General features: G+C 67.4%; 58 protein-coding genes (1 of these 58 only partly in view). 30 read left to right on the forward strand and 28 right to left on the reverse strand.

From position 1 onward, the window contains the following. Positions 1–252: 252 nt before the first annotated feature. Both Rhe02_RS33810 and Rhe02_RS33815 read right to left on the reverse strand, forming a co-directional pair. On the reverse strand, positions 253–1959 hold the full coding sequence (locus Rhe02_RS33810) for a DUF6311 domain-containing protein (RefSeq protein ID WP_203912512.1): 1707 nt from the start codon (positions 1957–1959) through the stop codon (positions 253–255). Between the two features lie 9 nt (positions 1960–1968). Beyond that, positions 1969–2847, reverse strand: coding sequence for a hypothetical protein (locus Rhe02_RS33815; RefSeq protein WP_203912513.1), 879 nt, complete (start codon positions 2845–2847; stop codon positions 1969–1971). 114 nt (positions 2848–2961) lie between these two features. On the opposite strand from Rhe02_RS33815, the gene Rhe02_RS33820 reads away from it, so the two are divergent. The 3 genes from Rhe02_RS33820 to Rhe02_RS33830 all read left to right on the forward strand — a co-directional run bounded on the left by Rhe02_RS33820 (position 2962) and on the right by Rhe02_RS33830 (position 5538). Beyond that, positions 2962–3927: an ATP-binding protein gene (locus Rhe02_RS33820; RefSeq protein ID WP_239124229.1), complete on the forward strand. Its 966-nt coding sequence runs from the start codon at positions 2962–2964 to the stop codon at positions 3925–3927. Further along, positions 3917–4285, forward strand: coding sequence for an SCO5389 family protein (locus Rhe02_RS33825; protein WP_203912515.1), 369 nt, complete (start codon positions 3917–3919; stop codon positions 4283–4285). The genes Rhe02_RS33820 and Rhe02_RS33825 overlap by 11 nt, the downstream gene beginning before the upstream one ends. Before the next feature lie 92 nt (positions 4286–4377). Next, entirely contained in the window at positions 4378–5538 is a 1161-nt protein-coding gene (locus tag Rhe02_RS33830; RefSeq protein ID WP_203912516.1) for an extracellular catalytic domain type 1 short-chain-length polyhydroxyalkanoate depolymerase, read from the forward strand. On the opposite strand, the gene Rhe02_RS33835 is transcribed toward Rhe02_RS33830, so the two are convergent. From Rhe02_RS33835 to lpdA, 4 genes are read right to left on the reverse strand one after another with little or no spacing between them, the layout of a single operon-like run. Next, a complete protein-coding gene (locus Rhe02_RS33835; protein ID WP_203912517.1) occupies positions 5525–6409 on the reverse strand; it encodes a TIGR01777 family oxidoreductase in 885 nt (294 codons plus the stop codon). The genes Rhe02_RS33830 and Rhe02_RS33835 overlap by 14 nt on opposite strands. Before the next feature lie 14 nt (positions 6410–6423). Beyond that, the gene (locus tag Rhe02_RS33840; RefSeq protein WP_239124230.1) at positions 6424–6909 is read right to left on the reverse strand and encodes an FKBP-type peptidyl-prolyl cis-trans isomerase; all 486 of its coding nucleotides are present in this window, start codon (positions 6907–6909) and stop codon (positions 6424–6426) included. A gap of 60 nt (positions 6910–6969) precedes the next feature. Next, a complete protein-coding gene (gene sucB, locus Rhe02_RS33845; protein ID WP_203912518.1) occupies positions 6970–8781 on the reverse strand; it encodes a 2-oxoglutarate dehydrogenase, E2 component, dihydrolipoamide succinyltransferase in 1812 nt (603 codons plus the stop codon). Positions 8782–8821: 40 nt separating this feature from the next. Then, positions 8822–10198: a dihydrolipoyl dehydrogenase gene (gene lpdA, locus Rhe02_RS33850; protein WP_203912519.1), complete on the reverse strand. Its 1377-nt coding sequence runs from the start codon at positions 10196–10198 to the stop codon at positions 8822–8824. Between the two features lie 182 nt (positions 10199–10380). On the opposite strand from lpdA, the gene Rhe02_RS33855 reads away from it, so the two are divergent. Further along, positions 10381–10692, forward strand: a complete 312-nt coding sequence (locus tag Rhe02_RS33855) for a hypothetical protein (RefSeq protein ID WP_203912520.1) — start codon at positions 10381–10383, stop codon at positions 10690–10692. 14 nt (positions 10693–10706) lie between these two features. Here Rhe02_RS33855 and Rhe02_RS33860 read toward each other — a convergent pair whose 3' ends face one another. After that, positions 10707–12284, reverse strand: a complete 1578-nt coding sequence (locus tag Rhe02_RS33860; protein ID WP_203912521.1) for a leucyl aminopeptidase — start codon at positions 12282–12284, stop codon at positions 10707–10709. Between the two features lie 75 nt (positions 12285–12359). Between Rhe02_RS33860 and gcvT the strand changes: the two genes are divergently transcribed. Genes gcvT through mscL form a run of 3 tightly spaced genes read left to right on the forward strand, consistent with a single transcriptional unit; the run spans position 12360 to position 14228 of the window. Next, positions 12360–13454, forward strand: coding sequence for a glycine cleavage system aminomethyltransferase GcvT (gcvT, locus tag Rhe02_RS33865; protein WP_203912522.1), 1095 nt, complete (start codon positions 12360–12362; stop codon positions 13452–13454). 2 nt (positions 13455–13456) lie between these two features. Continuing rightward, entirely contained in the window at positions 13457–13804 is a 348-nt protein-coding gene (locus tag Rhe02_RS33870) for an MmcQ/YjbR family DNA-binding protein (protein ID WP_203912523.1), read from the forward strand. Beyond that, on the forward strand, positions 13797–14228 hold the full coding sequence (mscL, locus tag Rhe02_RS33875; RefSeq protein WP_203912524.1) for a large conductance mechanosensitive channel protein MscL: 432 nt from the start codon (positions 13797–13799) through the stop codon (positions 14226–14228). The genes Rhe02_RS33870 and mscL overlap by 8 nt, the downstream gene beginning before the upstream one ends. Positions 14229–14447: 219 nt before the next feature. Here mscL and Rhe02_RS33880 read toward each other — a convergent pair whose 3' ends face one another. Together Rhe02_RS33880 and Rhe02_RS33885 are read right to left on the reverse strand one after the other, a co-directional pair. Further along, on the reverse strand, positions 14448–15191 hold the full coding sequence (locus Rhe02_RS33880) for an adenosylcobinamide-GDP ribazoletransferase (RefSeq protein WP_203912525.1): 744 nt from the start codon (positions 15189–15191) through the stop codon (positions 14448–14450). Then, positions 15181–17280, reverse strand: a complete 2100-nt coding sequence (locus tag Rhe02_RS33885) for a bifunctional adenosylcobinamide kinase/adenosylcobinamide-phosphate guanylyltransferase (protein ID WP_203912526.1) — start codon at positions 17278–17280, stop codon at positions 15181–15183. The genes Rhe02_RS33880 and Rhe02_RS33885 overlap by 11 nt, the downstream gene beginning before the upstream one ends. A gap of 30 nt (positions 17281–17310) precedes the next feature. On the opposite strand from Rhe02_RS33885, the gene Rhe02_RS33890 reads away from it, so the two are divergent. Next, on the forward strand, positions 17311–17502 hold the full coding sequence (locus tag Rhe02_RS33890; protein ID WP_203912527.1) for a hypothetical protein: 192 nt from the start codon (positions 17311–17313) through the stop codon (positions 17500–17502). A gap of 8 nt (positions 17503–17510) precedes the next feature. Here Rhe02_RS33890 and Rhe02_RS33895 read toward each other — a convergent pair whose 3' ends face one another. Together Rhe02_RS33895 and Rhe02_RS33900 are read right to left on the reverse strand one after the other, a co-directional pair. Continuing rightward, positions 17511–18515, reverse strand: coding sequence for an aldo/keto reductase family protein (locus tag Rhe02_RS33895; RefSeq protein WP_203912528.1), 1005 nt, complete (start codon positions 18513–18515; stop codon positions 17511–17513). Between the two features lie 25 nt (positions 18516–18540). Beyond that, positions 18541–20118 carry a WG repeat-containing protein gene (locus Rhe02_RS33900; RefSeq protein ID WP_203912568.1) on the reverse strand — a complete coding sequence of 526 codons (1578 nt, stop codon included), beginning with the start codon at positions 20116–20118 and terminating at the stop codon, positions 18541–18543. A 111-nt stretch (positions 20119–20229) separates the two neighbouring features. On the opposite strand from Rhe02_RS33900, the gene Rhe02_RS33905 reads away from it, so the two are divergent. The 4 genes from Rhe02_RS33905 to Rhe02_RS33920 are packed head-to-tail and all read left to right on the forward strand — an operon-like array spanning position 20230 to position 23796. Then, positions 20230–21150, forward strand: a complete 921-nt coding sequence (locus tag Rhe02_RS33905) for a hypothetical protein (RefSeq protein WP_203912529.1) — start codon at positions 20230–20232, stop codon at positions 21148–21150. A gap of 57 nt (positions 21151–21207) precedes the next feature. Beyond that, positions 21208–22059: an ABC transporter permease gene (locus Rhe02_RS33910; RefSeq protein ID WP_203912530.1), complete on the forward strand. Its 852-nt coding sequence runs from the start codon at positions 21208–21210 to the stop codon at positions 22057–22059. Further along, positions 22052–22855: an ABC transporter permease gene (locus Rhe02_RS33915; protein WP_203912531.1), complete on the forward strand. Its 804-nt coding sequence runs from the start codon at positions 22052–22054 to the stop codon at positions 22853–22855. The genes Rhe02_RS33910 and Rhe02_RS33915 overlap by 8 nt, the downstream gene beginning before the upstream one ends. Continuing rightward, positions 22852–23796 carry an ABC transporter ATP-binding protein gene (locus tag Rhe02_RS33920; protein WP_203912532.1) on the forward strand — a complete coding sequence of 315 codons (945 nt, stop codon included), beginning with the start codon at positions 22852–22854 and terminating at the stop codon, positions 23794–23796. The genes Rhe02_RS33915 and Rhe02_RS33920 overlap by 4 nt, the downstream gene beginning before the upstream one ends. Here Rhe02_RS33920 and Rhe02_RS33925 read toward each other — a convergent pair. From Rhe02_RS33925 to nadA, 3 genes are all read right to left on the reverse strand, one after another. Next, positions 23793–24395: a DUF3043 domain-containing protein gene (locus tag Rhe02_RS33925; RefSeq protein ID WP_203912533.1), complete on the reverse strand. Its 603-nt coding sequence runs from the start codon at positions 24393–24395 to the stop codon at positions 23793–23795. The two genes, Rhe02_RS33920 and Rhe02_RS33925, sit on opposite strands and share 4 nt — an antisense overlap. 18 nt (positions 24396–24413) lie before the next feature. After that, the gene (gene murA / locus Rhe02_RS33930; RefSeq protein ID WP_203912534.1) at positions 24414–25736 is read right to left on the reverse strand and encodes a UDP-N-acetylglucosamine 1-carboxyvinyltransferase; all 1323 of its coding nucleotides are present in this window, start codon (positions 25734–25736) and stop codon (positions 24414–24416) included. Positions 25737–25871: 135 nt separating this feature from the next. Beyond that, positions 25872–27014 carry a quinolinate synthase NadA gene (gene nadA / locus Rhe02_RS33935; protein WP_203912535.1) on the reverse strand — a complete coding sequence of 381 codons (1143 nt, stop codon included), beginning with the start codon at positions 27012–27014 and terminating at the stop codon, positions 25872–25874. 71 nt (positions 27015–27085) lie between these two features. Here nadA and Rhe02_RS33940 point away from each other — a divergent pair, with 71 nt between their 5' ends. From Rhe02_RS33940 to Rhe02_RS33950, 3 genes are all read left to right on the forward strand, one after another. Beyond that, on the forward strand, positions 27086–28279 hold the full coding sequence (locus Rhe02_RS33940; protein ID WP_203912536.1) for a glycerate kinase family protein: 1194 nt from the start codon (positions 27086–27088) through the stop codon (positions 28277–28279). Positions 28280–28456: 177 nt separating this feature from the next. Further along, positions 28457–28822 carry a HesB/IscA family protein gene (locus tag Rhe02_RS33945; RefSeq protein ID WP_203912537.1) on the forward strand — a complete coding sequence of 122 codons (366 nt, stop codon included), beginning with the start codon at positions 28457–28459 and terminating at the stop codon, positions 28820–28822. A gap of 75 nt (positions 28823–28897) precedes the next feature. Then, complete coding sequence (locus Rhe02_RS33950) at positions 28898–29878, forward strand: carbohydrate kinase family protein (RefSeq protein WP_203912538.1); 981 nt, start codon at positions 28898–28900, stop codon at positions 29876–29878. Here Rhe02_RS33950 and Rhe02_RS33955 read toward each other — a convergent pair. After that, entirely contained in the window at positions 29871–30086 is a 216-nt protein-coding gene (locus tag Rhe02_RS33955; protein ID WP_203912539.1) for a sulfurtransferase TusA family protein, read from the reverse strand. The two genes, Rhe02_RS33950 and Rhe02_RS33955, sit on opposite strands and share 8 nt — an antisense overlap. Beyond that, positions 30083–31180, reverse strand: a complete 1098-nt coding sequence (locus Rhe02_RS33960; protein ID WP_203912540.1) for a cysteine desulfurase family protein — start codon at positions 31178–31180, stop codon at positions 30083–30085. The genes Rhe02_RS33955 and Rhe02_RS33960 overlap by 4 nt, the downstream gene beginning before the upstream one ends. A gap of 77 nt (positions 31181–31257) precedes the next feature. Between Rhe02_RS33960 and ctaC the strand changes: the two genes are divergently transcribed. The 5 genes from ctaC (at position 31258) to Rhe02_RS33985 (ending at position 34542) form a co-directional block, all read left to right on the forward strand. Next, positions 31258–32124 (forward strand): aa3-type cytochrome oxidase subunit II, encoded by an 867-nt coding sequence (gene ctaC / locus Rhe02_RS33965; RefSeq protein WP_239124231.1) that lies wholly within the window; start codon positions 31258–31260, stop codon positions 32122–32124. After that, positions 32121–32546, forward strand: a complete 426-nt coding sequence (locus tag Rhe02_RS33970; protein WP_203912541.1) for a cytochrome c oxidase subunit 4 — start codon at positions 32121–32123, stop codon at positions 32544–32546. The genes ctaC and Rhe02_RS33970 overlap by 4 nt, the downstream gene beginning before the upstream one ends. Positions 32547–32636: 90 nt before the next feature. Further along, positions 32637–32990 carry a GntR family transcriptional regulator gene (locus Rhe02_RS33975; protein ID WP_203912542.1) on the forward strand — a complete coding sequence of 118 codons (354 nt, stop codon included), beginning with the start codon at positions 32637–32639 and terminating at the stop codon, positions 32988–32990. After that, positions 32987–33868, forward strand: a complete 882-nt coding sequence (locus Rhe02_RS33980; RefSeq protein WP_203912543.1) for an ATP-binding cassette domain-containing protein — start codon at positions 32987–32989, stop codon at positions 33866–33868. The genes Rhe02_RS33975 and Rhe02_RS33980 overlap by 4 nt, the downstream gene beginning before the upstream one ends. Further along, positions 33865–34542 carry a hypothetical protein gene (locus tag Rhe02_RS33985; RefSeq protein WP_203912544.1) on the forward strand — a complete coding sequence of 226 codons (678 nt, stop codon included), beginning with the start codon at positions 33865–33867 and terminating at the stop codon, positions 34540–34542. The genes Rhe02_RS33980 and Rhe02_RS33985 overlap by 4 nt, the downstream gene beginning before the upstream one ends. A gap of 43 nt (positions 34543–34585) precedes the next feature. Here Rhe02_RS33985 and Rhe02_RS33990 read toward each other — a convergent pair whose 3' ends face one another. Both Rhe02_RS33990 and Rhe02_RS33995 read right to left on the reverse strand, forming a co-directional pair. Continuing rightward, positions 34586–34981 carry a response regulator gene (locus tag Rhe02_RS33990; protein ID WP_203912545.1) on the reverse strand — a complete coding sequence of 132 codons (396 nt, stop codon included), beginning with the start codon at positions 34979–34981 and terminating at the stop codon, positions 34586–34588. Continuing rightward, positions 34978–35859 carry a cytochrome c oxidase assembly protein gene (locus Rhe02_RS33995; RefSeq protein WP_203912546.1) on the reverse strand — a complete coding sequence of 294 codons (882 nt, stop codon included), beginning with the start codon at positions 35857–35859 and terminating at the stop codon, positions 34978–34980. The genes Rhe02_RS33990 and Rhe02_RS33995 overlap by 4 nt, the downstream gene beginning before the upstream one ends. Positions 35860–35944: 85 nt before the next feature. Here Rhe02_RS33995 and ctaE point away from each other — a divergent pair, with 85 nt between their 5' ends. The 6 genes from ctaE (at position 35945) to Rhe02_RS34025 (ending at position 42054) form a co-directional block, all read left to right on the forward strand. Further along, on the forward strand, positions 35945–36553 hold the full coding sequence (gene ctaE / locus Rhe02_RS34000; RefSeq protein ID WP_203912547.1) for an aa3-type cytochrome oxidase subunit III: 609 nt from the start codon (positions 35945–35947) through the stop codon (positions 36551–36553). Beyond that, positions 36553–37326, forward strand: coding sequence for a cytochrome bc1 complex diheme cytochrome c subunit (gene qcrC / locus Rhe02_RS34005; protein WP_203912548.1), 774 nt, complete (start codon positions 36553–36555; stop codon positions 37324–37326). The genes ctaE and qcrC overlap by 1 nt, the downstream gene beginning before the upstream one ends. Then, positions 37323–38405, forward strand: coding sequence for a cytochrome bc1 complex Rieske iron-sulfur subunit (gene qcrA, locus Rhe02_RS34010; RefSeq protein ID WP_203912549.1), 1083 nt, complete (start codon positions 37323–37325; stop codon positions 38403–38405). The genes qcrC and qcrA overlap by 4 nt, the downstream gene beginning before the upstream one ends. Beyond that, positions 38402–39997 carry a cytochrome bc1 complex cytochrome b subunit gene (qcrB, locus tag Rhe02_RS34015; RefSeq protein WP_203912550.1) on the forward strand — a complete coding sequence of 532 codons (1596 nt, stop codon included), beginning with the start codon at positions 38402–38404 and terminating at the stop codon, positions 39995–39997. Before qcrA ends, qcrB begins: the two co-directional genes overlap by 4 nt. An 84-nt stretch (positions 39998–40081) precedes the next feature. After that, positions 40082–40987: an ABC transporter ATP-binding protein gene (locus Rhe02_RS34020; RefSeq protein WP_239124232.1), complete on the forward strand. Its 906-nt coding sequence runs from the start codon at positions 40082–40084 to the stop codon at positions 40985–40987. Beyond that, positions 40984–42054 carry an ABC transporter permease gene (locus tag Rhe02_RS34025; RefSeq protein ID WP_203912552.1) on the forward strand — a complete coding sequence of 357 codons (1071 nt, stop codon included), beginning with the start codon at positions 40984–40986 and terminating at the stop codon, positions 42052–42054. The genes Rhe02_RS34020 and Rhe02_RS34025 overlap by 4 nt, the downstream gene beginning before the upstream one ends. A gap of 49 nt (positions 42055–42103) precedes the next feature. On the opposite strand, the gene Rhe02_RS34030 is transcribed toward Rhe02_RS34025, so the two are convergent. Both Rhe02_RS34030 and Rhe02_RS34035 read right to left on the reverse strand, forming a co-directional pair. Beyond that, a complete protein-coding gene (locus Rhe02_RS34030) occupies positions 42104–42712 on the reverse strand; it encodes an Asp23/Gls24 family envelope stress response protein (protein ID WP_203912553.1) in 609 nt (202 codons plus the stop codon). A 19-nt stretch (positions 42713–42731) separates the two neighbouring features. Continuing rightward, entirely contained in the window at positions 42732–42878 is a 147-nt protein-coding gene (locus tag Rhe02_RS34035) for a hypothetical protein (protein ID WP_203912554.1), read from the reverse strand. Between the two features lie 20 nt (positions 42879–42898). Here Rhe02_RS34035 and Rhe02_RS34040 point away from each other — a divergent pair, with 20 nt between their 5' ends. After that, positions 42899–43432: a HEAT repeat domain-containing protein gene (locus tag Rhe02_RS34040; RefSeq protein ID WP_203912555.1), complete on the forward strand. Its 534-nt coding sequence runs from the start codon at positions 42899–42901 to the stop codon at positions 43430–43432. Between the two features lie 35 nt (positions 43433–43467). Next, entirely contained in the window at positions 43468–44400 is a 933-nt protein-coding gene (locus Rhe02_RS34045; protein ID WP_203912556.1) for a bifunctional helix-turn-helix transcriptional regulator/GNAT family N-acetyltransferase, read from the forward strand. On the opposite strand, the gene Rhe02_RS34050 is transcribed toward Rhe02_RS34045, so the two are convergent. The 5 genes from Rhe02_RS34050 to Rhe02_RS34070 form a co-directional block, all read right to left on the reverse strand. Beyond that, entirely contained in the window at positions 44381–45187 is an 807-nt protein-coding gene (locus tag Rhe02_RS34050; protein WP_203912557.1) for an alpha/beta hydrolase family protein, read from the reverse strand. The genes Rhe02_RS34045 and Rhe02_RS34050 overlap by 20 nt on opposite strands. Positions 45188–45196: 9 nt before the next feature. After that, complete coding sequence (locus tag Rhe02_RS34055; protein ID WP_203912558.1) at positions 45197–46030, reverse strand: nucleotidyltransferase family protein; 834 nt, start codon at positions 46028–46030, stop codon at positions 45197–45199. Further along, complete coding sequence (locus tag Rhe02_RS34060; protein ID WP_203912570.1) at positions 46017–46505, reverse strand: NUDIX hydrolase; 489 nt, start codon at positions 46503–46505, stop codon at positions 46017–46019. Before Rhe02_RS34060 ends, Rhe02_RS34055 begins: the two co-directional genes overlap by 14 nt. A 32-nt stretch (positions 46506–46537) precedes the next feature. Continuing rightward, positions 46538–48400, reverse strand: a complete 1863-nt coding sequence (locus Rhe02_RS34065; protein ID WP_203912559.1) for a RelA/SpoT family protein — start codon at positions 48398–48400, stop codon at positions 46538–46540. A gap of 96 nt (positions 48401–48496) precedes the next feature. Then, a complete protein-coding gene (locus Rhe02_RS34070) occupies positions 48497–50224 on the reverse strand; it encodes a DEDD exonuclease domain-containing protein (protein WP_203912560.1) in 1728 nt (575 codons plus the stop codon). A gap of 95 nt (positions 50225–50319) precedes the next feature. Between Rhe02_RS34070 and Rhe02_RS34075 the strand changes: the two genes are divergently transcribed. Then, entirely contained in the window at positions 50320–51684 is a 1365-nt protein-coding gene (locus tag Rhe02_RS34075) for an NYN domain-containing protein (protein WP_203912561.1), read from the forward strand. Positions 51685–51714: 30 nt separating this feature from the next. Further along, positions 51715–52956, forward strand: a complete 1242-nt coding sequence (locus Rhe02_RS34080) for a M48 family metallopeptidase (RefSeq protein WP_203912562.1) — start codon at positions 51715–51717, stop codon at positions 52954–52956. 8 nt (positions 52957–52964) lie between these two features. Here Rhe02_RS34080 and Rhe02_RS34085 read toward each other — a convergent pair whose 3' ends face one another. The 3 genes in view from Rhe02_RS34085 to Rhe02_RS34095 are tightly spaced (at most 5 nt apart) and all read right to left on the reverse strand, a layout consistent with a single transcriptional unit that may run on beyond the window. After that, positions 52965–54074, reverse strand: coding sequence for a glycosyltransferase family 4 protein (locus Rhe02_RS34085; protein WP_203912571.1), 1110 nt, complete (start codon positions 54072–54074; stop codon positions 52965–52967). 1 nt (position 54075) lies between these two features. Further along, positions 54076–54591 carry an HIT family protein gene (locus Rhe02_RS34090; protein WP_239124233.1) on the reverse strand — a complete coding sequence of 172 codons (516 nt, stop codon included), beginning with the start codon at positions 54589–54591 and terminating at the stop codon, positions 54076–54078. A gap of 5 nt (positions 54592–54596) precedes the next feature. Beyond that, positions 54597–54891, reverse strand: partial view of a response regulator transcription factor gene (locus Rhe02_RS34095; RefSeq protein ID WP_203912563.1) — the 3' portion only. 383 nt of this gene lie beyond the right edge of the window; only the last 295 of its 678 coding nucleotides appear in the window; the start codon falls outside the window, past its right edge; the stop codon is at positions 54597–54599.

A 54891-nucleotide genomic window follows, 5' to 3' on the forward strand; every position in this document is an offset into this window, starting at 1 on the left:
AGGTGGGTGTCGGCCGCTGCCCGCCGCGCTGCTGCTGGCGGCCTGTGGCTATTGCTCGGGTGGCACCTGCATCTCTGCATTGGGGCGTTGAGGCAGAGATGGGGCTGCTGTTGCTGGGAAACGTTGCTGCAGGGCAAGCGAAGACAGCGATTCCGGAGAAGTCGGGACAACATGGGCCGCTGGATCGTCGGCGCGGAGGACGTCGCGGTGGCTGGGTGTGGTGGCGGGCGGGTGCGTTGGGTGGGGGAGGGGTTAGGAGGGGGTGATTTGCCAGAGCCACATGTCGTCTACTCGGGTTGGCGGGCCGAGGAGGTCGGTGGTGGCTTTGAGGAGAGCGGGCTGGTTGGGGTCCCAGTGGGCTCCGTTTACGGTGTCGGCGAGGAGGACTATTTCTACGTTCCAGTAGGCGAGGTCCTCGCGGGCCCGTGCTCGGTCGGCGAAGGTGAGGTGGGGGACCACGCCTGTTTTGGCGACCGATTCGAGCAGTTCTGCGGTGGGGCGGGGGGTCGGGCCGATGCGGCCGGTGCCGTCGGGGCCGCCGGGGCCTAGGAAGAAGCCGGACGGGATGCGGAAGGTGTGGCCCTGATGGGCAAAAGCATAGGCCTGCCAGCGTTGACCGTCGGGGACGAGGTCGTTGGGCAGCGGGATCGGGGCTATGACACCGTTTTCGGTGACGTAGGACTGCCAGTGGCCGGAGGTGATGAAGTGGGGCACCGGTTCGCGGTCGCGGGTCAGGATGGGCAGGGGCAGCAGGGGGATCAGCGCGAGCGCGAAAGCCGGGATCCACAAGCGTTTGCGGCTGACCGAGTCGAAGAGCCAGGCGAGCAGGAGGCCGAAAATGGGGGCCACTACCAACGCGAGCCGGGACGGCAACGCGGCGTTGAAGATGGGCATTTTGCTCAGGAGCGCCTCGGGCATCCAGATTCCGGTGTGTTTGCCGAACAGCTTCAGCTCCGGCCCGAGTGACAGCACGATGAACAGACCGGCCGTCAGCGCGAGGCCTTTGACCTCGGTGCGTTTCCACAACAGCACGAAGGCGATTATCACCAGGAACAGCAGGGGCAGGCCGAAGAAGGAGTTTTCCTCGGTCGGGTTCGGCGCGAGATCGGTGTTGAGGTTTAGCCATCCGGCGATCGAACGTTCGGGCCAGACACCGTAGGCGGCCAGGTCCTCGTTGTGCACGCGCGGGTCGAAACCCGTGCCGTGGTAGCGCTGTGGGCCGGCGAAGTGCAGCCACAGCGGGTAGGCGAGGAACAGCGCCGCGACAGCGGCGGCGGCCGCGAGTCCTTTGAGGACATTTCCTATCGGGGGACGCTTTGCCAGTACCCAGAAAATGCTGAAAACGGCCAAGGCGAGCGCTGAGAAGAAGAGAGCCTCGGCGGCGATGGAAAAGCAAGCGGCCACCAGCGCGCCGAGGATCAGCCCATGGCTAAGCCAGCGGGCGCCGCGATAAAGCTGGATCACCTCCGCGATGATCAGCGGCACCAGCCATTGCGCGGTCCAGTTGAGGTGGGCGTTGGCGTGGGAGATCATCGCTGGGGCGAAGCCACAGAACAGCCCGCCGAGGGCGGCGGCGACCGGGCTGGCGCCCAGGAACCGGTTGAACAGCCAGTACCAGGCGAAGGCGGTCGCGGCCAGGTTGAAGGTGAGGATGATCAGGAAGGTGACCGGGGCGCCGAGCCACATCGTCAACGGCGAAAGCACTACCGAGTAAACGGTTATCGAGGTGTTGACGGCCAGGTTCACGCCATCGGGGACGTTGAGCAGATGCGTGAAGAGCGGATCCGCGCCATGGGTGACGGCATAGGCGCCATAGCTGAGCAACCACTCGAACAGCGCCTGGTCGCCCGAGTTCACCAGGCTCGCCCGGCCGTTCGGGTCGACCAGAAAGCCGCTGGTGACCCAGCAGGCGAGCGCTATCGAGGCCGCCGCGACCAGGAAGTCGTTCTTCTTCGGCACCCGTGGAGCTTAGTCGATCGGATGGAGCACCCCGCGCAGCACGACCACGCCCGGGCCGTACTTGGCGTCGAGTTCACGCTGACGGCTGGCGTGGGCCGCGAACACTCCAATCTCGACTGTGCCGCGGAGCACATCGGGCGAGGAGTAGTTCAGGCCGGGCTCGCCGGACAGCTCCTGCTGAATCTTGAGCAGGTCAGCCTGGGTGTGCTTGCCGAGCGAGACACACAGCGCGCCGCCCCAGACCTTGCGGATCTCGGCCTCGTGCCGGTCAAGATCCCGGACGAAACGGACGTTGAGGATGAGGCGCAGCGTGTTGTTCATCGGCGTCGGCATCTCGGCCGGCAGAGTCTCATCGATCCAGAGACCGGCGAAGTCCGGGTCGGCGGTTACCAGCGCGGTGGTGGCGTTGAGCGCGTCATCGGTGGCCTTGGTGACGTCGGCGGGCTTCCATCCGCCCGGCGGCTCGGCGCAGGGCGACTTGAAGTTGGGCGGGGTGTTGGTTTCCGGGACGAAACTCCCGTCGTTCTCCTTCGCCGGCTCGGTGAGCGTGAACACCTTGCCGTCATATTTCCCGGTGACCACGTAGACACCCCAACGGGTTCCTGCGGCCTCCTGCGAGTCGAGCCCTTCCCACTTCCAGTCGGCGATGTCGGGCCCCCCGCATTGCGGCGGCAACGACTCGGCGACGGTCTGGCACAGCTGTGGGCCATGCTGGGCGTTGGCCAGCACGGTGGCCTGCAGCCGGTATCGGCCCTGATAGCCGTCGGGGATAAGGTTCGTCTGCTTCTGCGGGGCGGGCAGCGCGGACGGCGGACCCGCCGGTGGGGGCGTGGGTGCGGCGCAACCGGCGACGACGACTGCCAGCAGGAGCACCACGGCACGCTTCATGGCGGTTAGGACGCCGATGCCCGATCGTGGGTTCCGGTGTTTTATCGCGGCCTGCGCTGCGGCGTGGCGAGGTTGACGAGCTTTTTGAAAATGACTACCAATAACATTATGAAGATGGCATTTGTCGGAAAAGGGGGCAGCGGGAAGACCACTCTTGCTGCTCTTATGGCTCGTCACCTGGTGGAGTCCACGGATAAATTGCTTGCCATCGATGCTGACATCAACCAGCATCTGGCCGCAGCGCTTGGCTACACCGAGGATGAGGCGGTACTGCTGCCCGCGCTTGGGGATCACCTGGACCAGATTAAGGACTATTTGCGCGGGAGCAACCCTCGGATCAGCTCAAGTAAGGCCATGGTGAAGACCACCCCGCCCGGGCCCGGCTCGCGGCTGCTCACGATCGGGGAGCACAACCCCCTGTACGAGGCCATGGTCCGGCGGGTGGGCGGGGTGCGGCTCGCGGTGACCGGGCCGTTCGCCACCGAGGACCTGGGCGTGGCCTGCTACCACTCGAAGGTCGGCGCGGTCGAGTTGCTGCTGAACCACCTGGTGGACGGCCCCGGCGAGTACGTCGTCGTGGACATGACGGCGGGCGCGGACAGTTTCGCCTCCGGGCTGTTCACCAGGTTCGACATGACCTTCCTGGTCTGCGAGCCGACGCTGCGCAGCGTGGGCGTCTACCGCCAGTACATCGGCTACGCGCGCGACTACGGCGTGCGGGTCCGGGTGGTGGGCAACAAGATCGATGATCAGTCCGATGTGGACTTCCTGCGCGAGCATGTCGGACCCGACCTGCTCACCTGGGTCGGCCGATCCGGATTCGTCAAGGGAATGGAACGCGGAGCACCGGCGGGCACCATCGAGCCCGCGAACCGCGACGCCTTGGAAACCCTTAAGGCGGCTGTCGATTCGTGTACCAAGAACTGGTCCACCTACGCCCAGCAGGCCCACGAGTTCCACCTGCGTAACGCCAGCGCCTGGGCGAACGCCAAGGTCGGCGAGGACCTGGCGGGTCAGATCGACCCGGAGTTCGTGCTCGGCGCCACCGAGTCGAGAAAGGACGATCAGCATGTCTCTTGACGTCTCCCTGGCGCTGCTGGAGAAGGCCGAGCGCGGCCAGATCGACGACGCCGAGTTCGCCGACTGCGTGCGCAGCTCGCTGCCGTACGCGTGGCAGGTGATCAGCGAGGCGGTCGAGGCCGGTGAGCATGCCGTTGCCCCGCCCTCGGACAGCGAACGCGGGGAACTGTTGCGCGCCTTGGCAAGCGACGCCGTCCGCGGGGTGCTTGAGCGCCACTTCGGGCGGAAGCTGGCGTTCCAGAACTGCCACAAGGTGGCCGCATTTCCGTTCTCGGAGGTGGGTGGCGAGGCGTATCAGGAGTTCATCTCGCCGCTGGCCCAGATCCGCAACCAGTCGCCCGAGCTGCGCGACTGCTGACGTTCGTGCTGACCCGCCGGGTACGACCGGCGGGTCGGTCTATGTGTTAACGACACATATCGTTGATGTGACAAACCTCATACGGTGCCGTCATGTCCCGCTTACTCTCCGCCGCCCTTGCCTTCGGGTTGGCAGCTGTCGCCGTGATCGCCGCCCCCGCCCAGGCGGCCACGCTCACGCCGGTCACCGGGTTCGGCTCCAATCCCGGAAACCTCAGCATGTACTCGTACCGGCCCGACGGTCTGAGCGCAGGCCGCCCGCTGGTAGTCCTCCTGCACGGCTGCACACAGGATGCGACCGGCTACTTCACCAACTCGGGTTGGCGCAAGTTCGCCGATCTGTGGGGGTTCCAGCTTCTGCTGCCGCAGCAAAGCACGGCCAACCAATCGAACAAGTGCTTCACCTGGTACGACAACGCCGACATCAACCGCGGCCAGGGTGAGGCGCTCTCCATCCGCAACATGATCAGCTATGCGGTGTCGAACCTGGGCGCCGACGCCAACCGCGTCTACGTCAGCGGGCTTTCCGCGGGCGGGGCGATGAGCGCGGTCATGCTCGCCACCTATCCCGACGTGTTCAAGGCCGGGTCGATCGGGGCCGGCATCGCCTACAAGTGCGCGACCTCGCTGACCCAAACGACCAGCTGCCAATACACCGGGGTCGACAAGACCCCGCAGCAGTGGGGCGATCTGGTGCGCGCGCAGGCCTCCGGGCCCTACCCGCGGGTGGCCATCTGGCAGGGGACCTCCGACAGCACCGTGGTGCCACGCAACGCGACCGAGCTGATGGAGCAATGGACCAACGTCAGGGGCGTTTCTCAAACGCCTACTTCGACTGGTACCTGGCTGAAAGTCTATGGAAACAATGACGTTCGCCTATGGGAGATCCCCGGGATGGCGCACGGGCTGCCGGTCGATCCGGGCTCAGGCGCGGAGCAGTGTGGCACGGCCGCCGCCTACTTCCTGGACTACATCTGCTCGGCCTACCACGACGCCGTCTTCTTTGGACTCTCCACGGGCACCCCGCCGCCCACGTCCTCACCGTCGCCGTCGCCTTCGCCGACCTCCAGCCCGACCACACCTCCGGTGTGCGTGACGGCGAGCAACTATGCCCATGTGGTGGCGGGACGGGCCTACCACTCGCTCGGCTACGTCTACGCCAACGGTTCCAACCAGAACATGGGCCTGTACAACACCTTCTACACCACCGCGTTGAAGCAGACCGGCCCCAACTATTGGGTCATCGGCTGCTGAGCGCGGCTCGCAGCGCCCGGTCAACCGTGGCGTGCTCGAAGCGGAAGCCCCGGGACAGCAACACCTGGGGCTTCACGCGAAGGCTGCGGTAACCCTCGTTGGCGTACTCGCCGTAGAGCACCCGCACGGCCACCTTCGGCACGAACATGAAAGTGGGGCGGTGCAAGGCTTTCCCAAGCTCCTTGGTGAACTGGGCATTCGTGACCGGGTTCGGCCCCACGATGTTCAGCGGGCCGTCAATTTCCTTATCGCCGATGACGAACTGCACCGCGCGCAGCCAATCGATGAACGAAACCCAAGGCACCCATTGCTTTCCGTCGCCCAGCTTGCCGCCGACGCCCAGCTTGAAAGGAAGCAACTGCGGCTTGAGAAAGCCGCCGTCTGTGCTGAGGGGCAACCCGGTGCGCATCAGCACCACGCGCGCTCCGGCGTCGGCAGCGGGCCGGGTCGCACCCTCCCACTCCACCGACAACCGGCTCAGAAAGTCTTCGCCGGTGAGGGCGGGCGACTCCTCGGTCACCTCGGTCTGCCCGGTGTCGCCATAGCTGCCCACCCCGGACGAGTTGATGAGCAGCTCGATTCCTTGCGCGGCCACGGCTTTGGCCAGGGTCGTGGTGGGCACCACCCGGCTGTCACGAAGCTCGCGCCGGTAGGACGGCGTCCACCGGTGGCCGATGTTGACCCCGCACAGGTTGATGACGGCGGCGGTGTCCTCCGGCAGCGTCACCGGCTCGGCCGGGTCCCATCTGAGCTGATCGGGCTTGACCACCGGGCGCCGCACCAACTGCGTCACGTCGTGCCCGGCTGACTTGAGTGTCCTGATCAGAGGGCGACCCAGGAAACCTGAGCCGCCGGCCACCACGATCCGCATGACACCATCATCCGCTATTGCCCGTTGATTGAGACGACGTCCACCACAAAGACCAAAGTCTCGTTGGGGCCGATGTTGGGCTGGCGGCCCTGCGCGCCATAACCCTGAGCCGCGGGGATGACCAGGAGACGGCGGCCGCCCTTCTTCGCGCCCACCAGCCCTTTGTTCCAGCCTTCGATGACGCTGGCCTGGCCGAGCGGCTTCACCACGTAAGGCTGACGGCCGGCGGCCCAGGACGAGTCGAACTGCTTCTTGGTCGACCAGGAGATGCCGGTGTAGTTCACTCCGACCGCATCGCCGGCCTTCGCGGCCGCTCCGGAACCCTCGACGATGTCTTTGGTCCCCAGCACTGTCGGCTTTTCGCAGTCAGGGATGGTGATCTCTGGCTTGACCTTGGTGTCGGTGGAGACCTTGACGTCGCAAGGGCCGCCGCCCGAGGCCTCGTCGCCCGCATCGCCGCACGCGGCAGCGCCCATGGCGAGGAGGCCAGCGATGATCACTGATGGGATTAGTCGATTGATACGCACCGCGGCAGATTACCCGCCGCGGTGCGTGATCCGTCAGAGCCCCAGGTCGGTCTCGAAGTTGCCGCCCTCGAGACGCTCCTTGATCGCGGTGAGGAAGCGCGCCGCGTCGGCGCCGTCGACGAGCCGGTGATCGTAGGACAGGGCCAGGTAAACCATGGAACGCGGCACGATCAGCTCACCCAGCTCCGGGTCGTCGACCACGACGGCCCGCTTCACGACCGCACCCGTGCCGAGGATGGCCACCTGCGGCTGGTTGATGATCGGGGTGTCGAAGAGCGCGCCCCTGCTGCCGGTGTTGGTCAGCGTGAACGTGCCGCCCGACAGCTCGTCCGGGGTGATCTTGTTGGTTCTGGTGCGCTCCGCGACGTCGGCGATCCGCTTGGCCAAACCGGCCAGGTTGAGGTCGCCCGCGCTGCGGATCACCGGGACGATCAGGCCCTTCTCGGTGTCCACCGCCATGCCCAGGTGCTCGGCATCGTGGTAGGTGACCGTGCCCGCCTCCATGTCCATCGAGGCGTTCAGGTTCGGGTGGGCGCGCAGCGCCTCGACCGCGGCCAGCGCGAAGAACGGCAGGTAGGACAGCTTCACGCCGTGGGTCTTGACGAAGTCGGCCTTGGCCTGGTCGCGCAGCTTCGCGATGCGGGTGACATCGACCTCGACCACGGTGGTGAGCTGAGCCGACACCTGCAGCGACTCGACCATGCGCTTCGCGATGGTCATCCGCAGCCGGGGCAGCTTCTCCGTGCGGCCCCGAAGCGGGCTCGGGGCAGCTTTCTCGGCGGCGGGCTTCGCCGCAGCCGCGGCCGGGGCGGGAGTTGCCTTGGCGGCCTTGGCTTTCTCGGCCGCGTCAAGCACATCCTGCTTGCGGATGCGGCCTCCCACGCCGGTGCCGGTGACCGAGCCGAGGTCTACGCCGTGTTGCCCGGCCAGTTTGCGTACCAGCGGGGTGACGTAGCCGTCGGTGTCGCCACCGTTTTCACCCGCCGCGCTCTGCCCGGCGGACTGCCATCCGCTGCTCGCGGGCGCACCGGCCGGCTCGGCCACCGCTGGCGGTGGCGCCTGCTCGACCAGGCCTGCGGTGCTGGCTGGCTTCACCGGCGCGGGCTGGGCCGGCGCTTGCTGCGCCGGAGCCGCCGGCTTGGCCGGGGCAGCGGGTGCGGCCGGGGCAGCGGGTGCGGCCGGGGCCTGTGGGGCGGGAGGTGTAGCGGCCGGGGCCGCAGCACCGGCGACGCCGATCAGGGCGAGTTGGGCGCCGACCGCTGCGGTCTCGTCCTCCGGCACCGAGATCTCCAGGACCACGCCGGCGACCGGCGACGGGATCTCCGTGTCGACCTTGTCCGTGGAGACCTCCAGCAGCGGCTCGTCGACCTCGACGGTCTCGCCGACCTGCTTGAGCCAGCGGGTGACGGTGCCTTCGGTGACGCTTTCGCCGAGGGCGGGCATGCGCACAGCCGTGCCCTCGCCGCCTCCGGAAGCCGCCTGCGGCTGCGCCGCTGCGGGAGCCGGAGGCTGTTGCTGCGGGGCCTCTTGCTGGGCGGCGGGTGCCTCCTGGGCGGGCGCGGCGGCCGTGGCGGCCTGCGGAGCGGGGGCAGCGCCGCCCCCGTCGCCCTCACCGGCGATGACCGCCAGCTCGGAGCCGACCTCGGCGGTTTCGTCCTCACCTACGAGGATCTTCTGGAGGATGCCGGCCGCTGGCGACGGGATCTCGGTATCCACCTTGTCGGTGGAGACCTCGAGCAAAGGCTCGTCGACCTCGACCCTGTCGCCTTCCTGCTTGAGCCAGCGGGTGACGGTGCCTTCGGTGACGCTCTCGCCCAGCCGCGGCATGGTGACCGATACCGGCATTGCTCCGAACTCCTTATGTGGACGGTCTACTTAGCTCAGCTTAGTTGTGCGCGTGGAGGGGCTTACCCGCAAGCGCGAGATGCGCCTCGCCCAGCGCCTCGTTCTGGGTCGGGTGGGCATGGACCAGCTGTGCCACCTCAGCCGGGAACGCTTCCCAGTTGACGATGAGCTGTGCCTCGCCGACCTGCTCGCCGATGCGAGCACCGATCATGTGCACGCCAACCACCGGCCCATCCTTCTGCCGGACCAGCTTGACGAAGCCCTGGGTGCCCAGGATCTTGCTCCGGCCGTTGCCGCCGAGGTTGTAGTTGTAGGTCTCGACGCTGTCATCACCGAAGCGCTCCTTGGCCTGCGCCTCGGTGACGCCCACCGAGGCGATCTCGGGATCACAGTAGGTGACGCGCGGGATTCCGGACTCGACGATCGGTGCAGGGTTCTTCCCGGCGATTTCCTCCGCGACGAAAATTCCCTGCTGGAAGCCACGGTGGGCGAGCTGGAGGCCCGGCACGATATCGCCCACGGCGTAGACGTTGGGCACGTTGGTGCGCAGGCGCTCGTCGGTCAGGACGAAGCCGCGCTCCATCTTCACGCCCTGCTCCTCGTAGCCACAGTTGGCGGTCGACGGGCCGCGGCCGACAGCGACCAGGAGCAGCTCGGCTTCGATCGTCTCGCCACCGGCGATGGTCACCTTCACCCCGCTGGCGGTCTTCTCGAGCTTCTCGAAAGCCTTGCCCACCTTGAAGTTGATGCCGCGCTTGCGGAATGCGCGCTCAAGCTGCTTGGAGATGTCGGGGTCCTCCGCGGCGACGAGCCGGGGGAGCGCTTCGACGATGGTCACCTCGGCGCCAAGCGACTTCCACGCGCTGGCGAACTCGACGCCGATGACGCCGCCGCCAAGCACGATCGCGCTGGCCGGAACCCTGTCCATGGTGAGCGCTTCCTCGCTGGCCAGGACCTTGTTGCCGTCGATCTCCAGGCCCGGCAGGGTCTTGGAGTAGGAGCCCGTCGCCAGGACGACGTTGCGTCCGATGATCTCCTGCCCGTTGACCTCAACGACGTTGGGCCCGGCCAGCTTGCCGGTGCCCTCGATGTAGGTCACCTTGGCGTGCTTGACCAAACCCTGCAGACCTTTGTAGAGGCCGGCGACGACGCCGTCCTTGTAGCCGTTGATGGCCTTCATGTCGACCCCGATCAGCTCGGCGTTGATGCCGAAGTGCGCGGCCTCACGGGTCTGGTCGGCGATTTCGCCCGCGTGCAGCAGCGCTTTGGTCGGGATGCAACCACGGTGCAGGCAGGTGCCACCGAGCTTGTCTTTTTCGATCAGCGCAACGGAGAGCCCGAGCTGCGAGGCACGAAGTGCGGTGGCGTAGCCGCCGCTTCCGCCGCCGAGGATGACTACGTCAAAGGTGTCACTCACGATCGCTCCAAGGTCGCGTCATTGCCACTTGTGTAAATACCTGGGCGCACAAAACCACCCACGGTCATCTTGTCACTCTGAGGAGCCCTCCCGCGCGGGGAGGTGCGCAACGACACGTCTAGCTACTCTAGTCTCCGGTACGGCTCTAGTTTCCGGCGCGCATCAGACTGAAAGGACAACGCGTGGCATGGTTCCGGCGGCGGAGCGGATCTCCGACGGGCAGACAGGCGAACGGTGCCGATATCGCCCATCTTGAGCAGTTTATCCAGTCTCGGCGGGGGGTGGAAGCCTTCATCGAGCCCAGAACCACGGTCACCGACACGACCGTGATTCTCATCGCCTTTGACGGCGAATGGACCAGACGCCGGATGCCGAATCCGCTAGCGGTTCGCCAATTTGCCCAGCGCTGGTCCGTTCCCGTGTACGACGTCCAGCTCGTCGGCTACCCGCAGCGCATGCGGGATTTCAACGAGCGGCGCAAACGCTCGGCCTAGGCCGAGCGTTTGGCTTAACCGTTGGCGGCGAGGTCGTCGACAAGTGCGATCAGGGTGCGGACCGGGACGCCGGTTCCGCCCTTGCTCAGATAACCGGTCGCTTCACCCGAGTGGAACGACGGGCCAGCCACGTCGATGTGGACCCACTGCACGCCCTCGGCGACGAACTCGCGCAGGAACACGCCGCCCTGCAGCATGTGCCCGGCGCGCTCCATGCCCGCGCTCACCTGAAGGATGTCGGCCACATCGGACTCCATCGACTTGCGGATCTCGTCGGGCAGCGGCATCGGCCAGGTGGGCTCGCCCACGGACTCGCCCGCAGTCTTGGCCCGCTGGCACAGCTCGTCGGAGCCCATCACCCCGGCGATCCGCTTGCCCAGCGAGATGACCTGACCACCGGTCAATGTGGACGTCTCAATGAGATAGTCGGGCTCGTCCTCGCAGGCGCGGGCGATCGCGTCACCGAGGATCATCCGGCCCTCGGCATCGGTGTTGAGCACCTCGACCCGCTTGCCGTTGCGCATCGACACCACGTCGCCGGGGCGGTAGGCCTCGCCGGAAAGCATGTTCTCCGCGATCGGGATGTAGGCGGTCACCTGCAGCAGCGGCTTGAGCTCGGCGATGGCCACCATCGTGCTCGCCACGGCGGCCGCGCCGGCCATGTCGGACTTCATCTCCCACATGCCCTGGGCCGGCTTGATGGACACGCCACCGGTGTCGAAGGTGATGCCCTTGCCGATGAGGGCCAGCTTCTTGGTGGGCGCCAGGGTCTCCGGCGGCGAGTAGCTCAACCGGACCAGGCGCGGCCTGGCCTCCGAGCCCATGCCCACCGCGAGGATGCCGCCGAAGCCGCCCTTGGCCAGCGCCACCTCGTCGAGCAGCTCCACGTCGAGCCCGGCCTTGCTGGCCGCCGCGACGATCTCCTCCGCGAAGACCGGCGGGCGCAGCATGTTGGCCGGCACGTTGACCCAGTCGCGGGTGCGGGCCACGGCCGCGGTCACCGTGTTGGCCCGGCGCAGCTCGCTTTTGGCGGCTTCTTCCTTCGCGTCCGGTACCAGTACAGCCACCGTGCCCACGGGGTCCTTACGGTTGGGCTGAGGCTTGCCCTTGTACCCGGCGAAGCGATAGGCGCCCAGGGCTGCGCCCTCCGACACCGCGCGCAGGGTGTGCGTGCCATTGTCGGCGGCGTCATCCGAAAGCGGCAGCGCTAGCGCGACGGTCTTGGAGCCCGCCAGCGCGCGCACGGCGGCGCCCGCCGCCCGCCGCAGCGTCTCCGCGGCCGGGGCCGCTCCCGTCGGCTCGGCGCCCAAGCCGACCGCGACCAGCACGGGGGCGCTGATGACGCCCATGGTGGCGAGCTTGGTCACCTCACCCGCGCCGCCGGTCGCACCGAGCAATGTCAGCGTGGCCGTCAGCTTTCCATCGAAGGCCGCGGCGATGCTCTCCGCGCCCGAGGCGAGCAGCAGTTCACCGGCGGTGCCGTTGGTGCCCTCCTGGCTGTGGACGCCGATGACCACCGCGTCGACATTGAGGTCGGCGGGGTCGGTGTCGGCGAGCTGGAGCGTGGGTAGCGCAGTGGTGGGCGTGGTCACAAGGTCTCCTGATGGTGAAGTGCGGTCTGCTCCGCCGATGCTAGCCAACCACACCGGCCACGGTAAGTTGCGTTCATGACGTTGCTAGCCTCGCCGCTGCATGAGCGGCACGCTGCCCTAGGTGCCAAGTTTGCCGCTTTCGGGGGCTGGGAGATGCCGCTTGAGTATGCCGGGGGAGGCGTGCTCAAAGAACACTCCGCGGTGCGCGAGGCGGTGGGCATCTTCGATGTCTCCCATCTTGGCAAGGCCCGGATCGCCGGGGCCGGCGCGGCTGCTTTCGTCAACTCCTGTCTTACCAACGATCTCGGGCGAATCAAACCGGGAAAGGCCCAGTACACCCTCTGTTGTGACGAGGCGAGCGGTGGCGTCGTCGATGACATCATCGCTTACCTGCACGATGATGATCATGTCTTTCTGATTCCGAACGCGGCGAACACCACCGAGGTCGTGCGGCGGCTCGTCGCGGCCGCGCCCGCGGAGCTGACCATCACCAATGAGCATCGGGACTACGCCGTGCTGGCGGTTCAGGGGCCGCGCTCGACCGAGCTGCTGGCCGCGCTCGGGTTGCCCACCGACCACGAGTACATGAGCTTCGAGACGGCCGACCTGGACGGCGTCGAGCTGACGGTCTGCCGCACCGGGTACACCGGCGAGCACGGATACGAGCTCGTGGTGCCCGCCGGGGATGCCGTGGCCGTGTGGGACAGGCTCTTCGGGACCCAGGTCGAGGCGCGGGCCTGTGGGCTGGGGGCTCGGGACACCCTTCGCACGGAGATGGGGTACCCGCTGCATGGTCAAGATCTTTCTATGGACATCACGCCGGTGCAGGCCAGGGCGGGCTGGGCCGTGGGCTGGACCAAGCCCGAGTTCTGGGGCAAGGCGGTGCTGAGCCGGGAGAAGGCCGACGGCCCGCGCCGCACGCTGTGGGGCCTGGTGGCCAACGACCGCGGCATCCCGCGCGCCCACATGCAGGTTCTCGCCGCAGACCAGACCGTGGGGGAGATCACCAGCGGCACCTTCTCACCGACCCGCAAGGTGGGCATCGCCCTGGCGCTGCTGGACAGCGCGGCCGGGCTGGGGGAGGGCTCGCAGGTCGAAGTCGACGTCCGCGGGCGGCGCTCGTCGATGACCGTCACCAAGCCACCTTTCGTCACGCCCTCGGTTAAGTAGCCGTGGCGGTCAAATACGAGCAAGTGCGCGACTGGGTGCTGGCGTTGCCGGGCGGCGAGGAGGTCATGGTCGCCGAGTGGGGCCATCCGACGCTTCGCGTGAACGGCAAGATGTTCGCCAGCGGAATGCCGGGCTCGCCGACGGTCACGGTGAAGGCGACCAAGGAGGAGCAGACCGCCCTTCTTGCGGCCGCGCCTAAGGTTTACTCCTCGGCACCCTACGTGGGGCGCTTCGGCTGGGTTCAGGTCGAGCTGGCCAAAGCGGACCCGGCGGAGCTGCACGAGCTGGTCATCGAGGCGTGGCGGCGCACAGCGCCCAAGAAACTGGTAAAGGAGTTCGACAGTGCTTAAGGGTTTTCGGGACTTCATCTCACGGGGCAGCGTCGTCGACCTCGCGGTCGGTGTGGTGATCGGTGCCGCCTTCACCGAGGTGGTCAAGGGGTTCACGACCTCGTTCCTCACCCCTCTGATCAATTTGATCGGCGGCGCGAACATCGCCGGGGAGATCGATCTGCCGGGAGAGGGCGCGATCACCTGGGGCGCCTTCCTCAGCACCGTGATCGGATTCATGATCACCGCTGCGGTCGTTTACTTCCTTGTCGTGGTACCGATGAACCGCCTCGCCGCCATGCGCAAACGCGGCCAGGTCAACGAGCCCGAGGCGCCGAGCGAGGAAATCCGGCTGCTGATGGAGATCCGCGACGCCCTGGTCGCCCAGCGGAAAGCCCCCGAGGAACCCGCCAAGGAAAGCGTGCGCCAACGCGCCGCACAGTAACGCCGCGTCTCGGCCGCCGCTTCGTAGCGGCGGCCAGGCTCTCCCGCGCGTTAGTCCGGCGCGTTTGACGTGTCGCCCATGCCGCCACCGCGCCGCGGAGATCGTCGCGATTTCAGGGAATCGCGGCCTTCCGCGCTGGCGCAGCAACGATTTCTCGGAAATCGCGACGATCATGCCCGCCGCCGCGGCAAGTCCGGGAGTGGCGGGAGCGGGTGGTTGCTACTTCGGGGCGGCGCCGATGCATAGGGCGATGAGCATGACCGAGGTTGCCGCTTCGACCAGGAAGCCGAGCACGTCGCCGGTGATGCCGCCGAGGCGTTTGACGAGGTGCCAGCGAAGGACAGCGGTCACCGCGGCCGCAGCGGCGAGGGCTAGCAGACCCCGCTCTGGCGCCGCCCACAGGGCGAGCGCCGCGACGAACGCCGTGTTGACGCCCAGCGCCACCGGTCCCACGGTTCCGGCTACCAGCGCGCCCAAGCCCTCGGGCCGGGCCGCGGGCACCTGAATCTGGCAGCCGTAGGCGGCCGCCAGCCGTCCGGCAGCCACCGCGGCGACCAGAGCGGGCGCGGGCAGGAAGACGATCGCGGCCGACTGCACGAGAATGGTCAGCACCAGCGCGGCCACCGCGAACGCCCCCGTCTCCGGCGACTTCATGATTTCCAGCGCCCGCTGCGGCGATCTGTAGGAGCCGAGCGCGTCCACGGTGTCGGCGAGCCCGTCCAGGTGCATGCCGCGGGTCAGCAGCGCCGCCAACCCGACCGTGAGCGGGGCTGCCACCAGGCCGGGCACCCCCGCGGCCCGCATCGCGTAGAGCGCCCCGGCCAGCACGAGGCCGAGCAGCGCTCCGACGAGAGGCGCGAACCGCATGGCCCAGGCGGCAGTGGGCCGGTCTATCCGGCTGGGGGCCGCGATGGGGGCGACGGTGAAGGTCGTCAGCGCCAGCCGCAGGCCGTCACCCCACAAAGTCGTCGAATCCCGGCGGGGCAGGGGTCGGCTTCGGCCTGGCCGGCAGCGACGATGCCAGTGTCAGCGCCGCTCGCAGCATCGGCAGTGCGACCAGCGCTGTGGCACCTTCGCCCAGGCCGGCTTTGAGGTCTACCAACGGGTTCAAGCCGAGCACGTCCGCCGCCGCCTTGGTGGTCGGATTTGAGCCGTAGTCGGCTATCGACGACCAGAGTCGCGACTGGCTTCCCAAATCCCGTGCCAGAAGTGCCGCTGCCGTGCCGACCGGGCCGTCCAGCAGCACCGGCGTGCGCCTTGCCGTGGCGCCCAGGATGATTCCGGCGATGACCGCGAAGTCGGCGCCGCCCAGCTCGGCGAGGATGGTGTCCGCGTTCAGGTCGCAGTTCCGGCTGCGGTGCAAGGCATCGCGGGCGGTGGCCGCGCGCAGCATCCAGGAGCTGTCGTCGACTGTGCCGTCCGGCCCGACGATCCGGCCGAGCAACGCCGCGACCTCGCCGCCGGTGATCTTCGCGGTCACCGTGGCCGCGGTCGCCTCCGCGCCCGCGCCGCACGACCCGATGATGATCAGATCGGCTCCGCCGTCGACCGCCTCGTCTGTCAGCCGCCAGCCCTCTCGCAGCTGATCGGTGATCAGCTCTCGGGGTGAGGCTTCGCCATAGGCGATATCACCAGAGGTGGGAGTCTCCACCACCTTGACGGCGACCCCGTTTTCCGTGGCAAGCAGCCCGATCGGGCCCTCTCCACGGCGGGCCGCCTCCGCCACCGCGGCCGACGCCCGAACGTCGTCGCCGGCGGCGATGTTGCCCTCGTGGATGCCGTTGAGCAGAAACATCTGCGGCTTGCGCCACGTCACCGGCACCCCGCGGCCCTGTGTCCCGGCGGCGAAAACCACAACGCGTGCAAGGGAACCGAGACCACTGCCTGGAATCTCCAAAGTGGACAGATGCGCCTCGGCGGCGGTGCGCGCCTCGTCATCGTGGATCGGCAGATCCATGCCCGGCCGGATATCGACTCCCAGCTGAACAATCGACAGGACCTGAGTCGACTCCCGGAGAACGTCTCCAGGCGGCTGGACAACCACCGCCGCGCCTGCATCGTCGGCCATGCCATCCGGCGTCACCCAGGGCTGGTCGCCTTGCGCCGCCCCGAGCTGCCCACCTGAACCCTCTACCTCGGCCTGGCCCGCCGGCCCGGCTTGGTCGCTCTGGCCCGCCGGTTCAGGCTGGCCACCTTGGCCCGCTGCCGCGGCTTGGCCGCTCTGGCCCGCCGTTGCGGCTTGGTCGCTCTGGCCCGCCGGTTCAGGCTGGTCGCTTTGGCCCGCTGTCCCGGCTTGGCCGCTCTGGAGTGAAGGTTCGGGCTGGCTGCCCTGGCCCGCCTCTGAGGTGATCGCCGACGCGGCGCCGCCCGCGAGTCCAGCTGTCGCCGCGAGTGAGGGGGTGAGGATGGTGGGCGCTGCGATCGGGGGTGGCACCGACGCGTCGGGCAGCGGCGCCGCCTTGCGCGTGGCAACGCCTGCTGCAACGCCTGTCACGGCAGGCGGTCGGGATGCGGCCGGGGCCGGCACGGGTGGTGGTGGCTTGAGGCGACTGGGCTGGCCGGCGATGATCAGGGTCACCTCGTCGCATACGGCGGCGACGGCCTGGTTCAGCTCGCCCAGCAGGTCGGCGAACGCCACACCGGCCGCGGTCGGTGGGACCACCGAGAGGCCGACCTCGGGACTGACCAGGATCAGTGACGCCTGGCAGGAGCGGATCGCGTCCACCAGCTGGCTGACGAAGACGGAGGCGTCGGCCCGCCCGAGGATGGTGGCTGCCCAGCCGCCCAGGTCGTCGACCAGGACAGGCCATTGCGGGTCGGCCTTGCCGAGGGATTCGAGCAGCAGAGCCGGGTCGGCGCCGGTTTCGACGGTCTCCCAGGATGCCGGGCGGCGGAACCGGTGCGCCTCGACACGTTCGGCGAACGCGGAGTCGTCGGAGTGGGCCGCCGAGGCAATGTAGCGAACCTGCTGCGCCTGCGCTACCAAGGACTCCGCATATTCGCTCTTGCCAGAGCGGATTCCGCCCAGAATCAGTATCTTGCCACCGGCCATGGCGATACCTTAACCACTATCCTGATCGTCATGACATGGAGCTGGCGCTACGAAGCCGAGGACGGCAAACCGATTAGCGGTCCGAACGAGGCCTTCAGCAGCCAGGCGGACGCCGAGTCCTACCTGGGGCAGACCTGGAAAGATCGGGTTGCCGACGGAGCCAACACGGCCATCCTCGTGGAGGATGACCGTGTCGAATACCGCATGAGCCTCGAGGCCTGACCAAGCGCCTACCGGTGCGGCCGGCGCTCGGGGGAGACCGTCTTGGCGGGATCCCGCTCGACCACCGGCTCCACGATCTCATCGATCGCCTTCATCAGATCGGAGTCGAGTTTGACTCCGCTCGCCTTCGCGTTGTCGTGGACCTGTTCGGGCCGCGAAGCTCCCACGATGGCCGAGGAGACGTTCGGGTTCTGCAGCACCCACGCCACGGCGAGCTGTGCCATGGTGAGCCCGGTCTGCTCCGCCAACGGCTTGAGCAGCTGGACCCGCTCGAGCACGTCATCGCGAAGCCATGGCCCGACAAAGCCAGCGCCCGACTTGTCGTCGGTGGCCCGTGACCCCTCCGGCGGCGGTTGCCCCGGCAGGTACTTGCCGGTCAGCACCCCCTGCGCGATGGGCGACCAGACGATCTGGCCGAGCCCGAGCTCTTCGCTGGTCGGAACGACCTCGGCCTCGATGACCCGGTACAGCATCGAGTACTGGGGCTGGCTGGACACCAGCGGGATGCGCAGCTCTTTGGCCAGCGCGTGGGCGGCGCGGATCTCCGAGGCCTTCCATTCGGAAACCCCGATGTAGTGAGCTTTGCCGCTGTGGACCACATCGGCGAACGCCGACATCGTCTCCTCGAGTGGGGTCGAGTAGTCGAAACGGTGCGCCTGGTACAGGTCCACGTAATCGGTCTGCAGCCGGGTCAGCGAACCGTTGATCGACTCCATGATGTGCTTGCGGGACAGGCCGGCGTCGTTGCGGCCGGGACCGGTCGGCCAGAAGACCTTGGTGAAGATCTCCAAGCCCTCGCGGCGCTCGCCCTTGAGCGCCCGGCCCAGGACAGCCTCCGCGCGTGTGCCCGCGTAGACATCCGCAGTGTCGAAAGACGTTATGCCGCAATCGAGGGCCGCGCGCACGCAGGCGAGCGCGGCGTCCTCCTCGACCTGTGAACCATGCGTGATCCAGTTCCCGTACGAGATCTCGCTGACGAGCATGCCTGATCGGCCAAGGTGACGGAACTCCATAAGGAACGACCCTAGCCCAAGGGCATTACAAGACCGGCTTGGTGTCGGCCAGCAGCCGGTCGAGCTCCTCCATTACCGCTTGGCGGCTGGGCAGCACAGGATCGATGAACGGCCGTCCCTTGCGATCCAAGGCCCCCCACCTGCCCTCGTTCCCGGCGATGAGGAACGCGACCGGGTGGATGACCACAGCCGGGTGCACCGGAGGAACGATCATGGTGCCCGATCGGTCCACGACGCCCTTGCGCCCGCTGGCGTCGATGATGGCGAGGCCTTCGTCGGAGAACCCGTCGACATAGCGGCCATCGGTCAGCGCGGTGGCGAATCCACTGAACTGGAACGGCAGCACGATGCGGCCCTGCTTGTCGACGGCGCCCCAGCCGCCCCGTTTCACCGCGGCCAGGCCCCGGCGGAACGGGCGGACATCTTCGAACCCGGTGGAAATGATCACGCGGCCAAACTTGTCGATGGCGATCCAACCGGCGCCGCCGTCCTTGGAGACCCAGGCCAGGCCCTCCGAGAACGAGCCGACTCCGCGCAGGCCCACATTTGAGTCGATGAGCTTCGATCCAGTCTCGTCGATCAGCTCCCACGCTTGGGTTTCCCGCCGCCGCACCCAGCCCACGCCGTCGCGGAACGGTTGCACATCGGCGAATGCCGGGGCGATCACCGTGCGGCCCTCGCTGTCGACAAATCCCCAGCACTGAACGCGTTCATCGAATTTGGGTACCGGAGCCTTGGCGACCTGAAGAATTTCCTCCCGCGAGCGCGGGTAAGGCCCCATCCCGTTCTCGGCGATCTTCAGTGAGACCGCGTCAAGCGCCAGCTCGGTGCGCGCGATCAGGTCCGGGTCCTCCACCTTGCGCAGCTCGAGCGCCGCCTCGAAGTGGTTGAACGCCTCCATGTAGCGGCCTTGGTCCAAACAGGACCGTCCCGCGTGCTCGTGCAGGGTGGCTCGCAGCCGGTCGGGCAGCTCACTGGAGTTGGCCTCCAGGAACAGCCGGTCGGCCTCGGCGAAGTCGCCACGCCACTGCAGCACGTGGGCGAGCCGTGCTTTCGCTATCGCTATGCGGCGCAGCTCACCGGTTGCCTCGGCGTGCACCAGCGCCATCTTGCCGTCGGAGAGCGCCTTGGTCAGCTCGCCGAGGATCCGCGAGACCACGGCCCGCAGGCTGAGCAACCGGGCGCGGCTGGCGTTGTCCGTGGCCGGCGTGAGCTTCTCGGTCAGCTTGTCGCGGATCTCGCGCAGCTCTTCCGGATTGTCGACCAGCTCCCGAAGCGTTTCCCGGTGGAAGCGCCATTCATAGCCGGCCAGCACCTGTTCCGGGTCGGGCCCGGTGTCCTCGGGCTCGATCGGCTCATCGGAAGCTGCCGCGGCGGCTTCGCTCGGCGTGACCGGCTCGGGTGCGTGCCCGCCGAGCTTGACGACGATCGGCGTGAGCATCGTGGGCGAGCTCAGCGCGGTGGCGGCGCCAGCGGCGCTTGAGGCCACCGGCAGGACGGTGTCGGGTGTGGCCACCACGGGCGTGGTCGGCGTCGCCGGGGAGACCGGGTTGGCTGAAACTGGCCGCACCGCCTCGACCGGCGCCGCGCTCGGGGACGGCATCGCTGTCACGGGAGCCGCTTCCGGCACGGGCGCTGTCCGCGGTGGGATCTGGCCGGGAGCGGCCGGCCGGCCGGGAACGCCTGGCGTGGCGAGACCGAGCTGCGCCGGCCCGTGCTGCCCTGGCATCTGCTGCCCGGCGTTCGGCTGGCCGTACTGACCGGCGGCGGGACCACCGTGCTGCCCGGCCATCGGCTGGCCCGGCGCGTGTCCTGCGACGGGCTGGCCGGCGGGGTGCTGCCCGGCCATCGGCTGGTGCTGTCCCGCGTTCGGCTGACCCGGAGCACCGGGCGCACCTGGCCCGCCGTGCGGGGCGGGGTGTTGCCCGCCCACGGTCTGCAGGCCGGGGGAGGTCGGATTGTTCAGGCCGGGCACCGGCTGGCCAGGTCCGTGTGGGCCGGGCTGAGGACCGGCGGGGCGGCCGTAAACGTGGCCACCCGGCGAGGGTTGGGCCGGGCGTCCGGGCGGGACAGGGCCTTGCGCGCCGGGGCGGCCCGGCTGGCCCGGCTGGCCGTATTGCTGCGGCGGGCGCGGCGGACCCCAGTTCGGCGCACCGGGCGGCATGGGACCCGGCGGCATCGGCTGCCCCGGTTGGCCGGGTGGGCCTTGCGGCGGTCCACCGTGCTGGCCGGGCGGACCCTGCTGCGGGCCACCACGCTGGCCGGGCGGGCCCTGCGGCGGGCGGGGACCGTAAGGGCCGGGCTGCTGCTGCGGCGGGTAGGGCGGGCGGCCTTGCTGACCGGGCTGGCCCGGGTGCTGTTGCGGCCAGCCACCTGGCGGCATCGGCGGGCGCGGGCCCTGCTGCGGCGGCCGTGGCTGCTGGCCCTGGCCTTGCTGAGACGACGACGGCGGAGGGCCGGGCCTTACCGGGCCGGTCGGCTCCTCGTAACGCTGACCAGGCACAGAGGTGCGTGGTGCGGTAGGAGTTTCCGCCCACGCCGGTGCGCCCCGATGACGCTCCTCGGTACGCTCGTCCGCCACTGGTGCCTCACTTGCCCTGTAAATAGCTGTCCCGTCGCCTCCGCGACCGGGTAAGGTCACCCGGCTCGTCGGCTTCGGAGAAAAGATGCGGTGCGAGAGGAGGGTACTCAGGTGGGCTTGGTCACCGCCACTACGGATCGCGTCACAATCCGAAACTTCGCCGAGTTCGCTTCACTAATCGGGGCAATTGCCGCATCTGGCTTCCGTCGCTTCTGGACCTATCGCCAGGCCACCGTGGCCGCGCTCGCGACCAACACGATGTTCGGGTTCTTGCGCACCTACGTCATGTTGGCCATGGCGGCGCTCACCCCGGTGGTGGCCGGCTATACCGGCCCACAGCTGGCCGCCTACGTCTGGACAGGGCAAGGCCTGCTTGGTGTCGTGATGCTCTGGGGCTACGCGGATCTCGCGGACCGGATCCGGTCCGGGGACGTGGTCACCGACCTGCTGCGCCCGATCCATCCGGTCCTGAACTACCTCGCCGTCGACCTGGGCCGGGCCGCGCACGGGATGATCTTCCGGTTTCTCCCGCCGGTAGCGGTGGGGGTCATCGTCTTCGACATGTATCTGCCGCAGGATCTGAGCACCTATCCGCTGTTCGCGATCTCGGTGCTGCTCGCAGTCATCGTTTGCTTCGCCTGCCGGTACCTGGTCAACGCCAGCGCATTCTGGCTGCTGGATCATCGAGGCGTCGTCATGGTGTGGCTGTTCGTCTCCGGATTGTTCGGCGGGCTCTACTTTCCGATCAGGTTCCTGCCGCAATGGGCGGCCCTGCTGATCTGGCTCGGTACCCCCGGCCCGTCGATGTTGCAGGCGCCCATGGACATCTTCGTGGAGCGGGACCCCTTCCGAGTCCAGCTGGCGATAGTTGGGGTACAGGTCTTCTGGGCCGTGCTGATGCTCTGGGCCTGTCACGTCGTGCAGCGCCGCGCCGAGCGCAAGATGGTGATCCAGGGTGGGTGAGTCACTTCGCATCTACGCGAAACTCGTTGGCGCGCAAGGGCGGGCGCAGGCCTCGTACCGGACGAGCTTCTGGCTGGACCTGATCGGCAGCTCGATCATCGTCGGCGCAGACCTGATCGCCGTCCTCGTGATCTTTTCGCGGGTCCCGGCGCTGGGCGGGTTCTCGATCAGCCAGACACTGGTCTTCTTCGGGATAGCCCTGACCGCGTTCTCCATAGCCGATCTGGTCGTCGGCAACATCGAGCGGATGCGCAACTACGTCCGGATGGGCACCCTCGACGCGATGTTGATCCGCCCCTTGGGCGTGCTGCCGCAGCTTCTCGCCAACGATGTGGGTTTCCGCCGGGCTGGGCGCGTGGTCTATGCCGGGGCGGTCTACGTGGTGGCGCTGTCCTATGCCGACATCGATTGGACGCCTGGCCGTGTCGTGCTCGTGGTTAGCGCCCCGCTCTTCGGCGCGGTCTTCTTCGCCGCGTTCTTCGTGGCGACCGCGACCGTGGCCATCTGGTGGGTGGAGTCCGGCGAGCTGGCGAACGCCTTGACCTACGGCGGCAGGGATCTCACCTCCTATCCGATCTCCATCTACGGCGGCTGGTTCCGCAGGATGTTCGCTTTCGGGCTCGGGTTTGCTTTCGTGGCCTACTACCCGGGCCTGGCCCTGCTCGGCGATCCGGATCCGCTGGGCGGGCCGGCGTGGCTGGGCTGGGCAAGCCCTTTGGTCGGGATCGCCGCGTCCGGGGTCGCGGCCTTGATCTGGCGCACCGGCGTGCGTCATTACAGGAGCACTGGGTCGTGAAGGTCATCGAAGCCCGCGGTTTGCGCAAGGAATTCGTGGTCCGGGTCAAGGCCGGGGCCATCAGACGCCAGAAACGTGTCGTCGCCGCGGTGGACGGCGTCGACCTGGCCATCGAAAGAGGTGAGATGGTCGGCTATCTGGGCCCGAACGGGGCCGGAAAGTCGACCACCCTCAAGATGCTCACCGGCGTGCTCATGCCTTCCGGAGGTGACGTGCGCGTGTGCGGTTTCACGCCTGTGCCGCAGCGGGTGAAACTGGCTCGCCGGATAGGGGTCGTGTTCGGGCAGCGTTCGCAGCTGTGGTGGGACCTGCCCTTGGGCGACTCGTTCGACCTGTTGCGGCACATCTACCGGGTGCCCGCGGCCGAGCACGCGCTTCGCCTCGATCGCTGCCGCGATCTGCTCGACCTCGACGCCTTCATGCAAACCCCGGTGCGGCAGCTCTCGCTCGGGCAGCGGATGCGCGGCGAGCTGACCGCAGCCCTGCTGCACGGGCCGGAGATCCTCTTCCTCGACGAGCCGACGATCGGCCTCGATGTGGTGAGCAAGCAGGCTGTGCGCGGTTTCCTCGCCGAGCTGGGGGAGAAGGGCGACACCACGATGATCCTGACCACCCATGATCTGGCCGACATTGAGCGACTCTGCCAGCGCATCGTGGTCATCGATCACGGCAGGGTGGTGCACGACGGCACGATCCAGGCCCTGCACGACCGATATCGCTCACGGCGCCGGGTGATCGCCGACTTCGATGAGCCCATCCAGACCGACATCCGGCTTCCTGGCGTGGAACTGGAGTCGAGCACCGGTACCAGGCTGATCTTCGCGGTCGACGAGGTAGGCCCGCTCATCTCTCAGCTGACGCAGATCGGCTCGCTTCGCGATTTGAGCATCGCCGAGCCGGAGATCGAGGACGTGATCTCCCGGCTCTACCTGTCGAGCTAGATCTTGGCGCCGATCTGGACGCGCGTCTTCGGCATGCGCAGCCTGCGGAAGGAGATCGCGCGCATGATGCCGTAGAAGTAGAGCGAGCTCATCTTCTGGTCTGTCTTCGGGTGCCGCTCAGTGATCAGCTTCTTGATCCTGCGGCTGATGAACACGCTGTCCACGACCACGGCGAAGGCGAGCATGAACCAGATGATGTTCGCCGCGAGCACGACCGCATTGACACTGCGCACCTGGAGCAGGAACAGCAGCGGGAAGGCCCCGGCGAAGAAGTAGGGGCCGGCCGTGCGGCGGGAGTCGACGATGTCGCGCACCAGCGCCCGCTCCGGGCCCTTGTCCCGGGGGAGCAGGTAACGCTCGTCACCGGCCTTCATCCCGGCGTAGGCCTCGGCCCGCTCGGCCTTCGACTTCTCGCGCGAGCGCTTCAGCGCCTCACGCCGGTTGGCCGGCGGCGGCTCGGCCTTGCGGCGCTGGGCCTCGGTGCGCTTCGGGGTGGCCTTGCCTTTGCTCGGCGTGTGCGAGCGCGAGACATGCACCACTTCCTCCTCGGCTGCAACAGCGGGGAGGTTGGTGTCGGATTTCTTCGAGAACAATGCCACGGCGCAAGGGTACTGGGTTTATCGCGCGATATCCGCGCCGAGGCCAGTGAGCTTCGCTTCGAAATCCTCATAGCCACGATTGATCAGGTCAACGCCGTGCACGTTCGACTTGCCCTCCGCGGCCAGGGCGGCGATCAGGTGGCTGAAACCAGCCCTCAGGTCGGGGATGATCAGATCGGTGGCGTGCAGCTTGGCCGGGCCGGCGATGACCGCCGAGTGGCGGAAGCCCATCCGCCCGAAGCGGCAGGGTGTGCCGCCGAGGCATTCCTGGAACACCTGGATGTTCGCGCCCATCTGGTTGAGCGCGGCGGTGTAGCCGAAGCGCTTCTCGTAGACGGTCTCGTGCACCACGGACAGGCCGTTGGCCTGGGAGAGCGCGACGACGAGCGGCTGCTGCCAGTCGGTCATGAACCCGGGGTGCACGTCGGTCTCCAGCGCGACGGCCTTCAGGTCGCCGCCGGGGTGCCAGAAGCGAATGCCGCCGCCGCCCGGGGAGTCGTCGACCTCGAACTCGCCGCCGATACTGCGGAACGTGTTCAGGTAGGTCATCATGTCGGCCTGGCGCGCGCCCCGCACGAAGATGTTGCCCTTGGTCGCGAGCGCGGCCGATGCCCAGCTCGCAGCCTCGATCCGGTCGGGGATGGGCCGGTGCGAGAAGCCACCGAGCCGAGCCACACCCTCAATTTCAATAACCCGATTCGTGTGTACCCGGATGATCGCGCCCATCTTCTGCAATACGCAGATCAGGTCGATGATCTCCGGCTCGACCGCGGCGTTGCTCAGCTCGGTCACGCCCTTGGCCATGACCGCCGCGAGCAGGATCTGCTCGGTGGCGCCCACCGACGGGTAGTCGAGCTGGAACTTGATGCCGTGCAGGCCGTCGGGCGCGGAGAGGTGCAGCCCTTCCGGGGCCTTCTCCACGATGGCGCCGAAGCGGCGCAACGCTTCCAGGTGAAAGTCGATCGGGCGGCCGCCGATGTTGCAGCCGCCGAGCTCGGGGATGAAGGCGTGCCCGAGCCGGTGCAGCAGCGGGCCGCACAGCAGGATCGGGATGCGGCTCGACCCGGCGTGAACGTTGATCTCGTCGACGCCGGCGCGCTCCACATTGGACGGGTCGAAGACCAGCTCGCCCTCGGGGCCGTAGCTGACCTTGACGCCGTGCAGCTCCAGCAGGCCGCGCACCACATCGACATCGCGGATCTTCGGAACGTCGTACATCCGGCTGATTCCGTCGCCCAGCACAGTCGCGACCATGGCCTTGGAGACCAGGTTCTTCGCGCCGCGCACCCTCACTTCGCCACGAAGCGGGGCTCCCCCGTTAACGACGAGCACATCCGACATACGGTCCTCCGATGAACGATGAATGAACCCGTCGCAGCATAGCCCTGAGTGACGTGTGACGGAACGCACGTGGGCAAAAAACGTACGGGTGCCGCGAATCAGACATGGCACCCATCACATTCAGTAGTTATTTGCCTACGGCAACGCCAGCATCTGGTCCAAAGCTGCCCTCGCGTGATGGGCCGTTGCGGCCTCGACGGTGATCTGATTAGGTACCCGCCCGGCCACCAGCTCCTCCAGTGCCCAGACCAGATGCGGCAGATCAATGCGATTCATCGTGGAGCAATAGCAGACCGTCTTGTCCAAAAACATGACCTGCTTGTCCGGGTGCGCGTCGGCCAGGCGGCGGACCAGGTTCAGCTCGGTGCCCACCGCCCACTTCGAGCCGGGCTCGGCCGCGTCGAGGGTCTTGATGATGAACTCGGTGGAGCCCACATAGTCGGCGGCGGTCACCACCTCGTGCCGGCATTCGGGGTGTACCAGCACGTTCACCCCGGGCACCCGCTCACGCACATCGTTGACGGTTTCCAAGGTGAAGCGCCCGTGAACAGAACAGTGCCCGCGCCACAGGATCATCTTGGCGCTGCGCAGCTGGTCGGCGGTCAGGCCACCGCTAGGCTTGTGCGGGTCGTAGAGCACACAGTCGTCGAGCGAGAAGCCCATCTCCAGCACCGCCGTGTTGCGGCCCAGGTGCTGGTCGGGCAGGAAGAGCACCTTGTCGCCTTGCGCGAAAGCCCAGTCGAGGGCGCGTTTGGCGTTGGACGAGGTGCAGACGACGCCTTTGTTCCGCCCGACGAAGCCCTTGATGTCGGCGGAGGAGTTCATATAGGTGACCGGGACGGTTGACTCTGCTATCCCGAGGTCGGCCAGCGTGTCCCAGCACTGCTCCACCTGCTCCAGGACGGCCATGTCGGCCATCGAGCAACCGGCGGCCAGATCGGGCAGGATGACCCGCTGGTTTTCCGAGGTCAGAATGTCGGCCGACTCGGCCATGAAGTGCACGCCGCAGAAGACGATGAACTCGGCGTCGGGCCGGGCCGCCGCCTCCTTGGCCAGCTTGAAGGAGTCACCGGTGACATCGGCGAACTGAATCACTTCGTCGCGCTGGTAGTGGTGACCAAGCACGAAGACCCGGTTGCCGAGCGCCGCTTTCGCGGCTCTGGCCCGCTCAACCAAATGGGGATCGCTCGGTGCGGGCAGGTCACCCGGACAGTCGACGCCACGCTCTGAACCGGCGTCCCTGCCGCGGCCCAGCAGAAGCAATACGGGAGCAGTCACGCTCTCATCATCCCTCCACCCATCCCCCCGCGTGCCGCCCCTAGCGGTGTGGGCTGCCACACTCCACCCTCATGCGAGTGGTGATCTGCCCGGATAAGTTCGCCGGAACCCTGACCGCTGTCGAGGCCGCGCAGGCCATCGCCGAAGGATGGCGTTCGGTGGCCCCCGGCGACGAGCTGGTGTTGCGTCCGGTAGCCGACGGTGGCCCAGGCTTCCTGGAGGTTCTTCACACGAGCCTGGGCGGCGACCTCATCGAAGTCCCCACCACCGATCCGCTCGGACGCGTGGTCACCGGATCCGTGCTCATCGTCGGCGACACCGCTTATCTGGAAAGCGCCCAGGCCACAGGCCTGCACCACCTCGCCCCCGGCGAACGCGACCCGAAGATCACCACCTCGGCAGGGCTAGGCGCGCTGGTCGCCGCCGCCACCGCCCAAGGCGCTCACAAGCTGATCATCGGACTCGGCGGCTCGGCCACCAACGACGGCGGGGCGGGATTCCTTGCCGCCCTTGGCTTCAAGCCACTTGACCGGGAGGGCAACCCGCTCCCGCCCGGCGGCGCCGTCCTCCGCCGCGCCGCCGCCCTCACCCTCCCCACCTCCGCCGCTCCCGCGCCCCCCGCCGCAATCACGACGATCTTGCCGGCGCGCGGCGTGGGCGGCGCGGCGGCTGGGCAGCGGTGGGTGGAGTTGGTGGGGGCGTCTGATGTGGACAACCCGCTGGTGGGGGAGCAGGGGGCGACGGCGGTCTACGGGCCGCAGAAGGGCGCGTCAGCGGCCGACGTCGTGCTCCTGGATGCGGCGCTGGCCAACTGGGCCGCCGTGCTGCAACGGGATCTGCCCGGGTGCCCGCAAGACTTGGCGGCGCTGAAGGGGGCCGGGGCGGCGGGCGGGCTGGGCGCGGCCGTGCTCGCGCTCGGCGGCAGGATCGTGTCCGGGATCGACCTGATCCTCACCGAGACGGGCCTGGGCGAGGCGGTGGCCGAAGCGGGCGTCGTGATCACGGGGGAGGGCTCGTTCGACCATCAGTCGCTGCGCGGAAAGGTCATCGCCGGCGTGGCCGGGGCGGCCCGGGACCACGGCGTGCCATGTGTGGTGCTGGCCGGGCGGGTGACGACAGGCCGGCGGGAGCAGGGGGCGGCGGGTATCACCGAAGCCCACTCCCTGGTCGATCACTTCGGCGATGTGGATCTGGCGATGACCGCGCCGGCGAGAGGGTTGCGGGAGCTCAGCGCCCGGATGGCCGGGCAGTATTCACGCCGTTGATCTAGCCTGTTTCTTGAGTGATTCCATTTTTGATGGGTGTGGGTGGCGAAGACCACAGCTCCCAGCGGCGGATCACGGCGATCGGGTCGCGGCTCAAACTGGGAATCAAGCTCAAGTGAGCTAGCGTTACCACTGACGTCGAACAGCACAGATTTGGCCCGACAGCTGGGAGCGATAGTGAGCACCGAAACCACCAGCACCGAAACCACCACTGACACGACCGGTATCAACCTCACCGAGGTTGCGGCGGTCAAGGTCAAGGCCCTGCTTGAGCAGGAAGGCCGCGATGACCTGCGGCTGCGGGTCGCGGTGCAGCCCGGCGGCTGCTCCGGCCTGCGTTACCAGCTGTTCTTCGACGAGCGTGACCTCGATGGTGACGTCGTCAAGGACTTCAACGGGGTAGGCGTAGTGGTCGACCGGATGAGCGCCCCCTACCTCATGGGCGCGACGATCGACTTCGCCGACCGCATCGACGCTCAGGGTTTCACGATCGACAATCCGAACGCGGGCGGTAGCTGCGCGTGTGGAGACTCGTTCCACTGAGTGAATGAACGGTAAACGGGGCCACCCTTGCTAGGGTGGCCCCGTTGTCTTTCCCCCAAAAAAACCGAGGCAGTTATGAAGATCGCGGTGACCGGTTCGATCGCCACCGACCACCTGATGCATTTCCCGGGACGTTTCGCGGACCAGCTGATCGCCGATCAGCTCGACAAGGTCTCGCTGTCGTTTCTCGTGGATGACCTGATTATTCGCCGCGGTGGGGTGGCTCCCAACATCGCCTTCGGGCTGGGGCAGCTCGGTCTGCGCCCGATTCTGGTCGGCGCGGTCGGCTCCGATTTCGCCGACTACCGCTCGTGGCTGGAGCGCCACGGCGTCGACACCGACTCGGTGCACATCAGTGAGACGGCCCACACGGCACGCTTCGTCTGCACCACTGACAACGATCTTTGCCAGGTCGCCAGCTTCTACGCCGGCGCCATGTCGGAGGCGCGCAATATCGAGCTGCAGCCGGTCCACGACCGGGTGGGCGGCCTCGACCTGGTGATCGTTGCCGCCAACGATCCGGTCGCGATGCTGCGCCATTCCCAGGAGTGCCGCGAGCGCGGCTACGCCTTCGCCGCGGACCCGTCGCAGCAGCTGGCCCGCATGGAGGGGGCGGAGGTGCTGCAGCTGATCGACGGCGCGAAGTACCTCATGACCAACGACTACGAGCGTTCCCTGCTTGAGCAGAAGACCGGCCTGAACGCCGAGGAGATCCTCGATCGCGTCGAGGTCCGGGTCACCACGCTCGGCAAGGGCGGCGTCGAGATCACCGGCCGCGGCTTCGAGCGCATCCACGTCCCGATCGCGCGGGAGATCCACGCCTACGACCCGACCGGTGTCGGCGACGGCTTCCGTGGCGGCTTTTTCGCCGCGCTGTCGTGGGGTCTGAGCCTGCGTTCGGCCGCCCAGGTCGGCTCGCTGCTGGCCACCCTGGTCCTGGAGACCGCGGGCGGCCAGGAGTACGACGTGCACCCGGACATCTTCGTCAAGCGTCTGGCCGAGTCCTACGGCGACGAGGCGGCCGCCGAGGTTCGCCCGTTCCTGGGCCTCAACTGATCCGGCGCACTTCAAACGCGGCTGGTGCCGGTGAGCCCAGGAACTCCTGGCCCCTCATCCGGCACCAGGCCGGGATGTCGACGGCTGCCGCGGGATCGTCGGCGAGCACCCGCACGATGTCGCCGATGGCGACCGTGGGCAGCTTCTTGGCCAGGGCGATGACCGGCAGCGGGCAGCGCTGACCGAGGCAGTTCAGCTCGGCCGTCACATGCCCACCTCGGCTCGCAGGTCCTTGACGATCCCGGGCAGCTCGGCCAAAAATCTGTCCACATCGGACGATGTGGTCTCCCGGTGGAGCGAGATGCGGATGTTGCCGTGCGTCAGCGCGCCCATCGCGGCCAGCACATGGCTCGGCTGCAGGGTGGACGAGGTACACGAGGAGCCGGACGAGACAGCGAAGCCGCGCCGGTCGAGGGCGTGCAAGAGGGACTCGCCGTCGACGTAGAGGCAGGAGAAGGTCGCCAGGTGGGGGAGACGCTGCCCGGGGTCGCCGACGATCTCCACATCGGGCACGGTCGCGGCCACCGTTGCCCTGATCCGGTCGACGAGCGCTGACAGGCGCGCGTTTTCCGAAGCCGCCTCGGCGTGCACCGCTTGCAGCGAGGCGGCGGCGGCGAGGATGGCCGGCAGATCGAGCGAGCCCTGCCCGTGCGGCCAGGGCGAGACCCATCGGGTGGCCTTGCGCACCACCAGAACGCCCACTCCGGCCGGGCCGCCCCACTTGCGAGCGCTTGCTGATAACAGATTCCATCCGTCGGGTACCGGGATCCGCCCGACCGACATGGCAGCGTCCACAAACAACGGAACCCCGTGCCGCGCGCAGACCTCACCGGCCCACTCGACCGGCTGCAGCGTGCCCACCTCGTGACTGGCGCTGATCAGCGCGGCGAGCCCGACGCCCGGCTGGTCGATCGCGGATTCCCATGCGGCGCTGTCGATCCGGCCGGTGTTGTCCACTTTCACGGAAACAGATTGCTCACCCGCGGCGTGCAGCACGGCGGAGTGTTCGACCGCCGAGTGCACCAGCACCTGCCCGACCCGTTTACGGGCGGCCAGCGCGCCGGAGATGGCCGCGCGCACGGCTTCGGTGCCGTTGGGGGTGAAGGTGACCTCGTCGCTTCGTACCCCCAAAATCTGGGCAACAGCACCCTGAGCGGCCTCCAGCAGCAGGCGCGCGCGACGCGCCTGGGTATACAGCCGGCCCGGGTCGGCCCAGCCCTCGTCGAGGGCCGCGATCAGCGCCTCTTTCGCGACCGGGTGCAGCGGAACCGCGGTCGCGGCATCAAAATATGCAGGCTGCACTCCTTGACGTTACGTCAAGGGCCAACACGCCCCACCCCAAGACCACTCTGGACCGTTAGGTGAAGTACTCTGCGACCGTGCTTAGGAGGATCGGCGGCTTTATCACCGTGGCCGGGCTTGCGTCCCTGCTTGCGGGCTGCGATGTGGGCGAGACCTTTGACGGCTTCGGCTGGCCGCAAGGCGGGATCAGCCAGCAGTCCGAGAAGATGTACGACCTTTGGATCGCTTCGGTCGTCGCGGCGCTGGCCGTCGGCTTCTTCGTCTGGGGCCTGATCTTCTGGTGCGTGGTGCGCTACCGCAAGCGCGGCACCGACCTGCCCGTGCAGACCCGGTTCAACCTGCCCATCGAGGTGCTCTACACGGTTCTGCCGTTCCTCGTGGTCTCGGTGCTCTTCTACTACACCGCGGTGATCCAGACCAACGTCAACCAGGTCTCGGCCAACCCGAACGTCACCGTCGAGGTGGTCGCGTTCAAGTGGAACTGGCAGTTCAACTACCGCAGCGGCCCCGGCGAGGCGGCCAAGACCGAGGCTTCGGTGACCGGCACGAGCAGCCTCATCCCGCTGCTGGTGGTGCCGACCGGCCGCACCATCCTGTTCGAGGAGCACAGCAAGGACGTCATCCACTCGTTCTGGGTGCCGGAGCTGCTCTTCAAGCGAGATGTCTTCCCTGGCAGCACGCGCAACGAGTTCCAGGTGACCATCGAGGAAGAGGGCCGTTACGTCGGCCGCTGCGCGGAGCTGTGCGGCACCTACCACTCGATGATGAACTTTGAGCTGGTGTCCGTCTCGCCGGAGAAGTTCGAGCAGTACCTGGCGGCGCTGAAGTCGGGTAAGACTCAGCCGGAAGCCATGGAGGCGATCGGGTTCACCGGCGACAAGGCCTACGCGGTGACCACGGAGCCGTTCGAAACCAAGCGCGACTCGAAGGCGGCGAACTCATGAAGACCGAATACCGTCTCTTCGTTGGCCTTGCCGGCTTCCTGTTCGCCTGTGCCGTCGTGTACTGGTTCTGGAGCGACTCGGCGCTCAACGGCCCCGACTGGATCGGCACCACGGCCCTGGTCCTGTCGGGCCTGCTGTGCGCGATGGTCGGCGGCTACTTCTGGTTCGTCTCGCGGCGCATCGATCTGCGCCCGGAGGACAGGATCGATGGCGAGATCGCTGACGGCGCGGGCGAGATCGGCTTCTTCAGCCCCGGCAGCTACTGGCCCTTCGGCATTGCGGCCTCGGTCGCGGTGGCCGGGCTGGGCGTGGTCTTCTTCTGGTGGTGGCTGATCGGTCTCGGGCTCATCGCGGTGATCCTGTCGTCGTGTGCGCTGCTGTTCGAGTACTACACGGGAACGCGCCGCGTCGCCGAGCACTGACCTTCCAAGATCTGACAGAGCCCGCCTTTGACAGGCGGGCTTCTTCAGCTCTATGGTTCATTACATGAGTAGTGAACCGGCGAACTAAAGATGTTCGACGACCGAAGCCCGATCTATCAGCAGATCGCTGAGAAGATCAAAAAGGACATCCTCTACGGCGACCTCACCGCCGATGAGCAAGTGATGTCCACCAATCAATACGCGTCCTTCTATCGCATCAATCCAGCCACCGCGGCGAAGGCGTTCCAGCAGCTCACCGACGACGGCTACCTCTACAAGAGGCGGGGGATCGGCATGTTCGTCAGCCCTGACGCGCAGGAGAGGCTGCGGGCGGGGCGACGCGAGAAGTTCTTCAGCGATGTGGTCCGGCCGATGGTGGCCGAGGCGCGCGCGGTAGGCATCGACCTACAAGAGATCATCCACCACCTCAAGGAGCAAGCGTGAGCATTGAAGTGCGCGATCTGCGCCTGCGCTTCGGAGACGTCGACGCGCTCGACGGGCTCTCGTTCAGCCTCGCCGGCGGCAAGATCTACGGCCTGCTGGGCCGCAACGGCTCGGGCAAGACCAGCCTGCTGTCGGTGCTGGCCGCGTTCCGCAGGCCCACCAGCGGCGAGGTCCTCATCAACGGCGCCGAGCCCTTCGAGAACGCCGGTGTCGTCAGCCAGATCTGCCTCATCCGGGAAAGCGGCGACGTCTACGACAACGAGCGCGTTGCGAGCGTGCTGCGCGCCGGGCGGCAGCTGCGCCGCGACTGGGATTCGGACTACGCGGAAAAGCTGCTGGAACGCTTCCAGCTCTCCACCAAGAAGCGGGTGCAATCCCTTTCCCGGGGCCAGAAATCGGCGCTGGGCATCGTGGTCGGGCTGGCCAGCCGGGCGCCGCTGACCATGTTCGACGAGTCCTACCTCGGCATGGACGCCCCCTCCCGCTACGCCTTCTACGAAGAGCTGCTCGCCGACTACACCGCCCACCCGCGCACCTTCGTCATCTCCACCCATCTCATCGAGGAGGTGGCCTCGCTGTTCGAAGAGGTGATCATCATCGACCGGGGCAGGCTCGTGCTGCACGAGGAATCGGATGCCTTGCGGGGCAGGGGAGTCACGGTCACCGGCCCGGCCGACGTGGTGGACACGTTCGTGGCGAGCCTGACCGTGCTCGGCCAGCAGACGCTCGGCCGGACCAAGGCAGCCACCATCTACGGCGAGCTGAACGACACCCAGGTGCGTGCCGCCAAACTGGCCGGCCTGGAGCTGGGTCCGGTTGCGCTGCAGGACCTTTTTGTGCACCTGACCCGCGCCGAGGCCGAAGGGATCGTGCGATGAACGTCTTCAAGCACCTGTTCTCCACCTACCGCACGGTCTATCTGTGGTTCTGGGCGGTGATGGCACTCTTCGTGCTCGCGATCGTCCTGAGCTTCGTGGTCTTCGGCCCGTACATCGAAAACGTCATGGACGCGAGCGTGTGGCAGGGGGCCGCGGGCGCGGCGCCGCGCTGGTTCGTCTTCGTGATCGGCATCATGCTCGCGACGGTCAACCTGACGGTGGTCATCGCCAGCGGCATCACCAGGCGGGCGTATTTCGCCGCGGTCTTCGCCTTCACCCTGGCCACAGCGGCCCTTTTCGAAGTGGCGTCGCTGGCCGGGTTCGGGGTGGAGCGGGCGGGCTTCGCCACGCAGGGGCTGACCGGCTTCCTGCCCGTGGACTATCCGCTCAACAGCTGGAACGCGGCGGCGAGCTACACCGGGGAGGCTTTCCTGGCCCTGTGGGGGTTCATGCTCAGCGGCTGGGCGATCGGGCTGCTCTTCTACCGGCTGCGGGTGTGGTACGCCATCCTGCTGATCCCGGTAGGCCTCGGCCCCATCATCGGTGGCGGCTCGCTGCCGCCGTTGATCGGACAAGGTGCGCGCATCGTCACCCTGACGGTGGGTCTGGCGCTCGCGACCGCCCTCGGTTTCCTGCTGGTGCGCAGCGCACCGGTACGACCGAAAAAGGCTTGACGGGGGGCAAAAGCGCGGGTGTCCAATTCGGACACCCGCGCTTTTACGCGGTCAGGGAGCTGCGGTGCTCGAGAAGGTCGGCGACGGTGGCCGCGGTCGTTACCGGGTCGAGCGGGTGCAGCAGCGTGGCGTCGGCCTTGGCATAGGCGGCGAGCCACCGGTCGGCGGCGCGAGCGATGACGATGGCCCGCGGCGGGCAGTTCTTGATCTCGTCGGTGAGCTGGCGGCAGATGCCGATTCCGCCGGCCGGGGAAGCCTCGCCGTCGAGCACCAGCAGATCGATCTCGTAGTCGTCCACGAGCTTCACGCACTCGGCGTAGGTCGACGCCTCGACGAACTCCACCTGCAGATCCGGCCGCGGGTGTGTCCCGATGGCCAGCTTCATGCGTTCGCGGACTTCGGGATCGTCGCTGTAAAGCAGCACAGTGCGATCTGTCATGCCAAAGATCCTAGCGGCGGGGTTTCGGCGGCTTCGAGACGGTCCAGCTGTCGGTCGATCCGGGCCGCTTCCCGCCGCGACTGCTGGATCCATTGCCCCACCAGCACGGCCAGCATCGCCACCGAAACGATTTCACCTCCGGCCCACAGCACGCCTCCGGCGGTGACCTGGTCGGCCACCGGATCCACCCACGGCAGGTGCAATGACGGATACCAGTCACCACCCAGCAGGGTGGCCGATTGCATGACGGTGAGCCCGAGCACGGTGTGGAACGGCACGCTGAGCACCATCAGCAACGCGCGGGCCGGGTAGGGCCAGCGGCCGGGCAGCGGATCGCGGCCCACCAGCGGCCAGAAGAAGAGGCAGCCGGTGGCGAGGAAGTGCGCGTGCATCAGCTCGTGGACGAACCCGTTGTGCAGGGTCAGCTCGTAGAGACTGCTGAAGTAGAGCACGAACGGGTTCACCACGAAGATGCCGAAGGAGACGAGCGGAAACGCGAGGATCCGCGCGACCCGGCTGTGCAACACGGAAAGCAGCGCCTTGCGGGGGCGGCCGGGCAGGGTGCGCAGGGCGAGGGTGATGGGGGCGCCGAGCGCCAGGAAGATGGGCGCCACCATGCTCAGCACCATGTGCTGAACCATGTGCACGCTGATCAGCGTGGTGTCGTAGGCCCCGAAGCCGCTCACGGTGACCAGGGCGATCGAACCCAGGCCCGGTCCAAGGAAGACGATGGTGCGTGAGAGCGGCCAGCTGTCCCCGCGCAGGCGGAGCCGATGCGTTCCGTAGAGGTAGGCAGCCGCCACCGCGACCAGCCCGACGGCGAGCCAGGAAGCCAGCTCTGCCTGGCTGAACAGGGCTTCAACCGAAAACGGGGGCATGTCCCCAGAGTAGGCCAGGCACGACACGCACCGATGTGGGCACCCCAGTGCTCATGGACGTGGCTTGCGGGGCAATAATCATCGCGTGACTGCGGCCCCAGCCATTATCGACAAGAGCCGGATCCATTCCCTGACCAGGCCGAACATGGTCTCGGTGGGGACGATCGTCTGGCTGAGCAGCGAGCTCATGTTCTTCGCGGCGCTCTTCGCCATGTTCTTTGCCATCCGTGCGGCAGCGCCGGAGCAATGGGCGCATGGCTACGAAGAGCTCAACCTGCCCTACGCGGCTGTCTTCACCGTGATCCTGGTGCTGTCCTCAGTGACCTGCCAGATCGGTGTGCTGCGGGCGGAGCGAGGTGACGTGCACGGGCTTCGCCGCTGGTTCTCCCTCACCTTCGTGATGGGACTGATCTTTGTTCTCGGCCAGGTGAACGAGTACCGCACCCTGGTCTCCGAGGGCATTAAGATCAACACCGACGGCTTCGGGTCGATGTTCTTCCTCACCACAGGCTTCCACGGCCTGCACGTGACAGGTGGGCTGATCGCCTTCATCATCTTCATGATCCGGACAACCATGGGCCGGTTCACGCCGGCCCAGGCGACCTCGGCCATCGTGGTGTCCTACTACTGGCACTTCGTGGACGTGGTGTGGGTCGGACTCTTCTTCATGATCTACCTGCTGGAGGCGATCTAATGCTCACGCGTAGCCCGGCCGCGCGGAAGGTGACCGCCGCGTTGCGGATGTTGGCTGCGCTCGTGCTTGCCGGCGGTATCTACACGCTGATTTCGCCCAGCGCGCAGGCGACCGCCCCGCTCAGCGCCGCGGCGCAAGAGGGCAAGGCGCTCTACGACACGAGCTGCATCAGCTGCCACGGCAACAATGCCCAGGGCGTCGAGGGCCGCGGGCCGAGCCTGCTGGGTGTCGGGTCGGCGGCGGTGGAGTTCCAGGTCGAGACCGGCCGGATGCCGGCCGCCCGCCAGGAGGCCCAGATCGAGCGCAAGCAGCCGTTGTTCGACGATGCCGAGGCGCGCCAGCTGGGCGCCTACATCCAGGAGCTCGGCGGTGGTCCGGAGATTCCGTTCGCCGGCCAGACCGCGCCCGCGGGTGACATCGCCAACGGCGGCAAGCTCTTCCGCGTCAACTGCTCGTCCTGCCACGCCTTCTCCGGCGGCGGCGGCGCGCTCTCCAGTGGCAAGTACGCCCCCACCCTCGAATTGAGCACCGATCGCCAGCTCTACGCGGCGATGCTCACCGGGCCGCAGAACATGCCGGTCTTCGGTGACAACCAGCTCACGCCCGAGGAGAAGTACGACATCATCTCCTACGTCCAGAACCTGAAGTCCGATGTGGACCCGGGTGGCTGGGGTCTGGGCCGCTTCGGCCCGGTGACCGAAGGTCTGGCGATCTTCCTCTTCGGCATGGTGGCGCTGGCGTTCGCCGCGCTCTGGATAGCGGGTAAGTCATGAGTGAGAAAAGCCGATTCGAGTACGTCCGCGAGGGTGCCAAAACCCGCGATGGCGTCGACATCGTCTACTACGAGCCGAATCTGCCGCCCGGATCCAAGGCGGAGCGGCGCATGGTGCGCTTGGTCGCGTTCATGCTCCTGCTCAGCGGGCTCGCTGCACTGATCTTCGTCGCGGCCTACATCTGGTGGCCGTTCACCGACTTTCCGGCCACCGACGGCTGGGAGTACAAGCCGGGCAACTCGTTCATGAAGGGCTACACCCCGATCCTCGGGCTGAGCCTCGGACTGGCCCTGTTCCTGATCGGCTTCGCGGTGCTGATCTGGGGCAAGAAGCTCATGCCGCACGAGATCGCGTTGCAGGACCGCCACGACGGCGGCTCCGACCCGGAGGAGCGCAAGCTCACCGGCAACACGCTCGCCTTCATCGGCGAAGAGTTCGGGCTGGGCCGGCGTCCGCTGCTGAAGGTGGCGCTGCTGGCTCCGGCCGCGGGCCTGGGCGCAGCCGCGCTGGCGGTGCCGGTCGGCATGCTCATCAAGGATCCGCACAACCCGGACGAGCTGTTCCGTACCGGATGGAGCCCGGAAGCCAACGGCGGCAAGATGGTGCGGATGATGCGCGAGGACATGACGCCCATCCGGCCGGAGGATGTCAGCATCGGCGGCCAGATCACCGCGTTCCCGATGACGGCCGACGGCCTCGGCGCGACCAACAAGTACGCCGATTCGCCGGTGCTGCTGATTCGCCTGCGCCCCAAGGACGCCGAGTTCCTGCGCAGCCAGCTGCACCACCACCCGGTGAACGTGGGCGGCATGTACGGCGACCTGGTCGCCTACTCCAAGATCTGCACGCACGCGGGCTGCCCGGCGAGCCTCTATGAGCAGCAGACCAACCTGCTGCTCTGCCCATGTCACCAGTCGCAGTTTAAAATTACCGAAAATGCGCGGCCAGTCTTCGGCCCGGCATCCCGGCGGCTGCCCATGCTCCCCATCGAGCTGGACGGCGAGGGTTACCTGGTGGCGAGGAACGACTTCAACGGCGTCCCTGTCGGCCCTGCGTTCTGGGAGAAGCCAGCAGCATGAGAAAACGTAAATTCAACGTCAAGGAGATCCCGGCCAAGACCGCCGGTGAGATCGACGACAGGTTCCAGGTCGCGACACCATTGCGCGGGATCCTGAACAAGGTGTTTCCCGACCACTGGACCTTCCTGCTGGGCGAGATCGCGCTGTTCTCCTTCATCATCCTGCTGCTGACCGGGACGTTCCTGGCGCTCTTCTTCGACCCGTCGATGCAAGAGGTGAACTACCAGGGCTCCTATCTGCCGCTGCGTGATGTGCACATGTCGCGCGCGTACGAGACGTCGCTGAACCTCTCGTTCGACGTGCGCGGTGGTCTGATCATGCGCCAGATGCACCACTGGGCAGCGCTGCTGTTCATGGCCGCGATCGTGATCCACATGGCGCGCATCTTCTTCACCGGTGCGTTCCGCAAGCCGCGTGAGCTCAACTGGATCATCGGTATGTTGATGTTCTGGCTGGGCTTCACCGAGGGTTTCGCGGGCTACTCGCTTCCCGACGACGCGCTGTCCGGCACGGGCCTGCGGATCGCCTCGGCGATCATGCTGTCCATCCCGGTGATCGGTTCGTGGGTGACCGCCTCCCTGTTCGGCGGCGAGTTCCCGGGCGAGATCATCCTGAGCCGCCTATACATCCTGCACGTGTTCCTGCTTCCGCTGATCCTGCTCACGCTGATCACGGTGCATGTCGGCCTGGTCATCGTGCAGAAGCACACACAGTGGGCGGGGCCGGGGCGTACCAACCACAACGTGGTCGGCGAGCGCTGGTTCCCGCGCTATGTGATCAAGCAGGGCGGCTTCTTCATGGTCGTCTTCGGTCTGATCGCGCTGATGGGTGGGCTTTTCCAGATCAACCCGATCTGGCTCTTCGGGCCCTATGAAGCGGCGGTGGTCTCCGCGGGCAGCCAGCCCGACTGGTACGTCATGTTCCTCGACGGTTCCACCCGTTTGATGCCGGCCTGGGAGATAAGGATTTGGGGGTACACGATTCCGCCGCTGTTCTGGCCCACCGTCGTGCTGCCCGGCATCCTGTCCACCGTGCCGATGCTCTACCCGTTCATCGAGGCGAGGCTGACCAAGGACAAGGGTCACCACAACCTGCTGCAGCGGCCGCGGGACATGCCCGAGCGCACCGGCCTCGGCGCCGCGGGCATCGCCTTCTACCTGGTGCTGGCCTTCTCCGGCGGCAACGACATCATCGCCGACAAGTTCGACATCAGCCTGAACGCGATGACGTGGGCCGGCCGCATCGGGTTGCTGATCGTGCCGCCGATCGCCTACTACCTGGCCCGCCGCATCAGCCTCGGTCTGCAGCAACACGACCGGGAGGTGCTCGCGCACGGCGTGGAGACGGGCATCATCAAGCTGCTGCCCAACGGCCAATACGTCGAGGTGCACCAGCCGCTGGCCCCGGTCGACGACCACGGTCACGGTGAGCTGCCCTATGTCGGGTGGACGGTGCCGAAGAAGATGAACCGGCTCGGGGCGCTCGGCCCGGCCCTGCGCGGCTTCTTCAAACCGATCGAAGAGCCGGTCAAGCCGCGCAGCAATGGTGCAAAGCCCGCCGAGATTTCGGAAAAGGAAAAAGAAAAAGTCTAATTTTTGCTTGGTACCAAACGAAAAGGGCGCCCGGAGGAAACGGGTGCCCTTTTTGATTTGATCGGGCCGCCTAGGATGATCGGCATGACTTTGGCCATCGCGGTTGCCGGGCTGCACAAGAGTTACGGGGAAGTGCACGCCGTCGACGGTGCGACCTTCGAAGTGCAGCAGGGCGAGTTCTTCGGCATCCTGGGGCCGAACGGAGCGGGAAAGACCACCACCCTGGAAATCCTGGAGGGCCTGCGGGAGGCCGACTCCGGGGAGGTTTCGGTGTTGGGGTCCTCGCCGTGGCCCCGCAAACCCGAGCTGATGAAACGAATAGGAGTGCAGCTTCAGGCGAGCAGTTTCTTTGAGCGGCTGACCGCGCGGGAGCAGATCCGCCTGTTCGCTTCGCTTTACGGGATCGGGCCTGCGCGTGCCGACGAGCTGCTCGATCTGGTCGGCATGACGGAAAAGGCGCATACCCGCACCGAGAAGCTCTCGGGCGGCCAGGCGCAACGGCTGTCGATCGCGTGCGCCCTCGTGCACGATCCGGATCTGGTCTTTCTCGACGAACCCACCTCCGGTCTCGACCCGCAGGCGCGGCGCAACCTGTGGGACCTGTTGCGCGACATCAACGGGCAGGGGCACACCGTGGTGCTCACCACCCATCACCTCGACGAGGCGGAGATTCTCTGCGATCGCGTCGCCATCATGGACCATGGCAAGATCCTTGCGCTGGGGCCGCCTGCCACCTTGGTCCGTGGTTTGGAGGCGCCGACCCGGATCTCCATCGAAAGCGGCTCAGTGTCCGAAGTGGACGCTCAGGCGCTCGCCGACCCCGATCTCGAGGTCACCGACGACGGGATCTCGCTGACCATCGCGACCCGAACTCCCGCAAAGGTTCTGGCCGCGCTCGCGGAACGCAATGCCATGCGCGGTCTTTCCGTGCGCGGTGCCACGCTCGAGGATGTCTTCCTGAGCCTGACCGGTAGGGAGTTCCGCGAATGACCCGAGGTTTGGGCAGCCTGTCCCGCGTGATGATCCTGGGTTTCGTCCGGGACAGGACGGCGATGTTCTTCACGATCCTCTTCCCGCTGATGTTCCTCGTGCTCTTCGGCGGTCTCTTCAAGGATTCGGGGCTGTCGAAGTCTGAGGTGCTGCAGATCGGCCCGGTCGCCATGTTCGACCAGATGCCGGCCGCCGACCGGGCCGATATCGGCCAGATCGTCACGCTGATCAAGGTCGACGACCGGGAGAAGGCTCTGGACCAGGTCCGCAAGGGCGACTACGCCGCGGCGGTGGAACAGCAGGGCGGCAACGTGGTGCTGCACTACGCGGCGGCCGACGTGGTGCGATCGGGGATCGTGCGGGGCTTGCTCGAATCCATGGTGCAAACCTCGAACCTCGCTGCCGCAGGCGTTTCCACGCCCGCCTTCACGCTCGACGCCGAGCCGGTGGAGGACAGGTCACTCAAGACCATCCAGTACGTCACGCCGGGCATTCTCGGCTGGGCGATCGCCGTGGGCGCCACCTTCGGCGCGGCGATGACGCTGGTGACCTGGCGGCAGAAGAAGATTCTGCGCCGGTTGCGGCTTTCCCCGGTACCCACCAGCAGCATTGTCGGCGCACGAGTGGCAGTGAGTTTGCTGGTCGCTCTGGTGCAGATGGCTCTTTTTGTTGGTATAGCGTCGCTTCCCTACTTCGGGCTGAAGCTGTCCAACTATTGGTGGATGGCGATTCCGCTGGTGGTCTCGGCGACGCTGGCCTTCATGTCGATCGGCTTGCTGGCGGGCTCGTGGGCCAAGTCACCTGAGGCGGCAAGCGCTATCGCCAACCTCATCGTGCTGCCGATGGCGTTCCTGTCCGGCTCGTTCTTCCCGCTCGACAACGCGCCGGGCTGGCTGAAGAACGTGTCGGAGGTGTTTCCCCTCAAGCACCTCAACGAGGCCTTGCTCGGGGTGATGGTGCGCGGGGAAGGTCCGGGCAGCGCCATGCCCGCGATCGGGATCCTGCTCGGCTTCGCCATCGTGGTGGGAACGATCGCCTCGTTCCTGTTCCGCTGGGACGACGTGTAAACAAAACGGGAGCCAGCCCGAAAAGGCTGGCTCCCGCGATGGTGTTGGCTCAGGCGGCCGGTGCGGCGTCGCCGTTCTCGGGGACGTGCACGTCGTTGACGCGGATGTTGACCTCGGTGACCTCGAGGCCGAGCATGTTCTCCACCGAGCTGATTACCTTGGTGCGCACCGCATCGGTCACCGAGTGCACGACATAGCCGAACTCGATGACAATCTTCATGTCGATTTCGGCGGTGGTGCCCTGGAGCCGCACGGCCACACCGCGGTCGGCCTCGTCGTTGTTGGTCTCGCCGATGCCGATGCGCTCCTTGAGCGAAGCGAAGACCCGGGAGACCTCGCCGCCGAGGTCGTGAACGCCGGGCACCTCACGCGCGGCGATGCCGGCGATCTTCTCGACGACCTCGTCGGCGATGGTGGTCTGGCCACGGTCTTCGGTCAGTTCGGCGGTGTTGCGGAAACGGGTGACGAGCGTGTTGGCCGCGCGCTCGACAGCGTCGCCCACGCGCTCGGCAGCCTCACGGCCCTTCTCCATGGCCTCGCGGCCGCGGTCGAGGGCTGCCTCTGCGGTGGCGGACAGGTCCGTGGCAGAGTCTGCGGCGGCCTCTTCGGGCTGCGCCTGCTGGGGGGTGGTGGTGATGCTTTCTTCAGTGCTGGTCATGCCAGTTCCTTCCACTGCTTCATGCCAAGAGGTTGAGCACCTGCAGGACGATACCGATCAGGATTGGCAACAGTATGAGCGCGGCGGCAATCCTGCCGAGAATTCTGGCTTTCCCGCTGCGGACGGTGCCGCGCGTGGAGGGCTGCGGCTCAGGTGTCGTCGCCATGGGATGACGATAATGCGCTTATGAGCCCGCGGGAACGGATAGAAGAGGCATCTCGGGTGTACGGCGGCGAAAGTGTAGCGCTATGGTGCGCTGAACTCCTATCCGGACAGGTTTCGTTTGACGCTGCGGACCGGCCGCCCCTCACCCTGCTCGGCGGTGCCCACGCAGAGCTGTTGTCTACCTACGAACAGTTGGGTGCGCAGGAGTACTGGCCGAGGGTGTGGGCGGCGAGGGGGCTGCTCTATGCGTGGTCGCCGCGCGCCGTCCCGGCCGTGGTCGGGGCATTGGACGATTCCGCTTGGCGGGTAAGGGAAATGGCGCTCAAGGTGGTGCGCAAACGGGAGATCGGCGAGGCCTCCGAAGCCGCCGCGGCGCTGGTGACCGACGAGGTGACCCGGGTGCGGGTCGCCGCGATCCGGGCGCTCGCTCTGGTGGGCGAGGGCGAACACGCGGAGCTGGTGCGAGACGGCACAGACGATCCCGAGCCGTCGGTTCGCGACGCGGCCCTCTCGGCTATTGAGACAATGACCCATCGCCTGGAGCGCCCGCTGTAACCTTTGACTCAGTCAAAGATTATCGGGAGGCTCGTATGTCGTCGGCTCAGCGGGTTGCCGCGGTGCGGCAGTTCAACCGCTTCTACACGCGCACCATCGGGGTGCTGGGCGATCGGTTGCAGACCACCCCCTACTCGCTCACCGAGGCTCGGGTGATCTACGAGCTTTCGCAGGGCGAGCAGATGGAAACCGTCGAGCTGCGCAACCGGCTCGGGCTCGATCCCGGCTACCTCAGCCGCATCTTCACCAGGTTCGAGGCCGACGGGGTGGTCCGGTTGGGACGCTCTCAGGCCGACAGCCGTCGCCAGACCGTGCAGCTCACCGAGAGCGGTCGGCGGGTGTTCGCCACCCTCGACCAGCATGCGGGGCTGGAGATGGCCGCGCTGCTCGACCGGCTGGGCGACAGCGATCAGATGCGGCTGCTCACCGCGATGTCCACCATCGAGCGTCTGCTCTACACGCCTGCGCCTGGCGCGCAGGTGACGCTGCGCCCACCGGTGGCCGGCGACATGGGCTGGGTGGCGCACCGCCAGGGAGTCGTATACGCGGAGGAATACGGCTACGACCACTACTTCGAGGCGCTCGTGGGGCGCATCGTCGCCGACTACGTGGAAAACCACGTGCCCGGCCTGGAGGACGCCTGGATCGCGGAGGTCGACGGGGTCCCGGCCGGGTCGATTTTCTGTGTCCGCAAGGACGAGACCACCGCCCAGCTTCGGCTGCTGTTCGTGGAGCCCTGGGCACGGGGGCTCGGCGTGGGCGGAAAGCTTGTGCGCCAATGCCTGCGCTTCGCCATCGACGCGGGCTATCGCGACATGGTGCTCTGGACCAACAAAGACCTCGACGCCGCGCGCCGCATCTACGAGCGGGCCGGCTTCCAGCTGATTTCCGAAGAGCAGGAAGAGCGCTTCGGCGGCATGCAGACCTTCCAGAACTGGCAGGTGCGGCTCAGCGAAGCCACTGTTTGAACTCGTCGGCCAGCACCGCCCCGGCCTTGACCCACTTGAAGTGGTCGAGCGGGATCCCGGCCTGTTCGATGGTGAGGTGTTTGCGGGTGACCTGGGCGCCGGTCAGCTTGCCCACGATGTAGTCCATGGTGTTCGGCGGCGTGTACTGGTCGTGGTCGACGCTGATGGCGAGCACCGGAACCTTGACCTCGCCCAGCTTCTCCTCTGCCCCGAGGTGGGGCGGGAAGACGCCGTGGCGGCCGGTGTAACCCCAGTCGCGGATGACGCCGCGGGCCTGTTTGCCGCCAAAGCTCCAGCCCGGCCAGACCCGCAGCACCGCGGTGAGCGCGGCGATGCCCTGGGTATAGCCGAACACCCCGAGCCGGCGGCGGCCGTAGATGCGCCAGTAGGGCATGCCCACCGCGATGAGCACGAGCCCGTCGACGCCCTGCTGCCCGAGGGCAAGACGCATCACGCACGCCTGCCCGCCCAGTGAATGTCCTAACAGGACTGTCTTGCGGCCCTCCCGTTGCGGGGCAAGCACTTCGAGCACCGCGCCTATGTCGTCGAGGAGTTCGGCGTACCCATATGAGCTGCCCCGGCTGGGCGCTGGCGTCGATTCGCCGGTGCCCCGCAGGTCGGCGACGGCGACGGCGTAACCCGCGTCCACCAAAGACACGGCGAGCCTTTCGTAGTAACCGCCGGGCACGCCCATCGCAGGGAACACGACGAAGACGGTCTCGGCCCGAGCATTGTCATAGAACCGGACCGACAGCCGATCGGTGCCACGGTCAACGAGAAGCTGCATGCCGCGATATTACGCGCGAGTAACCTCGACCGTCATCTCGCTCCCCACCCGGATCGCATCGGTGATCGTCTCCTCGGCGCTGACCTGCGAACCGGGCCACACCACCGTGCGCTGCACCGAACCCTGCACGGTCGCCGCCCCGCCGATGACACTGCTTTGCACCCGCCCGGTCACCACAGCGTCCGGCGCGATGATGTTCTCCCCGCGGGCGGCGTGCATGTTGGCGGCCAGATAGTCCGCCGGGCTCCCACAATCGATGTAGGTGCCCTCCAGCGGGATCGCTTCCATCCGCCCGGCCCGCTCGGCCGGACGCCACGTGGTCAGCACGAGATGGGAGTAGTCGGGCTTGAGCGCGGCCGCCTCCGCGTGCGGCAGCAAGGAGGCGCCGGCGAAGGAGAGCCCACCGAAAGGCGGGTGGCCGTCGTCGGCCTTGCGGCCGAACATTCGCACGATGCGGCCGTCCCAATCGTCGAGCAGCGAGTTGAGGTCGCCCTCGGGCGCGGCGACGTAGGCGTCGGCGTTGATGACCAGAACCCCGCGCCCATCGATCCATTCCCGCAGCTGCCCGATGGCGCCCGCCGACCCGAGGGGCTCGGCCTCGATGGACAGATGGGCGCGCTCACCCACGTGGGCGGCCACCATGTCGGCGAAGTGATGGGCGTTGACCGCCACCCGCCGCGGGCCGGTCAAACCCGCCGCGGCCAGCCTGTTGAGCGTGCGGTCCAGCAGCGCGACGTTGCCCACCGGCACCAGCGCCTTGGGCAAGACCGTCGTGAGTGGACGCAGCCTGGTGCCGAGCCCGGCCGCGAGGACCACGGCGCAAACGTCGTCAGGTGCGGTCATTTTCGTGCACTCCGTAGTATTCGAGCAGCCGAGCCGTGGCGACCGTCAGCTTCGGCAGGTGGTCTACGGCATGCCAAGCGGCCTCCCACACCTCGGCGCCGTCGACGCTCAGCTTGGTGGTGGAAGCCGGAACGTGGGCCGTGAAAACCATGTCGACCCAATGTCCCTTGGTGTGCACCATCGCGTTGGGGACAGCGGGCTGCACCTGATCCTGGGTGAGCAAGATGCCGGTCTCCTCATGCGCCTCACGAATCGCCCCCGCGAGCGGGGACTCATGTTTCTCCAGCAGACCGGCGGGCAGAGTCCAGCCGCGCCCGGGCGGCTGACGCAACAGCAGAATCCGTTTCGGTTCAACGGTTTCCGAGTCGAAGATGAGAACGACCGAACCGAGGACATACCGCGGGGTGATGAGTTTGACCACCCGGGTGCGCCAGTGGACCGGCAACCGATAGAAAACGCTATATCCCAGCGTCATAAGGCGGCGACGCAGCTCGGAGCGTTGTCTATTCACCCAGCCAGGCTAGTGGACGAATCGGCAACCTCATCTGTTGGGCTGCGGCGCGGCGACACCACGAGACTGCGATCGTCGACGCTGGCGATCAGCTGGTCGACGATGACATCGGCGCGCACCTTGTGCTCGGCGATGGCGATGAGAAGCGCGTCGAGGTCGGGATAACCCAGCGACTGGGCCAGATCTGCCAGGCGCTGCTCGTCGGAGAGGGCGCGGTCGCGGCGGCGCAACGCCAGCCCGATCGCGGCGCGGCCGATCTGCAGGCGGTCGCTCACCGTGCCGGCCGGTGCCGCAGGCTCGGCGAAACGGCGGCTCAGCCGGAGCTGGGCGTTGGGCGACTTGACGAATTCGAGCCACTCCGCCTTCGGCCCGGTGTGCTGCCGGTCGCGGCTGACCAGCACATCGACCACATCGCCGTCGGTCAGCTCGGCGTTGAGCGGGCTCAGCACCCCATTGACCGTGGCGGCTACACAGCGGTCGCCGGTGCGCGAGCTGAGCTCGTAGGCCACATCGACCGGGGTGGCGCCGGCGGGCAGCAGCAACTGGCGGCCGCGCGAGAACACCTGAATCTGTTGCTCGGCGAGGTCGCAGCGCAGCGTCTGCACGAACTGCACCGCGTCGGGGGCCGCCTGCTCCAGCTCGAGCGCGCGGCGCAGCCAGGCTGCCATATCCGTCTTGGCCACCTGTGGTCGCGACTTCTTGCCGAAGCGGGCGAGCTTTGGTGGGTACCGATATGGCGCTATGACGCCATATTCGACCTCACGGTGCATCTGGTCGGTGCGGATGAGAATCTCGACCATCTGGTCTTCGGGGCCAAGAACGGTGGTGTGCAAGGATCGATAGAGGTTGTTCTTTGGGGCGGCGATGTAGTCCTTGAACCGCCCGGGAATCGGCAGCCACTTCTGGTGCATGACACCCAGTGCCGCGTAACAGTCGGACTCTTCCTCATCGAGGATCACCACGACGCGGGGCAGGTTGATGGGGGAGGGGCTGCCGGCCGCCTTGGTGTCCTTCCAGATGGTGTAGTAGTGCCGGGGCCTGGGGATCAGGTGGCCGTCGAGCTTCTCCTTGCGCAGCGCCTCGGAACCGGAGGCGACGATGCGGCCGACGTAGTCGTTCCACTGTGGACGCTCGCGGGTGACCATCTCGTCGATGCGCTGGTACTCGTCGGGCTCCACGTAACGCAGCACCACGTCTTCCAGCGGGCCCTTCAGCGCCTGAATGCCCAGCCGGTCGCAGAGCGGAACGAGCACCTCGCGGGTGGCCCCGGCGATGCGAGCACGCGAGGCCGGTGAGCGGGCCTCCAGCGTCTCCATGTTGTGCAGCCGGTCGGCGAGCTTGATGACCAGCACGCGGATGTCCTTGCTGGCCGCGACGATCATCTTGCGGGTGGTTTCGGCTTCCGCCTGCGCGAAGTGGGCCTTGTCGAACTTGGTGACGCCGTTGACGAGCAGGGCGACTTCACCGCCGAAGTCGGCGCGAAGCTGGGCCAGCGTGTAGGGGGTGTCTTCGACCGTGTCGTGCAGCAGCGCGGCCGCGAGCGTAATCGTGTCCATGCCGAGCGTGGCAAGGATGTGCGCGACCTCGAGGGGGTGGGTGATGTAAGGCTCGCCGCTTTTTCGCTTTTGGTCGCGGTGCCATCTTTCGGCCACCGAGTAGGAGCGGCGCAACAGGTTCACATCGGCATCGGGATGGACATGGCGGTGGGTGCGAATGAGTCGCTGAACCGGATCGGCCTGCGGCTGCATTCGCTCTCGCGGCACAGGCCAGCTCAGAATGGCACGTAGCCGGGAAGCCAGCAGGCTTTCGCCGATGCGGCCCAGCGGGGCCCCCGCGCTCGCGCCGGCATCGACATCCATTCCGGACACCTCCCAAAGCCGGTGCTCTATAGCCTAGTAACGAACGTGGTGGCCGAATGGTCAATACCCATTGGTCATTCGGGCAACACTTGTCTATTACTGCCGGTCAGAGTGCTTTGAGTCAGCGCTTGTTAACAGAGAGCGAAGGCGCATCGCCCCTCGCATGGGTGACGCCCAACCGGCTGACGCCTCCACCAAGCGAGTCTCAGGCAACTCCAGCCAGTCAATGATGCGCTCGGACTCCTCCGCGGTCGCGCATGGTGTCGGGTTGTGGCCAGTGACGGGAAGTATCACTGTCTCGGCGGTTGGCCAAAGTATGTCCAGCGTGCGGCGGGGATGGATGCCGGGCGCGGCGGTGGCCGCCCCGGCCAGCCGGCCGTGTCGCACGATGGCGATTTCCCAGCCGCCTTCCTTGGTGCGCTTCGCGGCGACCAGCTCGGCGATGCTGGTGAGGCTGGCAAGCCGCTGCATGCGGCTGGCTGTGCGCAGAAAGGCGAGCATCCGGTCGCGCACCTGCGCGGCTTCCTCGAACCGCTGAGTCTGTGCCAGTTTGGCCATCCTGCGCAGCAAGGGCTGAACCACCGGATCCGGATCGGCATGAAACGCTTGCTGAACCCGGTCAACCAGCTCGGCTTGGTATTGCTCGGGGTTGATGTGCAGCAGGCACGGCGCCGGACACCGGCCCAGCTCAGCCAGGGCGCAGGCCGAGCTGGCGCGTCGCGCCGAGAGCCGCTGGGAGCATTGGCGCAGCGGGATCGCCTCGTGCACGGCGTCGATTGCCGCCTGAGCCGTGCGCCGTCCGGAAAACGGGCCGAGAATCGCGCCCGGCTCGGGCCCGAGCCGGCGCACCAGCGACAGCCTGGGAAAAGCCTCGGCAGTCAGCTTGATCCAGTGGACCCGCTCGGGATGCTTGGACCGCCGGTTGTAGGGCGGGGAGTGGGCGGCGATCAGCCTCAGCTCCCGCACCTGAGCCTCCAGCGAGTGGGCGCAGACCACCGCGTCGACCCGGGTGGAGGCGGCGAGCATCTCGCTTATCCGGGCGCGCTTCTCGCCCGCGGTGAAGTAGCTGCGCACCCGGGTGGCGATGTCGCCCGAGGTGCCGACATAGAGCGGACGATCATCGGCGGCGCGGAAGATGTAGACCCCGGGCGCGTGCGGCAGGCCTTCGGCGAGGAAACGCTTGGAACGCTGGGTCGGCGTGACCGGCTTGAGGTAGGAGATGGTCTCGCCCAGCGTGGTCACCCGCAGGCTGCCCAGCCGGCCGATGAGGGCGTGCAGCACGTCGACGGTGGCCAAGGCGTCGTCGAGCGCGCGGTGGGTGGGGGTGTGGGTGCGGAAGTAGGCCGCGAGTGTGCCTAATTTGCGATTGGGCACCTCGTCGCGCAGCAACACCCGCCGGGCCATGAGCGCGGTGTCGAGCACCCGGGGAGCGGGCCACTTGTACCCGTGAGCAGCGCAAGCAGCCTTGAGAAACCCCACGTCATAGGGCGCGTTGTGGGCGACCAGCACCGCGCCGGAGAGGAACTCCAGCAGCGAGGGCAGCACGCGCTCGATCGTCGGGGCCGGGGAGACCATCGCCGTGGTGATTCCGGTCAGGACGGTGATGAAGGGCGGGATTGGCACACCGGGGTTGACCAGGGTCGCGAGCTGGCCGAGCTGCTCTCCGCCGCGCACCTTCACCGCCCCGACCTCGGTGATTCCCCCGCCGTCGGGCGCACCTCCGGTCGTCTCAAGATCGACGATCACGAAGGTGATGTTCCGGAGCTCCTGTGCGAGCGGATCCTCGTCGCCCAGCAGGCCCGGCAACTGGAGTTGGAGATGCACGTGGGCACCCTAATCGGACGGTCCGACACAGTGCCCCACGTCGATGGATTCGGAATAGAGAGACAAGATCGGCGGGCGGTGGGAGACTGGGTTGCATGTCCGCCGCTGAGCATGCCTTCGACCCCCTCCGGGGTGAGTCTGCTGAGCCCGCGGAGTTCCTGCCGGAGCCGATCCTTCCCGAGCTGGTACGCCAGCGGGTGATCGCGCTCGCGGCGGCCCTGCTGACCACCATCCCCTACGACGAGCTTCCCCCCGCCCTACGCAAAGTGGCCAAATTCGCCCCCAACCGGCGCGCCCGGCTGGGCGGTCTGACCATCGCGTCGCAGCTCAGCATGGATCCGGTGTTTCGCCAGCGGATCAGCGCCCGAGCCGTGGCCGAAGCGGGCGATCTTGGGGACTCGGTGCTGGCTGGGGTCACGCCCGCCGCCGCCGACCCGGTCGAGGTGGCCGCCCTGGCCTACCTGTCCCGCCCCGAGGGCTGGCGCGATCTGCTGATCAGCGCGGGCGAGGCGGTCCAGGTCCAGGTGGAGACGGCGGCCGTCGCCGAGCTGGTAAGAGAGGCGGAGGCGCGGGCCGACCGGGCCGAACACGACCGCACCCTGGCCAAGGTCGAGGCCGACAAGCTGAGGGCCGAGCTTTCCCGGCTGCGCGACGAGATGACCGGCGTGCAGCAGGAGTCGCGGGCCAACGCCAAGACGCTGCGGGAGGTCCAGGCCGCCCTCAAACGTGCCAACGAGCTGCTCGCGATCGAGAAGGGGCGGGCCGCCAAGGCCGTCCACGATCACGACGCCGAGCTGCGCAAGCTTCGTTCGAAGCTGGCCGACGCGGAGGCGGTCAAGGACGACGCGCGCCAGGCTGCCCGGGATACCCGGGCGATCGACGAGGCCCGGATCTGGCTGCTGCTGGAGACCATCGGCCAGGCCGCCGTCGGGCTGCGCCGCGAGCTGGGGCTGGACCCGGCGCAGATGCTGCCCGCCGACGCGGTGGCCAGCGCTCACGCGCAGACGCCCGGCGCGCAGACCCCGGCCACCCGCGGCCTGGACTCCGACGACCCGGCCCGGCTTGGCCAGCTGCTCGCGCTGCCGAAGTCCCATTTGATCGTCGATGGTTACAACGTCACCAAACGCGGCTTTGCCGAGATGTCGCTCGAACAGCAGCGCAACCGGCTGGTGGCCGCGCTCGGCCTGGTCGCGGCGCAGTCCGGGGCCGAGGTGACGGTGGTTTTCGATGGCGCTGAGCGCGTGCACGGGCTGCCGCCCGCTCCGCGCGGCGTGCGGGTGCTCTTCTCCCATAAGGGCGAAACCGCCGACGAGCTGATTCGCCGCCTGGTCCGGGCCGAGCCGCCCGGTCGGCCGCTGGTCGTCGTCTCCTCCGACCGCGAGGTGGCCGACGGTGTGAAGCGGCACGGCGCCTACCCCATGGGCTCGGACAGCCTGCTCAAACGCATCTCCCGCTCGTGACAGAAAACCGTGGTGTCTACCATCGGGCTCATGACCGTGCGCGGATGGGCCTACCTCACCTTGATCGTGCTGGTGGCCGGGTTGGTGGTGGCTGCCCTCCTGCTTGTGCCCTGGCATCGCCCGCCCGCGCCGCGGTCCGACCAGCTGGCCGCGCTGGCTGAGCTGCCGCAGGACCGGGTGGCGCAGGCTCGGGAGCTTCGGGGCGAGACGCGCTGGATCTCGTACCCAAGCATGATTCTGGGTTTGCTCTTTGCTCTGCTGCTGGGGCTGACGCCGCTGGGCGCCAAGCTGGTCAACCTGGTGCCGGGGCCGTGGCTGGCGAAGGCGATCGGCGGCGGGTTGCTGGTGTTCTTCCTGGCCGAGCTGGTGACGCTGCCCTTCGCGGCCTGGCGGCACTCGGTCATGGTCCGCTATGGACTGTCCACACAGGACTGGGCGGCGTGGTCGGTGGATCTCCTCAAGGGTTACGCGGTCGGAGCCGTGCTCGGCGCGGTGATGCTGCTGGGCTTCTTCGGCCTGACCCGCCTGTTTCCCACCTGGTGGTGGGCGATCGGCGCGGCCGGGGCAGCTTGTCTGGTGGTCCTGCTCAGTTTCATCTTCCCGGTGCTGGTGGAGCCGGTGTTCAATAAATTCACCCCCATGGAAGCCAGCCCGCTGCGCACCGAGCTGATGGAGTTGGCCGCGCGCGACGGAGTTCCGGTCAAGGACGTGCTCGTCGCCGACGCGTCCCGGCGGACCACCGCGGTCAACGCCTACGTCAGCGGCATCGGCCCCACCCGGCGCATCGTCGTCTACGACACGCTGCTGCGCGAGGCCCCCGCCGCGGAGGTGGAAAGCGTTGTGGCGCATGAGCTTGGCCACGCCAAGGACCGCGATGTCGTGGTGTTCACGCTCATCGGCGCGCTGGGCACCGCGGCACTGGTGGTCGGTCTCTACCTGATAGGCGGCTGGAGCTGGCTGCTGCGCATGGCCGGAGTCGACTCCATCGCCGTCCCGCAGGCGATCGGGCTGTTGCTGGCCATCTCCGCGGTGATCGGGCTGGTGGCCACCCCGGTGCAGGCCTATGTCTCACGCCGCATCGAAGCCCGCGCGGATGCCCATGCCCTGGACCTGACCAACGACCCAGCCACCTTCGAGCAGATGCAGAAGCGGCTGTCCCTGGTGAACCTCGGCGACCCGGACCCACACCCGTTGGAGCAGTTCCTTTTCGGCAGTCACCCCAGCACGGTCGAGCGCATCGCCTTCGCCCGCGCCTACTCCCGCACCCACTGACCCGCGGGTCAGCCGGCGAGCATGCCGCGCAGGGCGGTGGCGCGCTGGGCCCAGGTCCAGTCGGACTCGATCCAGTCGCGGCCCGCGGCGCCCATTTTGCGGGCCAGTGCGGGGTCGCGAAGCAGGGTGACGAGCCGATCGGCGAGCGCCGGGAGGTCGCGGCCACCCACGACGAAGCCGGTTTCGCCTTCGCGGACGGCATCTGGCGCGCCGCCCGAGTCGCCGGCGACCACGGGCAGGCCGATGGCGGAGGCCTCCAGGTAGACGATGCCGAGGCCTTCCACGTCCAGGCCCCGGTTGCGGGTGCGGCACGGCATCGCGAAGACGTCGCCGGCCGCGTAATGTGCGGGCAGTTGCGCCCACGGCACCGAGCCGGCCATCACGACGTGAGGCTCCAGATCGAGCGAGGAGACGAGTTTTCGCACCGCGTTGCGGTGCGGCCCCCCGCCGACGAGGAGCAGGGCGGCATCGGGGATTTCTTTGCGTACCAACGGAAGTGCCCGCACCAAGGTGTCCTGCCCCTTGCGCGGCACGAAACGGGAGACGCAGACGATGACCGGGCGGTCGGACAGCCCGTGTGCGGCGCGGATGGCGGAGCCGTCGACGCCCGGGTGGTACAGGCCGGTGTCGACGGCCGGGGTCAGCCGCTGCAGCTGCGCGCGATCGCCGACGATGGGCGCGAGCCGCTGGCGCTGGTATTCGGTGAGGTAGGTGATGACCTCGCAACGGTCGGCGATGCGGCGCAAAGCGTTGCGCGCGAAGGGAAGCGCCGCCCAGCCCACCTCGTGGCCGTGGGTGAGCGCCACGGCGCGTCTGTTCAGCCCACCGGCGAGCAGGCCCAAGGGCGCGGCTGCCCCGAACCACACACGGTCGCAGCCGTGTTCCGCGGCGAGCGCCGCCGCCCGCCTGGCCACGCCGCGGGTCGGCAGCAGCACCTTGGTGTTCTCGCGGATCACCGGAAACGGTTGCTGCGCATCGAATTCGGCCGAACCGCGCCAGTCAGATGAGTAGACCACCAGCTCGCCGGCAGGCAAGCGGGTGGCCAGCTCGTGTACGAAGATCTGAATTCCACCCGTGCGGGGCGGAAAGTCGTTCGTTATCAGTAAGGTGCGCACGATCCTATATGGACACTAGTCGGTTGAGTTCCGCGCCGATGGCTTCCCGGAGGGTGTCAAACTCCTCGGCCCGCTCGGATCTGATCGTGTCGTGCTCGATGGCCTTGCGCATCTCGAGGGGATAGCGCGCCACGGGACCCTGCCTGTACTCCGCCGGCTCCCAGCTGTAACGCGCGGTCACGTGCGCGTGCAGGTGCTCGTAGAGGTTGCCCAGGATCTCGTAGTTGACCCGCCGGAACGACGGATCGTAGCCGCTGCACGCGTTGTAGATGGCCTGACCGAGCAACGCCATGTCGTTGAGGAACTGGCGCTGTTGCGCCAGCGGGAGATCGGTCAGGTGGTTGGCTTCGTCGACGTCGGAGAGCAGGACGCAGTACCCCGGAAGGAACTGCGTGTCACCGAAGACGACGTAGCCGCTGTCGAGCTTGGCCATGACGAGCGGGTTGTCGCCGCTTCGCGCTTCGGCGAGCCAGTCTGGCTCGCCGTCGGGCAGCAGCGGCGCTGAGGAGTGCCGGCCCATGGGATTCAGCTCAGGTTCGGGGCGTCTGGGGCCTGCAGCAGGCCGAGGCGCAGCGCGGTCATGAGCGCCTGGGCGCGGTTTGCGGCGCCGAGCTTCTCATACAGCTTGGAGATGTGCGTCTTGGCCGTCGACTCGCTGACGAACAGCTGCTTGGCGATGCCGGAGACACTCATGCCCTCGGCCAGCAGCTTGAGCACCTGGCTCTCGCGCGGCGACAGCTGCGGCCCGCTCGGGGTGAGGCGGCGCTTCATGGCCTCGGCGAGGTCGGCTGCGGTGAAGGCGCTCGGCGCGGAAGCGGCG

The sequence above is a fragment of the Rhizocola hellebori genome, from assembly GCF_016862955.1.
Taxonomy (GTDB): Bacteria; Actinomycetota; Actinomycetes; order Mycobacteriales; family Micromonosporaceae; genus Rhizocola; species Rhizocola hellebori.

What these genes read in the sequence shown, in the direction of transcription:
- Rhe02_RS33815 (WP_203912513.1), bottom strand. Translation starts at nt 2,847, where the DNA reads ATGAAGCGTGCCGTGGTGCTCCTGCTGGCAGTCGTCGTCGCCGGTTGC.
- Rhe02_RS33820 (WP_239124229.1), top strand. Translation starts at nt 2,962, where the DNA reads ATGGCATTTGTCGGAAAAGGGGGCAGCGGGAAGACCACTCTTGCTGCT.
- Rhe02_RS33825 (WP_203912515.1), top strand. Translation starts at nt 3,917, where the DNA reads ATGTCTCTTGACGTCTCCCTGGCGCTGCTGGAGAAGGCCGAGCGCGGC.
- Rhe02_RS33830 (WP_203912516.1), top strand. Translation starts at nt 4,378, where the DNA reads ATGTCCCGCTTACTCTCCGCCGCCCTTGCCTTCGGGTTGGCAGCTGTC.
- Rhe02_RS33835 (WP_203912517.1), bottom strand. Translation starts at nt 6,409, where the DNA reads ATGCGGATCGTGGTGGCCGGCGGCTCAGGTTTCCTGGGTCGCCCTCTG.
- sucB (WP_203912518.1), bottom strand. Translation starts at nt 8,781, where the DNA reads ATGCCGGTATCGGTCACCATGCCGCGGCTGGGCGAGAGCGTCACCGAA.
- gcvT (WP_203912522.1), top strand. Translation starts at nt 12,360, where the DNA reads ATGACGTTGCTAGCCTCGCCGCTGCATGAGCGGCACGCTGCCCTAGGT.
- Rhe02_RS33885 (WP_203912526.1), bottom strand. Translation starts at nt 17,280, where the DNA reads ATGGCCGGTGGCAAGATACTGATTCTGGGCGGAATCCGCTCTGGCAAG.
- Rhe02_RS33890 (WP_203912527.1), top strand. Translation starts at nt 17,311, where the DNA reads ATGACATGGAGCTGGCGCTACGAAGCCGAGGACGGCAAACCGATTAGC.
- Rhe02_RS33895 (WP_203912528.1), bottom strand. Translation starts at nt 18,515, where the DNA reads ATGGAGTTCCGTCACCTTGGCCGATCAGGCATGCTCGTCAGCGAGATC.
- Rhe02_RS33900 (WP_203912568.1), bottom strand. Translation starts at nt 20,118, where the DNA reads ATGCCGTCCCCGAGCGCGGCGCCGGTCGAGGCGGTGCGGCCAGTTTCA.
- murA (WP_203912534.1), bottom strand. Translation starts at nt 25,736, where the DNA reads ATGTCGGATGTGCTCGTCGTTAACGGGGGAGCCCCGCTTCGTGGCGAA.
- Rhe02_RS33940 (WP_203912536.1), top strand. Translation starts at nt 27,086, where the DNA reads ATGCGAGTGGTGATCTGCCCGGATAAGTTCGCCGGAACCCTGACCGCT.
- Rhe02_RS33950 (WP_203912538.1), top strand. Translation starts at nt 28,898, where the DNA reads ATGAAGATCGCGGTGACCGGTTCGATCGCCACCGACCACCTGATGCAT.
- Rhe02_RS33970 (WP_203912541.1), top strand. Translation starts at nt 32,121, where the DNA reads ATGAAGACCGAATACCGTCTCTTCGTTGGCCTTGCCGGCTTCCTGTTC.
- Rhe02_RS33975 (WP_203912542.1), top strand. Translation starts at nt 32,637, where the DNA reads ATGTTCGACGACCGAAGCCCGATCTATCAGCAGATCGCTGAGAAGATC.
- Rhe02_RS33985 (WP_203912544.1), top strand. Translation starts at nt 33,865, where the DNA reads ATGAACGTCTTCAAGCACCTGTTCTCCACCTACCGCACGGTCTATCTG.
- Rhe02_RS33990 (WP_203912545.1), bottom strand. Translation starts at nt 34,981, where the DNA reads ATGACAGATCGCACTGTGCTGCTTTACAGCGACGATCCCGAAGTCCGC.
- Rhe02_RS33995 (WP_203912546.1), bottom strand. Translation starts at nt 35,859, where the DNA reads ATGCCCCCGTTTTCGGTTGAAGCCCTGTTCAGCCAGGCAGAGCTGGCT.
- qcrC (WP_203912548.1), top strand. Translation starts at nt 36,553, where the DNA reads ATGCTCACGCGTAGCCCGGCCGCGCGGAAGGTGACCGCCGCGTTGCGG.
- qcrA (WP_203912549.1), top strand. Translation starts at nt 37,323, where the DNA reads ATGAGTGAGAAAAGCCGATTCGAGTACGTCCGCGAGGGTGCCAAAACC.
- qcrB (WP_203912550.1), top strand. Translation starts at nt 38,402, where the DNA reads ATGAGAAAACGTAAATTCAACGTCAAGGAGATCCCGGCCAAGACCGCC.
- Rhe02_RS34020 (WP_239124232.1), top strand. Translation starts at nt 40,082, where the DNA reads ATGACTTTGGCCATCGCGGTTGCCGGGCTGCACAAGAGTTACGGGGAA.
- Rhe02_RS34025 (WP_203912552.1), top strand. Translation starts at nt 40,984, where the DNA reads ATGACCCGAGGTTTGGGCAGCCTGTCCCGCGTGATGATCCTGGGTTTC.
- Rhe02_RS34030 (WP_203912553.1), bottom strand. Translation starts at nt 42,712, where the DNA reads ATGACCAGCACTGAAGAAAGCATCACCACCACCCCCCAGCAGGCGCAG.
- Rhe02_RS34035 (WP_203912554.1), bottom strand. Translation starts at nt 42,878, where the DNA reads ATGGCGACGACACCTGAGCCGCAGCCCTCCACGCGCGGCACCGTCCGC.
- Rhe02_RS34040 (WP_203912555.1), top strand. Translation starts at nt 42,899, where the DNA reads ATGAGCCCGCGGGAACGGATAGAAGAGGCATCTCGGGTGTACGGCGGC.
- Rhe02_RS34045 (WP_203912556.1), top strand. Translation starts at nt 43,468, where the DNA reads ATGTCGTCGGCTCAGCGGGTTGCCGCGGTGCGGCAGTTCAACCGCTTC.
- Rhe02_RS34050 (WP_203912557.1), bottom strand. Translation starts at nt 45,187, where the DNA reads ATGCAGCTTCTCGTTGACCGTGGCACCGATCGGCTGTCGGTCCGGTTC.
- Rhe02_RS34055 (WP_203912558.1), bottom strand. Translation starts at nt 46,030, where the DNA reads ATGACCGCACCTGACGACGTTTGCGCCGTGGTCCTCGCGGCCGGGCTC.
- Rhe02_RS34060 (WP_203912570.1), bottom strand. Translation starts at nt 46,505, where the DNA reads ATGACGCTGGGATATAGCGTTTTCTATCGGTTGCCGGTCCACTGGCGC.
- Rhe02_RS34065 (WP_203912559.1), bottom strand. Translation starts at nt 48,400, where the DNA reads ATGGATGTCGATGCCGGCGCGAGCGCGGGGGCCCCGCTGGGCCGCATC.
- Rhe02_RS34075 (WP_203912561.1), top strand. Translation starts at nt 50,320, where the DNA reads ATGTCCGCCGCTGAGCATGCCTTCGACCCCCTCCGGGGTGAGTCTGCT.
- Rhe02_RS34080 (WP_203912562.1), top strand. Translation starts at nt 51,715, where the DNA reads ATGACCGTGCGCGGATGGGCCTACCTCACCTTGATCGTGCTGGTGGCC.
- Rhe02_RS34090 (WP_239124233.1), bottom strand. Translation starts at nt 54,591, where the DNA reads ATGGGCCGGCACTCCTCAGCGCCGCTGCTGCCCGACGGCGAGCCAGAC.